The organism is Haemophilus sp. C1 (genome assembly GCF_001276515.1).
Lineage (GTDB): Bacteria > Pseudomonadota > Gammaproteobacteria > Enterobacterales > Pasteurellaceae > Haemophilus.
In genome coordinates this window covers 115,343-163,761 of sequence record NZ_LDVZ01000002.1, presented here as the reverse complement: position 1 = coordinate 163,761, position 48,419 = coordinate 115,343, and the positions used below count along the sequence as shown (strand labels likewise).

At 38.4% G+C, this 48,419-nt stretch carries 48 protein-coding genes, 1 pseudogene and 1 riboswitch (1 of these 50 cut by a window edge); of the genes and pseudogenes, 23 read left to right on the top strand and 26 right to left on the bottom strand.

Annotated elements, in window-relative coordinates:
- Positions 1-96: 96 nt before the first annotated feature.
- Both nanQ and ABW51_RS01735 read right to left on the bottom strand, forming a co-directional pair.
- On the bottom strand, positions 97-564 hold the full coding sequence (gene nanQ, locus ABW51_RS01740; RefSeq protein WP_053465310.1) for an N-acetylneuraminate anomerase: 468 nt from the start codon (positions 562-564) through the stop codon (positions 97-99).
- 75 nt (positions 565-639) lie between these two features.
- Positions 640-1,482: a glycosyltransferase family 8 protein gene (locus ABW51_RS01735; RefSeq protein ID WP_053465309.1), complete on the bottom strand. Its 843-nt coding sequence runs from the start codon at positions 1,480-1,482 to the stop codon at positions 640-642.
- Between the two features lie 304 nt (positions 1,483-1,786).
- Here ABW51_RS01735 and pnp point away from each other — a divergent pair, with 304 nt between their 5' ends.
- The 5 genes from pnp (at position 1,787) to ABW51_RS10130 (ending at position 8,675) form a co-directional block, all read left to right on the top strand.
- On the top strand, positions 1,787-3,916 hold the full coding sequence (gene pnp / locus ABW51_RS01730) for a polyribonucleotide nucleotidyltransferase (RefSeq protein WP_053465308.1): 2,130 nt from the start codon (positions 1,787-1,789) through the stop codon (positions 3,914-3,916).
- Positions 3,917-3,997: 81 nt separating this feature from the next.
- Positions 3,998-4,942 carry a lipoprotein NlpI gene (nlpI, locus tag ABW51_RS01725; RefSeq protein WP_053465307.1) on the top strand — a complete coding sequence of 315 codons (945 nt, stop codon included), beginning with the start codon at positions 3,998-4,000 and terminating at the stop codon, positions 4,940-4,942.
- A 120-nt stretch (positions 4,943-5,062) separates the two neighbouring features.
- Positions 5,063-6,901 (top strand): DEAD/DEAH box helicase, encoded by a 1,839-nt coding sequence (locus tag ABW51_RS01720; RefSeq protein ID WP_053465306.1) that lies wholly within the window; start codon positions 5,063-5,065, stop codon positions 6,899-6,901.
- Between the two features lie 168 nt (positions 6,902-7,069).
- Complete coding sequence (gene mltF, locus ABW51_RS01715; protein WP_053465305.1) at positions 7,070-8,521, top strand: membrane-bound lytic murein transglycosylase MltF; 1,452 nt, start codon at positions 7,070-7,072, stop codon at positions 8,519-8,521.
- Between the two features lies 1 nt (position 8,522).
- A complete protein-coding gene (locus ABW51_RS10130; protein ID WP_005631066.1) occupies positions 8,523-8,675 on the top strand; it encodes a hypothetical protein in 153 nt (50 codons plus the stop codon).
- An 83-nt stretch (positions 8,676-8,758) separates the two neighbouring features.
- On the opposite strand, the gene ABW51_RS01710 is transcribed toward ABW51_RS10130, so the two are convergent.
- The 4 genes from ABW51_RS01710 to arsC all read right to left on the bottom strand — a co-directional run bounded on the left by ABW51_RS01710 (position 8,759) and on the right by arsC (position 10,491).
- On the bottom strand, positions 8,759-9,370 hold the full coding sequence (locus ABW51_RS01710; protein ID WP_053465304.1) for a YagU family protein: 612 nt from the start codon (positions 9,368-9,370) through the stop codon (positions 8,759-8,761).
- A gap of 141 nt (positions 9,371-9,511) precedes the next feature.
- The gene (locus ABW51_RS01705) at positions 9,512-9,808 is read right to left on the bottom strand and encodes a DUF5377 family protein (RefSeq protein WP_053465303.1); all 297 of its coding nucleotides are present in this window, start codon (positions 9,806-9,808) and stop codon (positions 9,512-9,514) included.
- A 19-nt stretch (positions 9,809-9,827) separates the two neighbouring features.
- Complete coding sequence (locus tag ABW51_RS01700; protein ID WP_053465302.1) at positions 9,828-10,073, bottom strand: alternative ribosome-rescue factor A; 246 nt, start codon at positions 10,071-10,073, stop codon at positions 9,828-9,830.
- Between the two features lie 67 nt (positions 10,074-10,140).
- A complete protein-coding gene (gene arsC / locus ABW51_RS01695; protein ID WP_053465301.1) occupies positions 10,141-10,491 on the bottom strand; it encodes an arsenate reductase (glutaredoxin) in 351 nt (116 codons plus the stop codon).
- A gap of 77 nt (positions 10,492-10,568) precedes the next feature.
- Here arsC and ABW51_RS01690 point away from each other — a divergent pair, with 77 nt between their 5' ends.
- Positions 10,569-11,618, top strand: coding sequence for an AI-2E family transporter (locus tag ABW51_RS01690; protein WP_053465300.1), 1,050 nt, complete (start codon positions 10,569-10,571; stop codon positions 11,616-11,618).
- 98 nt (positions 11,619-11,716) lie between these two features.
- Here the strand turns inward: ABW51_RS01690 and secF are convergent, their stop codons facing one another.
- From secF to uvrA, 9 genes are all read right to left on the bottom strand, one after another.
- On the bottom strand, positions 11,717-12,691 hold the full coding sequence (gene secF / locus ABW51_RS01685; RefSeq protein ID WP_053465299.1) for a protein translocase subunit SecF: 975 nt from the start codon (positions 12,689-12,691) through the stop codon (positions 11,717-11,719).
- A 10-nt stretch (positions 12,692-12,701) separates the two neighbouring features.
- A complete protein-coding gene (gene secD / locus ABW51_RS01680) occupies positions 12,702-14,552 on the bottom strand; it encodes a protein translocase subunit SecD (protein ID WP_053465298.1) in 1,851 nt (616 codons plus the stop codon).
- Between the two features lie 69 nt (positions 14,553-14,621).
- The gene (gene yajC / locus ABW51_RS01675) at positions 14,622-14,915 is read right to left on the bottom strand and encodes a preprotein translocase subunit YajC (RefSeq protein WP_053465297.1); all 294 of its coding nucleotides are present in this window, start codon (positions 14,913-14,915) and stop codon (positions 14,622-14,624) included.
- A gap of 106 nt (positions 14,916-15,021) precedes the next feature.
- Positions 15,022-15,243: a sulfurtransferase TusA family protein gene (locus tag ABW51_RS01670; RefSeq protein WP_005634417.1), complete on the bottom strand. Its 222-nt coding sequence runs from the start codon at positions 15,241-15,243 to the stop codon at positions 15,022-15,024.
- Positions 15,240-15,758, bottom strand: coding sequence for a hemerythrin domain-containing protein (locus ABW51_RS01665; RefSeq protein ID WP_053465296.1), 519 nt, complete (start codon positions 15,756-15,758; stop codon positions 15,240-15,242). The genes ABW51_RS01670 and ABW51_RS01665 overlap by 4 nt, the downstream gene beginning before the upstream one ends.
- A 64-nt stretch (positions 15,759-15,822) precedes the next feature.
- Positions 15,823-16,971 carry a tRNA guanosine(34) transglycosylase Tgt gene (tgt, locus tag ABW51_RS01660; RefSeq protein ID WP_053465295.1) on the bottom strand — a complete coding sequence of 383 codons (1,149 nt, stop codon included), beginning with the start codon at positions 16,969-16,971 and terminating at the stop codon, positions 15,823-15,825.
- A gap of 344 nt (positions 16,972-17,315) precedes the next feature.
- A complete protein-coding gene (gene queA, locus ABW51_RS01655; RefSeq protein WP_053465294.1) occupies positions 17,316-18,407 on the bottom strand; it encodes a tRNA preQ1(34) S-adenosylmethionine ribosyltransferase-isomerase QueA in 1,092 nt (363 codons plus the stop codon).
- A 124-nt stretch (positions 18,408-18,531) separates the two neighbouring features.
- A complete protein-coding gene (locus ABW51_RS01650; protein ID WP_053465293.1) occupies positions 18,532-18,975 on the bottom strand; it encodes a hypothetical protein in 444 nt (147 codons plus the stop codon).
- 152 nt (positions 18,976-19,127) lie between these two features.
- The gene (uvrA, locus tag ABW51_RS01645) at positions 19,128-21,959 is read right to left on the bottom strand and encodes an excinuclease ABC subunit UvrA (protein ID WP_053465292.1); all 2,832 of its coding nucleotides are present in this window, start codon (positions 21,957-21,959) and stop codon (positions 19,128-19,130) included.
- A gap of 152 nt (positions 21,960-22,111) precedes the next feature.
- On the opposite strand from uvrA, the gene ABW51_RS01640 reads away from it, so the two are divergent.
- Positions 22,112-22,618, top strand: coding sequence for a single-stranded DNA-binding protein (locus ABW51_RS01640; RefSeq protein ID WP_053465291.1), 507 nt, complete (start codon positions 22,112-22,114; stop codon positions 22,616-22,618).
- Between the two features lie 69 nt (positions 22,619-22,687).
- Here ABW51_RS01640 and ABW51_RS01635 read toward each other — a convergent pair whose 3' ends face one another.
- Positions 22,688-24,550, bottom strand: coding sequence for a monovalent cation:proton antiporter-2 (CPA2) family protein (locus ABW51_RS01635; RefSeq protein ID WP_053465290.1), 1,863 nt, complete (start codon positions 24,548-24,550; stop codon positions 22,688-22,690).
- 122 nt (positions 24,551-24,672) lie between these two features.
- Between ABW51_RS01635 and ABW51_RS01630 the strand changes: the two genes are divergently transcribed.
- Genes ABW51_RS01630 through ABW51_RS01610 form a run of 5 tightly spaced genes read left to right on the top strand, consistent with a single transcriptional unit; the run spans position 24,673 to position 30,632 of the window.
- Complete coding sequence (locus ABW51_RS01630; RefSeq protein WP_032826612.1) at positions 24,673-25,125, top strand: DUF441 domain-containing protein; 453 nt, start codon at positions 24,673-24,675, stop codon at positions 25,123-25,125.
- Entirely contained in the window at positions 25,126-25,500 is a 375-nt protein-coding gene (locus tag ABW51_RS01625) for a DUF423 domain-containing protein (RefSeq protein ID WP_053465289.1), read from the top strand.
- Positions 25,497-29,408: an ATP-dependent RNA helicase HrpA gene (hrpA, locus tag ABW51_RS01620; RefSeq protein ID WP_053465288.1), complete on the top strand. Its 3,912-nt coding sequence runs from the start codon at positions 25,497-25,499 to the stop codon at positions 29,406-29,408. The genes ABW51_RS01625 and hrpA overlap by 4 nt, the downstream gene beginning before the upstream one ends.
- A gap of 32 nt (positions 29,409-29,440) precedes the next feature.
- Positions 29,441-30,007: a hypothetical protein gene (locus tag ABW51_RS01615; protein WP_053465287.1), complete on the top strand. Its 567-nt coding sequence runs from the start codon at positions 29,441-29,443 to the stop codon at positions 30,005-30,007.
- Complete coding sequence (locus tag ABW51_RS01610) at positions 29,988-30,632, top strand: transglycosylase domain-containing protein (RefSeq protein WP_053465286.1); 645 nt, start codon at positions 29,988-29,990, stop codon at positions 30,630-30,632. Before ABW51_RS01615 ends, ABW51_RS01610 begins: the two co-directional genes overlap by 20 nt.
- Positions 30,633-30,747: 115 nt before the next feature.
- Here ABW51_RS01610 and ABW51_RS10510 read toward each other — a convergent pair whose 3' ends face one another.
- Positions 30,748-30,861 (bottom strand): helix-turn-helix domain-containing protein, encoded by a 114-nt coding sequence (locus ABW51_RS10510; RefSeq protein WP_442902631.1) that lies wholly within the window; start codon positions 30,859-30,861, stop codon positions 30,748-30,750.
- A 76-nt stretch (positions 30,862-30,937) separates the two neighbouring features.
- Here ABW51_RS10510 and ABW51_RS10505 point away from each other — a divergent pair.
- The 5 genes and pseudogenes from ABW51_RS10505 to nrfD all read left to right on the top strand — a co-directional run.
- Positions 30,938-31,039: pseudogene (locus tag ABW51_RS10505) on the top strand (DUF3418 domain-containing protein); the annotation flags it as partial.
- Between the two features lie 255 nt (positions 31,040-31,294).
- Positions 31,295-32,821 carry an ammonia-forming nitrite reductase cytochrome c552 subunit gene (gene nrfA, locus ABW51_RS01605; RefSeq protein ID WP_053465285.1) on the top strand — a complete coding sequence of 509 codons (1,527 nt, stop codon included), beginning with the start codon at positions 31,295-31,297 and terminating at the stop codon, positions 32,819-32,821.
- 76 nt (positions 32,822-32,897) lie between these two features.
- The gene (nrfB, locus tag ABW51_RS01600; RefSeq protein ID WP_053465284.1) at positions 32,898-33,548 is read left to right on the top strand and encodes a cytochrome c nitrite reductase pentaheme subunit; all 651 of its coding nucleotides are present in this window, start codon (positions 32,898-32,900) and stop codon (positions 33,546-33,548) included.
- On the top strand, positions 33,545-34,222 hold the full coding sequence (gene nrfC / locus ABW51_RS01595) for a cytochrome c nitrite reductase Fe-S protein (RefSeq protein WP_046939769.1): 678 nt from the start codon (positions 33,545-33,547) through the stop codon (positions 34,220-34,222). Before nrfB ends, nrfC begins: the two co-directional genes overlap by 4 nt.
- On the top strand, positions 34,219-35,184 hold the full coding sequence (nrfD, locus tag ABW51_RS01590) for a cytochrome c nitrite reductase subunit NrfD (RefSeq protein ID WP_046949889.1): 966 nt from the start codon (positions 34,219-34,221) through the stop codon (positions 35,182-35,184). Before nrfC ends, nrfD begins: the two co-directional genes overlap by 4 nt.
- Before the next feature lie 84 nt (positions 35,185-35,268).
- On the opposite strand, the gene ABW51_RS01585 is transcribed toward nrfD, so the two are convergent.
- From ABW51_RS01585 to serB, 4 genes are all read right to left on the bottom strand, one after another.
- Positions 35,269-35,814 carry a YggT family protein gene (locus ABW51_RS01585; protein ID WP_046949888.1) on the bottom strand — a complete coding sequence of 182 codons (546 nt, stop codon included), beginning with the start codon at positions 35,812-35,814 and terminating at the stop codon, positions 35,269-35,271.
- Positions 35,814-36,761 (bottom strand): magnesium/cobalt transporter CorA, encoded by a 948-nt coding sequence (gene corA / locus ABW51_RS01580; RefSeq protein WP_005629627.1) that lies wholly within the window; start codon positions 36,759-36,761, stop codon positions 35,814-35,816. Before corA ends, ABW51_RS01585 begins: the two co-directional genes overlap by 1 nt.
- Before the next feature lie 295 nt (positions 36,762-37,056).
- Positions 37,057-37,548 (bottom strand): YajQ family cyclic di-GMP-binding protein, encoded by a 492-nt coding sequence (locus tag ABW51_RS01575; RefSeq protein WP_005629625.1) that lies wholly within the window; start codon positions 37,546-37,548, stop codon positions 37,057-37,059.
- Positions 37,549-37,565: 17 nt separating this feature from the next.
- Positions 37,566-38,510, bottom strand: coding sequence for a phosphoserine phosphatase (gene serB / locus ABW51_RS01570; protein WP_053465283.1), 945 nt, complete (start codon positions 38,508-38,510; stop codon positions 37,566-37,568).
- Between the two features lie 56 nt (positions 38,511-38,566).
- Here serB and ABW51_RS01565 point away from each other — a divergent pair, with 56 nt between their 5' ends.
- From ABW51_RS01565 to ABW51_RS01545, 5 genes are all read left to right on the top strand, one after another.
- Entirely contained in the window at positions 38,567-39,205 is a 639-nt protein-coding gene (locus ABW51_RS01565) for a YtjB family periplasmic protein (RefSeq protein ID WP_053465282.1), read from the top strand.
- A gap of 111 nt (positions 39,206-39,316) precedes the next feature.
- Positions 39,317-41,314, top strand: coding sequence for a transketolase (tkt, locus tag ABW51_RS01560; RefSeq protein WP_053465281.1), 1,998 nt, complete (start codon positions 39,317-39,319; stop codon positions 41,312-41,314).
- A 62-nt stretch (positions 41,315-41,376) separates the two neighbouring features.
- Positions 41,377-42,045: a CsgG/HfaB family protein gene (locus ABW51_RS01555; protein WP_046939142.1), complete on the top strand. Its 669-nt coding sequence runs from the start codon at positions 41,377-41,379 to the stop codon at positions 42,043-42,045.
- Positions 42,046-42,055: 10 nt separating this feature from the next.
- The gene (locus tag ABW51_RS01550; protein ID WP_053465280.1) at positions 42,056-42,466 is read left to right on the top strand and encodes a DUF4810 domain-containing protein; all 411 of its coding nucleotides are present in this window, start codon (positions 42,056-42,058) and stop codon (positions 42,464-42,466) included.
- Positions 42,463-43,140, top strand: a complete 678-nt coding sequence (locus ABW51_RS01545; RefSeq protein WP_053465279.1) for a DUF799 domain-containing protein — start codon at positions 42,463-42,465, stop codon at positions 43,138-43,140. Before ABW51_RS01550 ends, ABW51_RS01545 begins: the two co-directional genes overlap by 4 nt.
- Before the next feature lie 53 nt (positions 43,141-43,193).
- On the opposite strand, the gene bioB is transcribed toward ABW51_RS01545, so the two are convergent.
- From bioB to ABW51_RS01520, 5 genes are all read right to left on the bottom strand, one after another.
- Entirely contained in the window at positions 43,194-44,198 is a 1,005-nt protein-coding gene (gene bioB, locus ABW51_RS01540; RefSeq protein WP_053465278.1) for a biotin synthase BioB, read from the bottom strand.
- A 120-nt stretch (positions 44,199-44,318) separates the two neighbouring features.
- On the bottom strand, positions 44,319-44,966 hold the full coding sequence (gene thiQ, locus ABW51_RS01535) for a thiamine ABC transporter ATP-binding protein (RefSeq protein WP_053465277.1): 648 nt from the start codon (positions 44,964-44,966) through the stop codon (positions 44,319-44,321).
- Positions 44,950-46,566, bottom strand: coding sequence for a thiamine/thiamine pyrophosphate ABC transporter permease (thiP, locus tag ABW51_RS01530; protein WP_053465276.1), 1,617 nt, complete (start codon positions 46,564-46,566; stop codon positions 44,950-44,952). The genes thiQ and thiP overlap by 17 nt, the downstream gene beginning before the upstream one ends.
- 4 nt (positions 46,567-46,570) lie before the next feature.
- A complete protein-coding gene (gene thiB, locus ABW51_RS01525) occupies positions 46,571-47,569 on the bottom strand; it encodes a thiamine ABC transporter substrate binding subunit (protein ID WP_053465275.1) in 999 nt (332 codons plus the stop codon).
- A 51-nt stretch (positions 47,570-47,620) separates the two neighbouring features.
- Positions 47,621-47,708: riboswitch (TPP riboswitch) on the bottom strand.
- A 38-nt stretch (positions 47,709-47,746) separates the two neighbouring features.
- Complete coding sequence (locus ABW51_RS01520; protein ID WP_231625692.1) at positions 47,747-47,917, bottom strand: hypothetical protein; 171 nt, start codon at positions 47,915-47,917, stop codon at positions 47,747-47,749.
- Positions 47,918-48,099: 182 nt separating this feature from the next.
- Between ABW51_RS01520 and copM the strand changes: the two genes are divergently transcribed.
- Positions 48,100-48,419, top strand: the 5' portion of a protein-coding gene (gene copM, locus ABW51_RS01515) for a CopM family metallochaperone (RefSeq protein WP_053465274.1). The gene runs 58 nt beyond the window's last position; the window shows 320 of its 378 coding nt (coding positions 1-320); its start codon is at positions 48,100-48,102; the stop codon falls past the right edge of the window.

The following is a 48,419-nucleotide window of genomic DNA, read 5'->3' as shown; positions in this document are numbered from 1 at the left end:
ACTGAGTCCGATACAATATCGAAAACAATCCTTTAAATAACAGTCTAACTTTTTGGGGTTAGATCAAAAACATGTTTAACCGCCCTTTTTCAAAAATTAAATTAATTTAACAGGTACTTTCACGACTAATTTTTTTATTTTTTCTGTTTTTCCATTCACTACACAGCAAGGTTTATGTGGTTCGTAAGGATAAAATACAGCGAACATTTTTGGCTTCATTGTGACGGTGAATTTATCATCAATATCTGCACAAAGTTGATAATCGTCTGCTTCGTTGTAAGATTCATACTTAGACAAATCAGGATAATTAGCGCCAACTTCTATATTTTCCATACCACGGATTAACACCTGAACATCTAAGTATTCATGATGTAACTCTGCTTTTTTGCTACTTGGCTCTGCCGTTTCCGGCTCCATTACGTTCATATAAATTTGATCGTTAATATCATGGCGACCATTTTCTAACGCATTCAAATCTAACGTATTCAAATAATCACATACTTCAGCAATCACTTTTGGTAAACCAACTTTAAAATTTGGGCTGGTTAAGCTGCTAATAATCATAGAATTTTCCTTATGGTGGATAAAAGTTGCACCATGATACCAAGTCGGTTAAATGAAATAAAGCTACCGATTACATCATCTCTTTTGATTAGTCCAATTAGCTCTTATAGTACCGAGTGGAAGAGAGCAAATATCTTGCCAACTTATTGAAGCATAAAGCCTAAACAATGAAATTACGGCACTAACACAAACATTTTCAGAAAAAATATTATCAAGAGGCTTATGAGGACCTGTAAAATGAAAAATATTAGGGGAAGTATCGAGGGAATCAAATGAAATCATATGATCTAATTGGAAATTATAACGCTTGTCTAATGAAATCCACTGATCCTCAAAATAGTAATTTAGAATATCTTGATCACCATAAATTAAACTTTCTTTTAACTTTTCATGTAATTCAAATAATTCTTTAGAAAATGATGAAATGCCTAAGCGATACTTCTTCATATTCAAATATAAAACACCCGCATTAAAATAATCCCCATCTTGATAAGGATGACCAATGCGAGTCACATAAGGATCTAAAACTGCTGCTAGTGTATGACGAGAGAAATCTAAGTATTCAAAAGGAAGTATAATATTGCCATTAACTACAATATCACAATCAAGATAAATCCAATAAGGAATATCACTATAAGGAAGTAATCGATCAATATAAAATCTTAAATAAGTAGCAGGAGTAATATAATTATTTACACTAAAAGAATTTAATTCTGATTTATTTATATGAACTAATTGTAATGTTGAATAGCGTTTAGCAAAATAAGGTTGAAGATCATTTTGCCATGATTCAGGAATATCTCCTGTATGTAAAATAAAAACAGAAAGATTTTCATGGTGCATTAACAAAGACTTGAGTGTAATTTCTACATAAGGAAGATAGTTGGCATCACTAGCCATCATTACATTATATTTCATATAGAAGGATCTAATTTCAGAGATAGCGTAATTCATTTTGAAGGAAAACTACTGTCTAGGCAATGATAACAAGTTGGCAATGTGAAATAAAGTTAGCCATTAAAGCCAAACATCCTGTATAATGCACGGGCTTTATTTTCTACATTAGCGTGCGGCTATCAAAAGGGATTTTATAAGCACAATCGTTGTTATATTGACGTAGGGGCAAATTACATTTGCCCTATGTAAAATAAGAAATTCCTTTCGCTAGTCGCAATCTGGAAAATAAAGCTTTGTTTTAAATATTATTTTGAAGGAAAACATTGTGAATCCAATTGTTAAACAATTTAAATACGGTCAACACACCGTTACTCTAGAAACTGGCGCGATTGCACGTCAAGCAACCGCTGCGGTCATGGCAAGCATGGACGATACCACGGTATTCGTGACTGTTGTGGCTAAAAAAGATGTGAAAGAAGGTCAAGACTTCTTCCCATTAACTGTGAACTACCAAGAGCGTACTTATGCGGCGGGTAAAATCCCTGGTGGTTTCTTCAAACGTGAAGGTCGTCCATCTGAAGGCGAAACTTTAATTGCACGTTTAATCGACCGTCCAATTCGTCCATTATTCCCTGAAGGTTTCTTCAATGAAATCCAAGTTGTGGCAACTGTAGTTTCTGTAAACCCACAAATCAGCCCAGACTTAGTGGCAATGATCGGTGCTTCTGCAGCATTAACCTTATCTGGCGTGCCTTTCAATGGCCCTATTGGTGCAGCGCGTGTTGGTTTTATCGACAACCAATTCGTATTAAACCCAACTATGGCTGAACAAAAACAAAGCCGTTTGGACTTAGTGGTTGCAGGTACTGACAAAGCCGTATTAATGGTTGAATCTGAAGCTGACATTTTAACTGAAGAACAAATGTTAGCGGCAGTCGTATTCGGTCATCAACAACAACAAGTTGTGGTTGAAGCCATCAAAGAATTTGCAAAAGAAGCTGGCAAACCACGTTGGGATTGGGTTGCGCCACAACCAAACACAGATTTAATCAACAAAGTAAAAGCGACTGCTGAAGCACGTTTAGGCGATGCATACCGCATTACTGAAAAACAAGCTCGTTACGAACAAATCGATGCGATTAAAGCAGATGTGATTGCACAAATCACAGCTGAAGATGAAGAGATCAGCGAAGGTAAAATCGTGGATATTTTCACCGCACTTGAAAGCCAAATCGTTCGTGGCCGTATCATTGCAGGCGAACCACGTATTGATGGCCGTACCGTTGATACCGTTCGTGCATTAGATATTTGCACTGGTGTATTACCACGTACTCACGGTTCTGCAATTTTCACCCGTGGTGAAACGCAAGCATTAGCCGTTGCAACGTTAGGTACTGAACGTGATGCACAAATCATTGATGAATTAACAGGTGAACGTCAAGATCACTTCTTATTCCACTACAACTTCCCTCCATACTCTGTAGGTGAAACCGGTATGATCGGCTCACCAAAACGTCGTGAAATTGGTCACGGTCGTTTAGCAAAACGTGGTGTAGCGGCTGTTATGCCTAGCCTTGCGGAATTCCCGTATGTAGTGCGTGTTGTATCTGAAATCACTGAATCTAACGGTTCTTCTTCTATGGCATCTGTATGTGGTGCGTCTTTAGCATTAATGGATGCGGGCGTTCCAATCAAAGCAGCGGTTGCGGGTATCGCAATGGGCTTAGTGAAAGAAGAAGAGAAATTCGTGGTTCTTTCAGATATCTTAGGTGATGAAGACCACTTAGGTGATATGGACTTTAAAGTGGCTGGTACACGTGAAGGTGTCACTGCACTTCAAATGGACATCAAAATTGAAGGTATCACCCCTGAAATTATGCAAATTGCATTAAACCAAGCAAAAGGTGCTCGTATGCACATTCTTGGTGTAATGGAACAAGCAATCCCAGCTCCACGTGCGGATATTTCAGATTACGCGCCGCGCATCTACACAATGAAAATTGATCCTAAGAAAATCAAAGATGTCATTGGTAAAGGTGGTGCAACAATTCGTTCACTAACTGAAGAAACTGGTACTTCAATTGATATCGATGACGATGGTACAGTGAAAATTGCCGCAGTAGATAGCAATGCAGCGAAAAACGTGATGGGACGTATTGAAGAAATCGTTGCAGAAGTTGAAGCTGGCGCAATTTACAAAGGTAAAGTGACTCGTCTTGCTGATTTTGGTGCATTCGTAGCAATCGTTGGAAATAAAGAAGGTTTAGTTCATATTTCTCAAATTGCTGAAGAACGCGTAGAAAAAGTTAGCGATTACCTCCAAGTGGGTCAAGAAGTAAACGTAAAAGTTGTTGAAATCGATCGTCAAGGTCGTATTCGTTTAACAATGAAAGACTTGGCTCCGAAACAAGAAACTGAAATTAACCAAGAAGATTCTGTAGAAGAACAAGAATAATCTTGGAATATCGAATCAAAACTTGGTAGCATTCGCTGCCAAGTTTTGTTGTTTTCCAACTTTTAGGCATAAAGAAAGCAAATGCGGTGTTTTCGCTTATCTCGCCATTTTATAGTCTATTTATTTAGCTTATGTGCGATCTTATTCCTTGCAGGCTGTGTTCAGTCTAGGGGCGGTTTTGTGTCTAGAAATCATGTCGTGTTGGCTGAGCAAAACCCGAATACTCACTTTGAACAGGAAGTGATGATCGTGCGATTAAGCCAAGTACTACTCGTTGGAAAAATGAGTAATGAAGAACGTGCATCGCTACATTTTGAACGTGGCGTACTCTATGATTCCCTTGGATTATGGGGACTTGCTCGTTACGATTTTACTCAAGCCCTTGCATTACAGCCTAAAATGGCATCTGTGTACAATTACTTAGGGCTTTATTTATTGCTTGAAGAAGATTACGACGGCGCATTGGAAGCATTCAATACGGTGTTTGAATTAGATTCAGGTTACGACTATACCCACCTTAATCGTGGTTTAAATTTTTATTATGTAGGGCGCTACCATCTTGCTCAGCAAGATTTCTTACAGTTCTACCAAGCCGATACAAAAGATCCCTATCGTGTCTTATGGCTATATTTGAACGAACAAAAATTAAAACCACAAGAAGCCCAAACAAACCTTGTTGAACGAGCAAAAGGGCTATCAGAGGACTTCTGGGGTACACATATCGTTCAATATTACTTAGGACACATCTCTGTAGAAGAATTACAACAACGTGCGAGTGAATTTGCTGAAAATTCACAACAATATGCTGAAATTCTCACAGAAACCTATTTTTATCTAGCAAAACAAAAACTCAATGTAGGGCTAGTAGATGAAGCAGCAGCTTTATTTAAACTAGCTATGGCAAATCAGGTTTATAACTTTGTTGAGTATCGTTTTGCCGCGTTTGAACTAATGAAATTAAAACCGGTTCAAACAGAAGACGAAAAAGAAGAGAAAAGTGCGGTAACAAAAGCGATTGTTTTCTAAAAAAAAATCAAAAACTCACCGCTCTTTACAGTAGAACGGATAGAAAAATTCATTCGCTCTGTTCAACTTAATAAACCGAAGGCCTCTTTGAGCTTTCCTTATTTATATTCGAGTATTTTAATGACTGACAAAATTACTTTTAATGACTTAGGCTTACCTGAGTTCATCTTAAAAGCTGTTTCTGACTTAGGTTTTGAAACCCCTTCTCCAATTCAACAAGCTTGTATCCCGCATTTGCTCAGTGGCAATGATGTGCTAGGTATGGCACAAACGGGTAGTGGTAAAACCGCTGCTTTTGCACTGCCTTTATTAGCGCAAATCGATCCAAGTGAAAAACATCCACAAATGTTAGTGATGGCTCCAACTCGCGAACTTGCTATTCAAGTTGCCGATGCGTGCGAACAATTTGTTAAATATGCTCATGGCACTCGCATTGTTACTTTATATGGTGGCCAACGTTATGACATCCAACTTCGTGCATTAAAACAAGGCGCACAAGTGGTTGTGGGTACACCAGGCCGTATTCTTGACCATATTCGTCGCGGCACATTAAATCTTTCTGAACTTCGTTTTATCGTATTAGATGAAGCAGATGAAATGCTACGTATGGGTTTCATTGATGATGTAGAAACCGTCATGGCAGAATTACCAGAAAATCACCAAACAGCATTATTCTCAGCAACAATGCCTGAACCGATCCGTCGTATTACAAAACGTTTTATGAATGATCCGAAAGAAGTGAAGATCAAAGTTAATAACGAAAATGCCCCAGATATCGACCAAAGTTGTTGGTATGTGCACGGCGTGCGTAAAAATGAAGCCCTTCTTCGTTTCTTAGAAGTGGAAGATTTTGATGCAGCGATTATCTTTGCTCGCACTAAAACTGGTACGTTAGACATTACAGAACTACTTGAAAAAAATGGTTTCCGTTCTGCCGCACTTAATGGTGATATGACACAACAATTGCGCGAGCAAACACTCGATCGCTTACGTAACGGCAGTTTAGATATTGTTGTGGCAACCGATGTAGCCGCACGCGGTATTGATATTGAACGCATCAGCCTTGTGGTGAACTACGACATTCCGCTTGATGCAGAATCTTATGTACACCGAATTGGCCGTACTGGTCGTGCTGGTCGTTCTGGTCGTGCTTTATTGTTCGTTGAACCTCGCGAGCGTCGTTTACTTCGTAATATTGAACACCTAATGAAAAAAGGTATCAATGAAGTAGAATTGCCAAATCATCTTGTGTTACAAGAATGCCGCCGCAAAAAATTCGTTGCAAAAATTACGAAACAACTCGAGCATCACGATTTAGAACAATATCGTAGTTTATTAGAAGACTTATTCACAGCCGATCAGGATCAAGAAGATATTGCTGCAGCAATGTTAATGTTGCTACAAGGCAAACAAAAATTAATTCTTCCACCTGATCCACCAATGGAAAAACGTCGTCGTGAACGTAATGAACGAGGTGATCGCCGTGAAAATCCACGTTCAGCTGAACGTCGTGGCGAACGTAAAGGCTATGGAAATCCACAACCAATGGATTTATATCGTATCGAAGTCGGTCGTGCAGATGGTGTAGAAGTTCGCCATATCGTTGGTGCGATTGCTAACGAAGGCGATATTAACAGCCGTTATATTGGTCATATTAAACTTTATGATGATTACACTACCGTTGAATTGCCACAAGGTATGCCGAAAGAATTATTGCAACAATTCGGTAAAACACGCGTATTGAATAAACAAATGCAAATGTCTTTCTTAGGTGCTGTAAAGTCTGATAGTTCGCGTGGCGGCGATGATTTTAACGGTAAACGTAAAGGCCGTGGTGGCGATTTCCGTGGAGAACGCGGACGTAATGAACGCACTGGTGACAATCGTGGAAATCGTAAATTTAATGAAAAAAGTAACCGCACTTTTAGCGATAAACCACGCCGAGATCGCCGAGGATAATATCCTTGCGATATAAAGAATAGTGCTATTTCCTAATGTTTTGCATCATTTAAAATTTAGCACTACTCGGTGAACAAAACTTAGCCCCTTGAACCTCAAGGGGCTTTTTATTGTCTATTGCTTAAATTCTAGCTACAATCCCGCAAGCTTTTTATATAGGAAAAATCATTGAAAGGTCTCTTTTTACGTATTATTACTGCCTTAGCTTTATTGCTTTGGGCCATTGATATGGTATTCCCATGGCAATTTCTACGCCATGCTGAAGAAAACCACTATACAGTAATTCAAGAACGAGGCTTACTCATTGTGGGCACAATGAACAACCCAATTTCTTATTTTATAAATAAAGACGGCGAACGAGGCTTTGAATATGAATTGGCTAAAGCATTTGCTGATTCACTAGGTGTAGAACTCGAAATTAAAACTTTCGATAATCAAGAGCAATTATTTAATGAGTTAGATAAGCATAATATTGATTTAGCTGCGGCTCACCTTTTATATCATCCTAATCATGCAGAACGTTTCCAAATTGGCCCAGCATATCATTCAGCTTCATGGCAATTAGCTTATCGAAAAGATGAACAACGCCCTAAAAATCTAGGCGATATTAAGAAAGAAATTTATATCGCTAACAATTCATCATTAGAAGAAACACTAAAAGAATTACAAAAACAATATCCACAATTAACTTGGAAAAGAAATCAAGCGTTTACTCAAGAAGAACTATTGCTACAACTGTCTGAAGGAAAAATTCCTTACGTTATTGCAAATTCCATTGATACCGCGGCGCTCCAACAAATCAAACCAGAATTAGCCATTGCCTTTGATATTACTGATGAAGCAAACATTCACTGGTATTTACCAAATAATCCCTACAACGATCTGCAAGCTGCCTTACTCAATTTTATGAATAATGCACAAGAAACAGGGCTAGTAGATAATTTAAAAGAAAAATATTTAGGGCATATTTCACAATTTGATTACGTGGATACGCGCTCTTATATGAAGGCAATTGAAAATACACTGCCACAATTCTCACCGCTCTTTGAAAAATATAAAGGTGAATTAGATTGGCGATTACTCGCAGCGGTCGCTTATCAAGAGTCTCATTGGAATCCAGATGCAACATCACCTACGGGCGTGCGTGGCATAATGATGCTAACGAAAGATACCGCTCAACATATGAAAATCAGCGATAGAACAGATCCTGAACAAAGCATTAAAGCTGGCTCAGAATATTTACACTGGCTGATTAGTCAAATTCCAGAAACCATTGAAAAAGAAGAAAGAATTTGGTTTGCTTTAGCCGCCTATAACATGGGACTGGGCCACTTAATTGATGCGCGTCGTTTAACTAAAAATCTTGGAGGAAATCCAGATAATTGGCTCGATGTGAAAAAAAATCTGCCTTTATTAGCAGAAAAACGTTATTATTCCCAACTCAAATACGGCTATGCGCGAGGCTATGAAGCCCATCAATATGTAGAAAATATTCGCCGCTACATGAATAGCATAGTGAATTATCATCGGGTCCAAGAAAATCAAACAACGAATGATAATGCCAACAATGAAAGTGCGGTCAAGAATTCAGAAGAAATAAAAGAAAAAAAGGATAAATAAAATGTTAAAACGCAAAACTTTTCTTAAAAAGAAAACTAATTTACAACAAACCTCTTTATCACGTAATCTACGTTTGAGACGCTTGAAACACCGTAAACAACAGCAATTTGCGAGACATTCATTACAATTTGTCGTACAAGAAATTTGTTGTTAATTAAAGCATCTCTATCCAACAAAAAAACGGGTTAAAACTTATTAGTCTTAACCCGTTTCTTATCAAAATTTATACTGTTTAGCTTAAGCTAAAGGAATCTCTGCATCTGGCTCGCCAGTTAAGCGATTACGTAAATCGCGACGAATAACCTCAATAGTCCAGAACCAGAAAATATGACCAACTAGTTCTGAAATATGTTCATATAGCGGCCATTCTGCAACTGGTGGGGTTAAACCTAGTGCTGGAAAAGTAATATAGTGCACGCAAATATTAGCAATAATCCCTGCACCAATACCTTGCCAAAATTTGATTTTTGGAAAACGTTCTGCGACTACGCAATAACCAATCGCAAAAACTAAAGAAAAGATCATATGGGTAACACCAATCCAATTGAATGCATGATCCGCAAAGGTAAATGCAGCATCTGTTGGATCAATACCTAAATAATCACGTAAAAACACATGTGGTGGATTTAAAAACGCACGGGAACATACTGCCAGCACTTGATCCTGTGTTAAACCTGTAATATCCACTTTACAAGCAGCCGCAAAGAAATCGATTGGACTACGTGGTGGAAATGGATGCTCTGCGCCCCATTTAACAAAAGCGGAAATAATTCCTGCAACGATACCAACAAATATTGCCACGCCATAACGACGACGGTTTGCTGGACTTTGAGTAAAAATACCTGACATATTTTGCTCTCCAATAAAAGTAAAGAAAAAATAACCGCACTTTTACGTCATTGTTTATACAATCTAGAGTGCGATCCCTATTTTGTCGATATAACAAAATAGGGGTAGAATACTAAAATGTTTTGTGGATTAGTCAAGTTATTATTCTGATTTAACACCAAGGTTCCCAATTTTTACGCCTAATAATCCAATAAAAACAGGATCGAAATAATCACCCAGAAATTTGAATAACTCAGTCAGTTCTGTGAAAGAGCGTTGAATTTTTATTTGATCCTCCACTTTACGCACAAATTCATAGCGTATGTTATTTTCTTCAAAATAAGCCGTTAGGGTTAAATAAATCGTTTCAAAGAAATGGCTTTTTGCCCCTTCCTCTCCAGGATCACTAATACGCACATTCCACGTATTATTAAGTAGAATTTGAGGTTGTTTTGACATATTTTACTCCTTATTATTTTTAACCTAAGAAAAACCCGATTATAAAATTTCTGTAATCAAAAAATTTATAATCGGGCTTTTCAAACATTTTCCCTGCGTATTTCGCTTTACGTTGGTAACTGCCTTTCCCTTTACGTTTTTTCTCAACACGCTGACGAAATAGTTTGTCATGTAATAATGCCATTACTGCATTATCTTTGATCACTCCTCGAGTGTGCTCATAAACGGTTTCATTTTCAACCGCACTTTTTTGTTGCTTTGCCATAATTTTTCCTTAAAAAAGCCGCGGAAGGATTTCCACGGCGGGGGTATTATACGCACAAACGTTTAAATTACAAAATCTCAAGTACACTTTCTGGCGGACGCCCGATTTTAGCTTGATTACCATTGATAACAATTGGGCGTTCAATAAGCGCAGAATGTTCACTCATCGCTTTTAATAATTCAGCTTGAGAGAGCTCTAAATTGTCTAAATTTAAGCTTTTGTATAAATTATCTTTCGTACGCATCATTTGACGCACATCATCAATCCCTAATTTTTGGGCAATGCTTTGTAATTCATCAATGGAATACTGCTTTTGCAAATACAATTCAACTATTGGCTGAAAACCTTGATTTTCTAACAATTCTAGAGTTTCACGACTTTTTGAACAACGAGGGTTGTGATAAATAACGACAGACATAGGATTTCCTCTTAGTAGCTATAAACACTATAAATTTTAACTTATAATGGCGAAAAATACTTATAGGAAAAGAAATTATGCTAGAAATGTTGAAAAGCTGGTACTCGCGTCGCTTAAGTGATCCGCAAGCAATGGGTCTATTAGCAATATTATTATTTGGCTTTATCTCCATTTATTTTTTTGGAAATTTAATCGCGCCTTTGTTAATTGCTCTAGTACTATCCTATTTACTAGAAATGCCGATCAATTTTTTGCATAAACATTTAAAATGCCCGAGAATGTTAGCCACAATCATCATTTTTGGTGGCTTTATTGGACTCGCGACAATCTTCTTTTTAATTCTGATGCCAATGTTATGGAATCAAACTATTTCCTTATTAAGCGATTTACCTGCAATGTTTAATAAGCTTAATGAATGGTTATTAAACTTACCAGAGCACTATCCTGAACTCATCGACTATTCAATGGTAGATTCTATTTTCAATTCTGTGCGAGAAAAAATCCTTGGTTTTGGTGAATCTGCAGTAAAACTTTCTTTAGCCTCTATTATGAACTTGGTTTCTTTAGGGATTTATGCCTTTTTAGTACCGTTAATGATGTTTTTTATGTTGAAGGATAAATCAGAACTTTTACAAGGTGTGAGCCGTTTCTTACCGAAAAATAGAAACTTAGCCTTCAAAGTATGGAAAGAAATGCAACAGCAAATTTCCAACTACATTCATGGAAAATTATTAGAAATACTGATTGTCACGCTCATCACCTACATTATTTTCTTAATATTCGGGCTAAATTACCCGCTCTTATTGGCTTTTGCGGTGGGGCTTTCAGTTCTCGTTCCTTATATTGGCGCAGTAATTGTCACGATTCCTGTTGCATTGGTTGCGTTATTCCAATTTGGAATCAGCCCAACATTTTGGTATATCATCATCGCTTTTGCTGTGAGTCAGCTCTTAGATGGAAACTTACTCGTCCCTTATTTATTTTCTGAAGCAGTGAATTTGCATCCATTGATTATTATCATTTCAGTATTAATTTTCGGCGGTTTATGGGGATTTTGGGGCGTATTCTTTGCCATTCCTTTAGCTACCTTAGTGAAAGCAGTGATAAATGCCTTACCGCAAGATTAAAAGTCTAAATTAAAAAGTGATACAAACAAAAAAATAGTTAACCATGAATTTTTGGTTAACTATTTTTTATTGAAGTTTATTCTAAGAATAGAAGTTAACTAAGGTAATTCGTCAATTTCCTTATCTACTTTAGGCGGGATCATATGTTCACGGCGTAATCCAACATCGTATGCAATTGCGATTGCAATAAAGATTGAAGAATATGTACCAAATCCAATACCTACAAGTAACGCTAAAGAGAAGTTATGAATTGATGGACCGCCGAAAAAGAACAATGCAATAACAACAATTAACGTTGTCGCAGAGGTTATGATAGTTCTTGATAAAGTTTGCGTTAAAGAAATATCAATAATATCAATCGTATCCAATCGTCTAATTTTTCGGAAATTTTCACGAACCCGGTCAAATACCACAATACTATCGTTGATGGAGTAACCCACCACAGATAAAATCGCTGCGACAAAAGTGAGATCAATTTCAATTTGTAATGCAGAGAATACCCCTAGCGTAATAATTACGTCGTGCGCAAGAGAGGCGATACCACCAAAGCCTAAACGCCATTCAAAACGTGACCCCACATAAATAAGCACCATTGCTAATGTCGCTAAAGTTGCATACACCGCACCTTGTGCTAATTCTTCACCGACATTTGGACCAACGAACTCAATACTGCGAATTTGAATGCCTTTATCTACATTCTGTAGCATACTTTTGACGTGTTCACCAATGGTAGAATCATTATTACTTGCAGGTAAACGAATCATCACATCCTGAACCGAACCTGTGGTTTGTACAATTGGGCTTTCAATTCCATTTTCGTGAAGTTTACTACGGATTTGTTCAAGGTTAGCGGATTGCGAGAAGTGAGTATCAAATACTACTCCGCCAGTAAAATCTAAGCCCCAGTTAAATCCTTTGGTAATAATAAAAAATAGAGAAATTACCATTAAAAGTGCGGAAAAAACATAGCCCCATTTACGCACTTTCATAAATTCGGTCAATGGGAACGGGAGCTTGATCCCATTGATTTCACGGATAAAATGTCCGTCTTTATCTTTTGTAAAAAGTTTCATCATTTCCCGCCTAAATTAATAATTTTTTAAGTTGTTTACCGCCGTAAAGGGCATTAACTAATGCGCGAGTTCCTGTAATCGCGGTAAACATAGAAATCGCAACACCAAGTGAAAGCGTAATCGCAAAACCTTGAATTGGGCCTGTTCCAACCGCGTATAGAATAATTGCGGTTAAGATTGTGGTTAAGTTTGCGTCAAAAATAGAAGTAAATGCACCGTTATAACCTTCATTAATCGCTTGCTGAATTGAACGACCATTACGAATTTCTTCTTTAATACGTTCAAAAATCAATACGTTCGCATCTACTGACATACCTAAAGTTAGAACGATACCCGCAATACCTGGCATTGAAAGTGTCGCGCCTGGTAAAATAGACATTAATCCCACAAGTAATACGATATTAATAACAAGTGCAAAACTTGCAATCACACCAAACATTTTGTAGTAAAACAACATAAAGGCAATAACCGCAACTAATCCCCAAAGGCTCGCATTAATCCCTTGTTCTACGTTTTGCGCACCCAAAGATGGGCCAATAGTACGTTCTTCAACAATTTGAATTGGCGCAATTAATGCCCCAGATTTCAATAAGGTAGAAAGGTTATGCGCTTCTGCAATACTATCGACACCAGTAATTTGGAAATTAGAACTGAAACGACCTTGGATCGTCGCCACATTAATCACTTCCTCATGTTTTTCTAAAATAGTTTTACCATTTTCGTCTTTTTTGCCGTTATCTTTATATTCAACATAAAGCGTCGCCATTGGTTTCTTGTAATATTTTTTGGTGGTTTGAGACATAATCTCACCACCTTCACTATCCAAGGTTACACTCACTTGCGGGGTACTTGAATGCTGATCTAAACCAGAACTTGAATTAATGATATGTTCACCACCCAATACCGCGCGTTTAAATAATGCAACAGGATGACCTTGGCGATCATATTTAACTTCCGAATCAGCTGGCAACATATTACGAGAAATTGCATCGGCCGTAACATTTTGATTTACGATACGAAATTCAAGCGTTGCAGTTGCACCCAAAATTTCTTTTGCACGTGCGGTATCTTGAACACCTGGTAACTCAATAACAATACGTTCAGCACCTTGACGTTGAATAACCGCCTCAGATACCCCTAATTCAGCAACACGTTTACGTAAAATCGTTAAGTTTTGCTCAATTGCTAAGTCACGTGCTTCATTTAATGCTGAAGTTGAAAGACCTAAATTGATACTATCGTTATCCAACTCTGTGATATCTAAGGTTGGATGCAACTGATGAATAATACGTTCCGCTTTAGAGCGTTGACTTGCATCGGCCAATGTGACAGAAGTACCAAAATGCTCAGTATTTTTAATTGCCGTATATTGAATTTTTTCTTTGCGAAGTTCGTTACGTAAACTGTCTTGTAATTGCTCTTGGCGTTTTACAAGTGTAGCATTCATATCGACTTCCATCAAAAAACGAACCCCACCACGTAAGTCTAATCCCCATTTCATTGGGTTAGCACCAAACATGCTTAACCAAGCTGGAGTGGCTGGAGCAAGATTTAATGCGGTGGTGTAATTATTGCCAAGACGTTCAGCAATTTTATCTTTAGCGAGGAGTTGATCATCGGTATTAGTGAAACGAGCTAGAATTGAGCCGTTCTCAAGCACGACAGATTTGGTTGGAAGATTATTGGTTTTAAGCACATCTTGAACTTGTCCAAGCACGCTAGTATTCGCTTCTTGACCGCGCGTACCAGAAATTTGAACCGCAGGATCTTCACCATAAATATTTGGAAGAGAATATAAAATCCCGATGGCCACAATAAAAATCACCATCAAATTCTTCCATAATGGATAACGGTTTAACATAGTTTTCCTTTTCTTTTCTAACGCACAGAGCCACAATGCGTGGCTCTGGAAAATAATTTAACGTTATTCTTAAAGTGATTTTAATGAACCTTTAGGAAGAACGCTCACAATGTAGTTACGATTAATCGTAATTTCTGTCGTGTCGTTTAACGCAATCACGATGCTATCACTACCTTCGGTTACTTTAGTAATTTTGCCGATTAAACCACCAGCAGTTAAAACTTCAGTACCTTTTGCAAGCTCAGACATCAATTTTTTATGTTCTTTATTGCGTTTAGATTGCGGGCGATAAATCATAAAGTAGAAAATTAAACCGAAGATCACGAAAATAAATAGCGTGGACATTGGGCTTTGTGCTTCCATTGTGTTTTCCTTATTAATTTAAGTTAAAAATTTTGCGTAAAATACCATAAATTGCTTCATTGGGAAAGGCGAACTGCGTTCAATATCCTACTTATGACGATTAATTTTATTTTTTCAAGATAACAATAAATTCTTTTTCCGAAGCGTAATATTGCTCGACCAAAGCAACAGAATTTTCTTCTGCAAAAATAGAAAAATTTTCCACCGCACTTTCAAGGTTTAAAATCAACATTAGCTCGTCATTTTTATCCAAATTTTTTAAGGCTTTTTTGGCACTTAAAAGAGGAATGGGACATCGAAGTGCGGTTAAATTGAGCTGATATTTCATTCTTTAACTTGACGACGAGCACTCATGTTCTTGCCCATTTCAGCCAAAATATCCGCACTTAAGCATTCTCGCCCCATTTCAAATAAAGGTTCTTCTAACGTAATATGACGCTCATAACCTTGAACAAAGCGTTCAATTAAATGTTCATCAATATTTTGACGTTGTTCAGAAATAAGCTCTTCTAACTGAGCAGATAGTGCATTCCAATTTTCATGCAAATATCCGTGCTGTTTTTCTAATTCATCAATGGAAGTTTGTGCTTGCGGAGCCACTTTGACTAATTGAGGGAAAAAATCTAATTCTTCATCCTCATGATGTAGGGGGGCGGCACGATTGAAATAAGTTAAAATTTGCTCAACATCATTTAATACGGCCTGAGTATAGCCGTGTTTTTCTAGATAATCAGGTAAAATGCTTAACTGGAGACAGAAACGTTTTACCTTACTATGACAGGCATAAAGCATATCAATCGGTTCATTCCAAGTGGCAAATTGTTGAGGTTCGAGGATTTGCATAAGGTTTCCTTTGTTAAAAAGTGCGGTCAAAAAACGCTTCATTTTTCTACCGCACTTTCATCAATTATGATTTATCCGCTAATTGTAATGGTGGAACAGGTTTGCCCATGCGAGCATAGAATTCTACCACAAAATCATCAAAACGATCGTCTTCGATAGCTTGGCGAATTTCCGTCATTAAACGTTGATAATAGTGTAAATTGTGAATGGTATTTAAGCGTGCACCTAGAATTTCACCGCACTTATCCAAGTGATATAAATAAGCTTTCGTATAGTTTTTACAAGTGTAACAATCACAATGAGGATCGAGCGGGCTAGTATCATCACGATATTTTGCATTACGGATTTTGACAATACCATCGGTAACGAATAAATGACCATTGCGAGCATTACGGGTTGGCATAACGCAGTCAAACATATCAATACCACGACGTACACCTTCCACTAAATCTTCTGGTTTGCCCACGCCCATTAAATAGCGCGGTTTATCCGCAGGAATTTGCGGGCAAATGTATTCCAAAATACGGTGCATGTCTTCTTTTGGTTCGCCGACAGCTAAACCGCCCACCGCATAACCGTCAAAGCCAATATTGACTAAGCCTTCTAATGAGACTTTACGTAATTCTTCAAATACGCCGCCTTGGATAATACCAAATAGCGCATTTTTATTGCCTAATTCATCAAAGCGATCGCGGCTGCGTTTTGCCCAACGAAGAGACATCTCCATGGATTTTTTCGCATAATCTAAAGTCGCTGGATAAGGCGTACATTCATCGAAAATCATCACGATGTCAGAACCTAAATCATATTGAATTTCCATGGATTTTTCAGGTGAAAGGAAAATGCGCTCACCGTTAATTGGATTTTGGAATTTCACGCCTTCTTCAGTGATTTTACGTAATTTACCTAAACTAAATACTTGGAAACCGCCACTGTCAGTCAAAATCGGGCGATGCCATTGCATAAAGTCATGTAAATCACCGTGTTTACGCATCACTTCTTGTCCAGGACGAAGCCATAAATGGAAGGTGTTACCCAGTAAAATCTCTGCACCTGTCGCACGCACTTCTTCTGGTGTCATGCCTTTCACGGTGCCATAAGTGCCCACTGGCATAAATGCTGGGGTTTCTACACTGAACGTGCCTTGTGGACGTTCAAATACCAAGCGACCACGACGGGCATTGCCGCTTGTTTTATTTAATTCATACTTCATTTTTGCTCCAACGAATAAACAGTTCGAAGATTTTTTTGAACAAAAAAGCCTGTTAAAAAATACAGGCTTTGTGGTATCATATTTCCAATGCTCTTTGAGCAGAGGCGGATCTGCTAAGATAGTCCGCCAGTTGCCGCTGTCGGGCTATTTCGTAGATCCAGAGTTTGTTAATCATACTAAGGATAAAAATATGACTAAATTTATGATTAAGTTGGTCATCATTATTCTACTTTGCCTGTTATTAAAAAGTAGCACTGGCTATTAGTAGTTGATGCCGACAAGGGATGGTTACCGCCATCTCTTGTTCTTTATTGTAGGTGCTGACTAATTACAAGTCAAACAACTTATTCCAATCCTCTCACATTAGAATTTTTATTAATAAACATCGCATCGCCATAACTAAAGAAACGATATTTTTCTTGCACTGCATGTTTATACGCATTCATTGTATTTTTATAACCAGCAAAAGCTGAAACTAACATAATCAATGTGCTTTCAGGTAAGTGGAAATTAGTAATTAAACAATCCACCACTCGGAATTTTTTACCAGGATAAATAAAAATAGAGGTATCAGAAAAATAAGGCTCAATTAAATCTGGATTGCCAAATTCTTCCGCAGAAAGCGCCGCACTTTCAATAGAACGAACAGAAGTAGTTCCCACTGCAATAACACGTTTACCCGCTTTCTTTGTTGCGATAATCGCATTGCAAACTTCTTGAGAAACTTCTACGTATTCTGCATGCATCACATGATCTTCAATATTCTCGACACGAACAGGCTGAAATGTTCCCGCGCCCACATGCAATGTGACAAATTCAAAATTCACACCTTTCTTTTTAAGTTTTTCAAGCAAGGGGGTATCAAAATGTAAGCCTGCCGTTGGCGCTGCTACAGCACCTGGGACTTTACTATAAACGGTTTGATAACATTCTTGATCGGCCTCTTCATCGGGACGATCGATATAAGGCGGCAATGGCATATGTCCAATGGATTGCAGTACATCTAAAAGGGCGGTTGATTTATCACTTAATTCTACTTCAAACAACGCACCATGACGCACTGTCATTACCGCTTTAATTCCATTATTTCCGCCTAATTTATCTTCACCTAAAAATAATTCAGCCCCTTCTTTTGGTGATTTTGATGAACGGATATGCGCTAAGAAACGATACTCATCTAACATGCGTTCAACTAAAACTTCAATTTTCCCACCGCTAGCTTTACGCCCAAACATTCTTGCAGGAATAACGCGAGTATTATTGAAAATCAATAAATCACCTTCATCAATTAAATCCAATACATCTGAAAAAGTGCGGTCAATTACCGCGCCATTTTCCCCGTTCAAATGTAATAAACGACAAGATGCTCTATCCTCTTTTGGATAGCGAGCAATAAGTTCATCAGGTAAATCGAAATTAAAATCTGAAACACGCATAATAAAGTTTAGGTTAAATAAAATAGGCGGTAAGTCTAGTTTGAATCGGGGATGATCTCAAGAAAAAATCTTTTCTACAGGAAAGATAAAATAACCAGCAATTATGCTGGTCATTTGGGATTAATTATAAATTTGCTTTTTTAGTTGCTTTTGCGTTTACATCACAATTTTTGATGATGATCTTATCGCTAGTTTTGCCTTTTTGAATTAAATTCACCGGCACAACAGAATCAAATTTATCTAAAGTTAAACCACTATCTACATTCCAAACATAGTCACCAGAAGTGAAACTTGTAAAATCGTTTTGTGATTTATCACGAGTAAAATCTTTCGCAATAATTTTGTTACCTAAACTAACCATTGCCGCAACTGGCTCTTGGTTTTCAAATTGATACACTGCAGTCACAGTTTTTTTATTGCAAGAATAAACTACTGTTTTGTCAGTAATAGTTGACGCAGTTTGAGCAGCCATTTGAGCCGACGCTTTTTCCATTACTGGCGCTTCTTTTGCACATGCAGATAATATGACTGCAGCAGCAAATGCTGGTAAAATTTTAGTTAAATTCATTATTAAATCCTCTTAATTAATCCCCTATACAGGGTGCTACTTAGATACCTTTAATTAAATAAAGTTTCCAGTGTTAAATCAAAAGATCTATTCACACGAAACCAAATCCAATTGTAATTTTACGATTCTTGATACTAAAAGTACGGTAATTTTTAACGTTTTTCCAAAATTGGTTTAAGGAATCTCGCTGTATGAGATCCTTCGACTTTAGCGACTTCTTCAGGCGTGCCAGTAGCAATAATTTGTCCGCCACCGCTTCCCCCTTCAGGGCCAAGATCGATAATCCAGTCTGCGGTTTTAATCACATCAAGATTGTGTTCAATGACGACAATAGTATTTCCTTGGTCGCGTAATCGATGCAATACTTCAAGTAATTGCTTAATGTCAGCAAAATGCAAACCAGTCGTCGGTTCATCTAGAATATACAAGGTTTTACCCGTATCACGTTTAGAAAGCTCAGTCGCTAGCTTAACGCGTTGTGCTTCGCCGCCTGAAAGTGTTGTAGAAGATTGACCTAATCGAATATAGGATAATCCCACATCCATCAAGGTTTGTAATTTTCTTGCAATCATTGGAATCGCATCAAAAAACTCGCGAGCCTCTTCCACCGTCATATCTAAAACTTGATGAATCGTTTTGCCTTTATAACGAATTTCTAAGGTTTCACGATTATAGCGCTTACCTTTACATTGGTCGCAAGGAACATAAACATCGGGTAAAAAGTGCATTTCAACTTTGAGTACACCGTCGCCCTGACAGGCTTCACAGCGTCCACCACGTACATTAAAGCTAAAACGCCCTGGATTATAACCACGCGCACGTGCTTCTGGCACGCCTGCAAAAAGTTCACGAATCGGAGTAAATAAACCTGTATAAGTGGCTGGATTTGAACGTGGCGTGCGCCCAATCGGGCTTTGGTTAATATCAATAACTTTATCGAAATGTTCTAATCCCTCGATAGATTGATAAGGTGCATAATCGGTTTTTTCAGCTCTATTTAATGCATTTTGCGCAAGTGGAAATAAGGTGTCATTAATAAGCGTGGATTTTCCCGAACCAGACACACCAGTCACGCAAGTAAACAAACCAACGGGAATATCTAAATTTACATTTTTTAAGTTATTACCTGATGCGCCTTTAAGTTTGAGCCATTTTTTCTTATCAAGTGCGGTGCGTTTTTTAGGAATTTCAATTTTATCTGCGCCTGATAAGAATTTTCCTGTGATGGAATTTGGATTCAGCATAATTTCATCAGCGTTTCCTTGCGCAATAACTTGTCCGCCGTGCACGCCTGCTCCAGGTCCAATATCAATAATATGGTCAGCCGCACGAATCGCGTCTTCATCGTGTTCCACAACAATTACCGTATTACCAAGATTACGCAAATGAATTAACGTGTTAAGTAAGCGTTCATTATCACGTTGGTGCAAGCCAATAGAGGGTTCATCTAATACGTACATCACACCAACAAGCCCCGCACCAATTTGGCTAGCAAGGCGAATACGTTGTGCTTCACCACCTGAAAGAGTTTCAGCAGAACGAGAAAGAGAAAGATAATTCAAACCAACATTGACTAAGAACTGCAAACGCTCGCGGATTTCTTTAAGAATTTTTTCCGCAATTTGCGCTTTTTGACCAGTGAGAGAAAGTGCGGTGAAAAATTCAAGCGATTCACCAATACTTTTTTCTGCGATCATCGGTAAATTCGTTTTTCCAATATACACATTACGCGCTTCTGGACGTAAACGAGATCCTCCACAGTCAGCACAAGGTCGATTGCTAATATTTTTCGCTAATTCTTCACGCACCGACATTGATTCTGTTTCTTTATATCGGCGCGCCATATTATTCAAAATCCCTTCAAAAGGGTGCTTGCGAATAACCACATCGCCACGATCATTCATATATTGGAATTCAATTTCCTCTTTGCCTGAGCCATGCATAATGATGTGTTGAATTTTCTTTGGCAAAGATTCATAGGGGGCTTCAATATCAAAATTATAATGTTTTGCCAATGATGTAAGCATTTGATAATAATAGAAATTACGACGATCCCAACCTTTCACTGCACCGCCTGCAAGGGAAATCGTTGGATTTTGCACCACACGATCTTCATCAAAATATTGCTGCACACCCAAGCCATTACAAGTTGGGCAAGCACCTGCAGGATTGTTAAAGGAAAACAAACGAGGCTCTAATTCTGGCACAGAATAACCACAATGCGGACAAGCAAAATTTGCCGAAAAAATTAATTCTTCCGCTTTCGGATTATCCATTTCTGCCACAATTGCGGTGCCACCTGAAAGCTCTAATGCGGTTTCAAAAGATTCGGCTAAACGTGTTGCTAAATCTGACCGCACTTTAAAGCGATCCACCACCACTTCAATTGTATGTTTTTTCTGTAAAGCTAATTTTGGCGGATCAGATAAATCGCAAATTTCGCCATCAATACGCGCCCGAATGTAACCTTGTGCAGCAATATTTTCTAAAATCTTAACATGTTCGCCTTTGCGATTTTTGACCACTGGCGCAAGTAACATCATCTTGCTGTCTTCTGGCAAACTTAATACTTTGTCCACCATTTGACTAATCGTTTGTGCCGTTAATGGAACATCATGATCTGGACAACGCGGTTCACCTACTCGGGCAAACAATAAACGTAAATAATCGTAAATTTCTGTAATTGTTCCCACTGTAGAACGTGGATTGTGTGAAGTAGATTTTTGTTCAATGGAAATTGCAGGCGAAAGCCCCTCAATAGAATCCACATCAGGCTTTTCCATTAAAGATAAAAACTGACGGGCATAAGCAGAAAGTGATTCAACATAACGGCGTTGCCCTTCCGCATAAAGCGTATCAAAGGCTAAAGAGGATTTCCCCGAACCTGAAAGCCCTGTGATTACCACAAGTTTATTGCGTGGAATGGTTAAATTAATATTTTTCAGGTTATGGGTTCTAGCCCCGCGAATATCGATATTTTCCATAAAATAACTCAAAAGTATGAAATAAGTGTAAATTTTGCGATCATTATCGCATATTTTAATATCTGTGCAAATATCCAGTTAAAATATATAGATCTTTTAAAAAATTTCAGGCAAAATAACCGCACTTTTTTAGATAAAAAATGAGGTTTTTTATGGCTGGAATTAATAAAGTCATTATTGTTGGTCATCTAGGCAATGATCCTGAAATTCGTACCATGCCGAATGGCGATGCCGTAGCAAATATTAGCGTAGCAACCAGTGAAAGCTGGAACGATCGTAATACGGGCGAACGCCGTGAAGTAACAGAATGGCACCGTATTGTATTTTATCGTCGTCAAGCAGAGATTTGCGGCGAATATTTACGCAAAGGTTCTCAAGTGTATGTGGAAGGTCGTTTGCGTACCCGTAAATGGCAAGATCAAAATGGTCAAGATCGTTACACCACAGAAATTCAAGGTGATGTAATGCAAATGCTTGGTGGGCGTAATCAAAACGCGGGTGGTTTCTCTAATGAGATGGGAGCTGCACCACAACCTTCTTACCAAGCTCGTCAAACTAACAATGGTGGTAGTTATCAATCATCTCGCCCAGTGCCACAACAAGCTGCACCACAGGCTGAGCCACCAATGGATGGATTTGATGACGATATTCCGTTTTAATTCAAACGAACTCAAAACAAAAAGGAAGCAATTTGCTTCCTTTTGTAGTTGAAATGTATTGAAATCATTTTAAGAATTATTGTTTGACGTTTCTTCAGATTCCTCGATCAATATTCCTGCGGTTTCATCATTTAATGCCTGAGCATCGACATGAGGTTTAATGAGTGGTTTTGGCGTCCAATATTTTTTTAAGATTTCATTAGAAAAACCATGCAGAACTTCTTCATTTAAACGTTCTTGATCCAATGCTCTAACTTCTTTAATAACTTCATCAGCCTCAATCTTATCAATACCAAGTTTCATTAGTGTTGCTTGGCTAAGCGCAATGGCGGATTCAAAAGTTTCACGTACAATAAAATCCACATCTTGCTTAATTAGGCTCACGGTCGTTTTTCTATCATAAGTTCGGGTTAAAATCGGCAAGTTTGGATAAGCCCTTTTAAGTTGGCTAACAATCGTTTCAATGCGATCTGTATCATTAATACCAATCACCACACATTTAGCTTTTTCAATTCCCGCGGCGTAAAGTACATCCAAACGAATACCATCACCATAATAGACTTTAAAACCAAATTTTGCCGCAGCACGGATATTTTCTATATTACGATCAATCACTGAAACGCTGATGCCGCGGATTAATAATGTTTGACATACGATTTGGCTAAAACGACCAAAACCAATTACAAGCACGTTATCTTCTAAATCATCAATAGGGGATAGATCGCTCGTATCTGGTTGATTTGCTGATTTTCTCTCTCCAGATTGCGCTAATTTACGAGTAATTTGTGTAATAAATGGAGAAAACAACATGGAAATAATTACTGCAGCAGTAAAAGTGGCATTTTCATGGTTGCTCATTACGCCAGCTGTTGTAGCTGCAGAGAAAAGTACGAAAGCAAATTCACCACCGTGCGCCAAAAGTGACATTCTTCCCACTGCTTCTCTATGTTCTAAGCGAGTGATTCGAGCAACAACATACACAGAAAGTCCTTTGCCAATAATATAAAGGAATACAATTCCGAGTAGTAATAACCAGTGATTAAACACTAAGCTCAAATCCAACGACATGCCCACGCCCATAAAAAACAGGCCAAGCAATAAACCACGAAATGGCTCGATATCCGCTTCTAATTGATGGCGGAACGAAGACTCTGACAGCATAACTCCCGCTACAAATGCCCCCATTGCCATTGAAAGTCCACCTATTTCCATGGCTAATGCTGCGCCAAGTACAACTAATAAAGCCGCCGCCGTCATCATCTCACGAATATGTGCTTTAGAAATTAATCGGAATAACGGATTCATTAACCATTTACCCGCAACAATCAAGCCGATTACTGCCCCTAATGCGATGCCGATTGACATCCAATCGGTATGAGTGCTTTCTTCAGAATGAGGTGCAAGAAACGCCACTGATGCCAATAATGGCACAATAGCAATATCTTCAAAAATTAAAGTTGAAATAATTCGCTGACCTTTAGATGTACTGGTAATACAACGTTCTTCCAAAGTTTGCATCACAATCGCGGTTGAAGAAAGTGTAAATCCCATGCCTGCGATAAACGCGACTTCTTTCGGTAAATCGAGCAAATAAATTCCAGCGAAAGTAAGCAATACACCACAGAACCCAACTTGTAACAATCCCCGACCAAAAATTGCTTTTTTCATAGACCAAAGCCGTTCAGGGTGCATTTCAAGCCCAATAATGAACAAGAACATCACTACACCCAATTCAGCCAAATGCACGACTGAAGCCGGATCTTGAATGACACCGAAAACTGAGGGACCAATCATACAACCCGCCACTAAATACCCAAGCACACTACCAAGCCCTAGACGTTTAAACAACGGCACAATAGTCACGCTCGACGCAAGCAAAATTACGGTTTTAATCAGATCTGAATCGGCAAGATGGGCAACAGCATTTGACATAGGCATTCTCGAATAAGGGGAAAGATTGCTTACATTCTAGCTTGTTTTTACTAAATAAAAAAACACATCGATAACTTAAACTTGATATAATTCGTCACAATTTTTCACCGCACTTTTCAAGTATGTCGTTACAATTCAATATGATCGCCTTATTGCTGGTGATTTTAATTATTCTCGGGTTACTCAGTCACAACAGCGCAATTACCATTTCTGCTGCCGTATTACTTATCATGCAGCAAACTTTTTTATCTTCACACATTCCTTTGCTCGAAAAATATGGCGTTAAAATTGGTATCATTATTTTAACCATTGGTGTTTTAAGCCCCTTAGTTTCAGGGAAAATTCAGTTGCCTGATTTATCAGGTTTTCTTAGTTGGAAAATGGCACTTTCCATTTCCGTTGGTGTGCTTGTGGCATGGCTTGCCGGCAAAGGTGTACCTTTAATGGGCGAACAACCGATTTTAGTCACAGGCTTGCTTATCGGCACAATTATTGGTGTAGCATTTTTAGGTGGAATTCCCGTTGGCCCACTTATTGCTGCAGGTATATTAGCTTTACTTTTAGGGAAAATTTAAATGAAAAACAAATACCTTACTCTTGCTGCTTTAAGCGGATTCTTCTGTGTCGCACTAGGCACATTTGCAGCTCATGGCCTAAGCCATATATTAGAAGCCAAAGCATTATCATGGATTGATACGGGTTTAAAATATCAAATGTTCCATACCATTGCAGTACTTGCCGTTGCATTATCTGCTTTAAGTGACAACAAATTCGCCCGATTATCCATCTCTTCTTGGTTAATTGGAACCTTATTATTTAGTGGAAGTTTATACGCACTTGCTTTTGGAGCAAGCAATGTAATAGTGTGGATTACGCCTATTGGCGGCACTTTATTTTTAATCGGATGGATTAGCTTAGCTTACGGAAGTTTCAAAAGTAAATCGCTATGAAAAACAGATCGGTAAAACACGCATTAACTCCTTTACAACAATCTCTTTTTTCTCAATTAAATGACATTATGTTGGTGGATCAACGTCGTTTATCTGCCCGCATTCATGGGATTGGAAAAATTAAAAGCCAAGAGGCTCAACAAGCTGTGGCTGCTGAAATCCAGATGCAGATTAAACAGGCCCAATTACGTGTAGAAAATCGTAAAAGTGCGGTTAAAAATCCGATTGTTTTTCCAGAGAGTTTGCCCGTTAGCCAACGCAAAGCAGAAATTCAAAAACTGCTTTCTGAGCATCAGGTCATTGTGGTGGCAGGGGAAACCGGTTCAGGTAAAACCACCCAATTGCCGAAAATGTGTTTGGAATTAGGGTTCGGCAATTTGGGCATGATTGGTCATACTCAGCCTCGCCGTATTGCCGCTCGTTCAGTGGCAGCGCGTATTGCAGAAGAGCTGGAAACAGAGCTTGGCAGTTTAGTTGGTTATAAGGTTCGTTTTAACGATCAAATCAGTGATGATACACAAGTCAAATTGATGACTGACGGGATCCTGTTAGCAGAAATTCAAAACGATCGTTTTCTCAATCAATATTCTTGTTTGATTATCGATGAAGCGCACGAACGCAGCCTGAACAATGATTTTATTCTCGGTTACTTGAAACAGCTTTTACCACTTCGTCGTGATTTAAAACTTATCATCACTTCTGCGACCATTGATGTAGAACGCTTTTCCAAACATTTCAACAATGCCCCGATTATTGAAGTCTCGGGCAGAACCTATCCTGTTGAAGTGCGTTATCGTCCCGTAGTGGAAGAAGACGATCAAGATCAGCTACAAGGCATTCTCAATGCGGTGGATGAACTGCAAGCAGAAGGGCGCGGCGATATTTTGATCTTTATGAACGGCGAGCGAGAAATTCGTGATACCACCGAAGCTTTGCAAAAGCAAAATTTAAAACACACGGAAATCCTACCGCTCTTTGCCCGCTTGTCTGCACAAGAACAAAATAAAATTTTCCATCCGAGCGGATTAAATCGCATCGTGTTGGCGACCAACGTCGCGGAAACTTCATTGACCGTGCCGGGCATTAAATATGTGATTGACCCGGGTACAGCGCGTATTTCCCGTTATAGCTATCGCACCAAAGTACAACGTTTACCGATAGAACCCATTTCACAGGCATCTGCTAATCAGCGTAAAGGTCGTTGTGGTCGTGTGAGCGAAGGGATTTGTATTCGTTTATATTCGGAAGAGGATTTTAATTCTCGTCCAGAGTTTACCGATCCTGAAATTCTTCGCACCAATTTAGCCTCCGTTATTTTGCAAATGACGGCATTGGGCTTAGATGATATTGAAGCTTTCCCGTTTGTTGATGCGCCAGATAAACGCCATATTCAAGATGGGATAAAACTGTTGGAAGAATTGGGTGCGTTTGAAATCGTTCGCACCAAATCAGGTGAGAAACGTCAATTAACGGCAGTAGGTCGTCAATTAGCTCAACTCCCAGTGGATCCTCGTTTAGCGAAGATGTTGCTGAGCGCCGTCTCACAAGGTGCGTTGCATGAAGTGATGATTATTGTCGCCGCGTTATCCATTCAAGATCCTCGCGAGCGACCACAAGAAAAACAGCAAGCTTCTGATGAAAAACATCGTCGTTTTGCGGATAAGAAATCAGATTTCTTGGCTTTCCTCAATCTTTGGCGTTATCTACAAGAACAACAAAAAGAATTGAGTAAAAACCAATTCCGTCGCCAATGCCAAAAGGATTTCTTAAATTATTTACGTATTCGTGAATGGCAAGATATTTATCATCAAATTCGTTTAACTGTACGTGAAATGGGCTTGCCGATTAATTCCGAAAAAGCAGAATATCAGCAAATTCATACCGCACTTTTAAGCGGTTTGCTTTCTCATATCGGTTTAAAAGAAGCGGAGAAACAACAATATCTTGGCGCACGTAATGCCCATTTTGCGATTTTCCCCAATTCTGTACTTTTCAAAAAACAACCGAAATGGGTGATGGCGGCAGAGTTAGTGGAAACCTCCAAACTTTGGGGGCGTATGGTGGCGGAAATCGAGCCAGAATGGATTGAGCCACTTACCGAGCATCTAATTAAAAAATCCTATTCCGAACCGCGTTGGTCGAAATCCCGTGGCGCCGTGATTGCCGATGAAAAAGTCACGCTTTACGGTGTGCCGATTGTGGCTGCGCGACCAGTGAATTACGGCTCTATCGATCCAACGATAAGCCGCGAGATCTTTATTCAATCTGCCTTAGTGGAAGGGGATTGGAATACCAAACATAAATTCTTCAAAGAAAATCAACGACTCGTTCGAGAAGTAGAAGAGTTGGAACACAAAAGCCGTCGTCGTGATATTTTGGTGGATGACCGCACGCTTTTTGAATTTTACGATCAGCGTATTGGCACAGAAGTCGTCTCTCAAAAACATTTTGATACCTGGTGGAAAAAGGCGCAGCAAAAAGATCCTGAATTGCTTAATTTTGAACGTTCATTCTTAATTAATGATGATGCGGAGCAAGTGAGCAAGTTGGACTTCCCAAATTTCTGGCATCAAGGCAATTTAAAACTCAAACTGACTTATCAATTTGAACCAGGCACCGATGCAGATGGTGTGACCGTGCATATTCCGTTGCCGTTGCTCAATCAAGTGGAAATGACAGGCTTTGACTGGCAAATTCCAGGCTTGCGTGAAGAATTGGTGATTGCGCTGATTAAATCGCTGCCGAAATCCTATCGCCGTAATTTCGTACCGGCACCTAATTATGCCCAAGCTTTTTTAAGTCGTGCCGTGCCGTTGGAAAAGCCATTATTGGATACGCTAATTTATGAATTGCGCCGTATGACGGGCGTCACCGTAGAAGTGGAACATTGGAATTGGGAACAAATCCCAAGTCATTTGAAAATGACCTTCCGTGTGGTGGACGAAAATGGCAAGAAAATTGTTGAATCCATGAATTTGGACGAGCTGAAATTCAACTTAAAAGATCGCGTGCAGGAAAGTATTTCTGCTGTGGCCGATGATGGCATTGAACAAAGTGGCCTGCATATTTGGAGCTTTGCAGAGTTACCACAATGTTACGAACAAAAACAACGTGGTTTCAGCGTCAAAGCGTTCCCAGCCATCGTAGATGAAAAAGATGCGGTAGGTATTAAACTGTTTGAAACAGAGTTTGAGCAAGCAGTGGCAATGCAACAAGGTTTGCGTCGATTGTTGTTACTTAATGTGCCATCACCAATTAAGTATCTGCATGAAAAATTGCCGAATAAAGCCAAATTGGGGCTGTATTTTACGCCATTTGGTCGCGTGCTGGATTTGATTGACGACTGTATTGCTTGTGCGGTGGATAAACTGATTGCCGATTTCGGCGGTTTTGTTTGGGATGAAGCAGGCTTTGAAAAATTGCGTGATTTCGTTCGAGAAAACCTTAACGAAGTGACCGTGGATATAGCACAGAAAGTAGAGCAAATCCTATTCCTTAACCATGCCTTAAACCAACGTTTAAAAGGCAAAATGGATTTTACCATGGCTTTTGCATTATCTGACATCAAATCACAACTTTCAGGCCTGGTGTATCAAGGTTTTGTGCAAAAGAGCGGTTATGATCGCCTACCAGATTTACAGCGCTATCTGCAAGCCGTTGATAAACGTATTGATAAACTCGCTCAAGATGTAAATCGAGACCGTGCGGCTATGCTACGCATGGAACAAGTGCAACAGGCTTACCAACAATTGCTGTCTAAACTGCCAAAATCTAAACCTATTTCTGATGATGTGGCTGAGATTCGTTATATGATTGAAGAATTACGCGTCAGTTTATTTGCGCAACAGTTGGGAACGAAGTATCAGGTGTCAGATAAGCGGATTTTGAATGTGATTATGGCTATATAAAATTAAGATTTTTTAACGTAGGAGTTTCTAGAATGTTTTTATTTAGAGAAGGATTTCAAGATAGCTTTTTTGCTAATTTATTAGCAGGTTTGATGATTGCATTTCTGTTTTTTATTTTTAAAGAGAAAGTCTTTCGTATACCTAATATAGGTGGAATTTTCTATTTAAGACAAAGAACAGAAAATACAGTATATAACCCTTACAAAGAAATGGAGCTACAATATATGCTATCTTTACGACTTGAGGGAAATAAAGTTTATGGTTCAGCAGAAAAAATTTATGAAAATTCATCTGTGGGTAAGGGGAAAGAGCATATAATTCATTATGAAGGAAAAAATAGAAGTATATGTAAGATTGAAGGAATAATACAAAAACGATATTTATCCTTTTATGATATCCTAGAGTTTCAGTCATTTGAAGAAAATGAAAAACGTAAATCAACCACATATTACTATGTGAAGTTGCGCAAGAAATATTATTTCTGTGGCAACGTATTATTTTATGATGGATCATTTAGTTCTACCATTGCAAAACAAACAGGTATCTTTGAAATTAGTAGGAATGAATTTGATAAGAAAGATGCAAAATATTCTGCTTAAAATATTATATTTATTAATGAATACACCTTTTCTTTTTTTAGCGCTAGTTTTACTTAAACTAAATGCTAGTTTAAAGAAGGATTTTCGTAGCCTTATGATTTGTATAGCTAACGATTCTACCTATTATGATGTTAAGCTCATAAATTTTTTAATTTCGGCTGAGGATCATCGGTTTAGATACCATACAGGAGTTGATCCTATTGCTATTTTAAGGGCTATCTATATTTATATAAGATATAGGAAATATCAAGGTGCAAGTACTATTGAGCAACAATTTATTAGGACTGTAACCCGTAGGTATGAAAGGACTAAGCGACGTAAATTTAGAGAACAATTGCTAGCTCTGCTTTTAGATTTTTATGTTAAAGATAAGGATTCTATTGCAAGAAGTTATATAAATGTAGCATTTTATGGCTTAGGATTAATTGGTTTGGATAATTTTCTAGTAAGAAAAAGGCTAAACATAATTGAATTAACTGAGAATGAAATGTTGTCTCTTGTATCTAGACTAAAATATCCTGAACCTTTGACATATTCCGATAAATGGAATTCTAAAATATTGGCAAGGATAAACTATACAAAAGCAAGGTATTATAGATACCACTTAGATAGAGCCCCACGATAGCGCGCGTCAGGAGACGCGCGCCAGCGTAATCAGTAATATTTACTCAAAAAGTGCGGTCATTTTTTCAAACGTTTTTCAACCTCAAAAACACGTTCAAAATCTACCGCACTTTTTCTTATCGAAACTCCACATAAATCTTCTTTCCTAATCCTTCTGCAATACGTTGTAAAAAGGCAAGTGAGGTTTTTGGGTTGCCAGATTCAAAACGACTGATAGCACTTTGGGCGATGCCGTTTTTTCGGCAAAACCGTTTTGGATGAGCTACTATTCTTGGCGTAATTTAATGATTTAACGAATAAATTTAATACTTGATAGAAAAATTACGAGTCAGTTTATTTGCTCAACAGCTAGGAACAAAATATCAAATATCGGATAAAAGAATAGTAAATATTATTAGTCAATATTAATGATAATAATACTCAAAATTAAGGCGGTATAAACCGCCTTAATTTATTCCAAATAATGCATACCTCTTTGTAAGTATTTTAAGAAATAATGTTGATCAATCTCACATTTTTTAATTCTGCGAGTAGAAAAACTTTTTTCTTTTGGTATCTTACGCGCGAATGAATCTATATCCACATATTCTTTGTGGGATTAAGAATAATTCTCAACTTTCTATTTAACCTAACCTTTTTATTACAACAAATGGAGTGATTATCGTGAACGCATTCAAAAAAAGCCTCATTGTGGCAGCGTCTTTCGCGAGTTTAAGCTTATTTAACTCAGCGGCAGCTGATATGGTTTATAAGCCATTAGAACAACCTGTTGAACCAGTAAAACCAGATTTGAAAATTGAATCTGTAAATGAAAAATTTGCAGAAAAATATCCAAATCAATATAACAGCTGGCGTTCAACTGCAAACGGCAACGGCGAAAAAATTATTTATGCCGATGAAGAAAATCCACGCTTAATCGTTCTTTGGGGCGGTTATGCATTTGCAAAAGAATACAATGCACCGCGTGGTCACTTTTATGCGGTGACTGATGTTCGTAACATTCTACGAACTGGCGCACCAAAAACTGCAAATGATGGTCCACAACCAATGGCATGTTGGACATGTAAAGGCCCTGATGTTCCACGTTTAATTGCGGAATGGGGCGAAAAAGATTATTTCAACGCGAAATGGGCAAAAGGTGGTCCAGAAATCGTGAACTCAATCGGTTGTGCTGACTGTCACGATACGACCTCTAAAGATTTTGCTGAAGGCAAACCAGCATTACGTATTGCTCGTCCACACGTATTACGCGCGCTTGACGCTTTAGAAAAAGCAACTGCTGAAAAAGATAAAGCAGAAGGTCGTCCACACAACAATTTAAGTTTCAACACTGCAGCTCGTACCGAAAAACGTGCAGAAATCTGTGCAAACTGCCACGTAGAATACTACTTCGCAGGCGACATTAAACAAGTGACTTTCCCTTGGGATAATGGTCAAACTGTGGATGATATTGAAAAATATTATGATGATATTGGTTTCTCTGATTGGACTCACAGTCTTTCTAAAGCACCAATGTTAAAAGCTCAACATCCTGACTTTGAAATTTGGTCTTTAGGTATGCACGGTAAAAATGGGGTAACTTGTGTAGACTGTCATATGCCAAAAGTACAAGGTAAAGACGGTAAAGTTTATACTGATCACCAAATCCAAAATCCATTTGATGCATTTGACCGCACTTGTGCAAACTGTCACGATCAAAGCAAAGAAAAATTACGCGATATCGTCACTTCACGTAAAAAAGAAGTGAAAGATGTAATGGGGCGTTTAGAAGAGCAAGTTGTCAAAGCTCACTTTGAAGCGAAAGCGGCTTGGGATGCAGGTGCAACTAAAGAAGAAATGGAAGCGGCATTAATGGATATTCGTCATGCTCAATGGCGTTGGGATTATTCTGCAGCAAGCCACGGTGGCCATATGCACGCACCTGAAGTCATGCTTCGTGTATTAGGTTCTGGCTTAGATAAAGCGGCTGATGCTCGTACTAAACTTGCAGCAATCTTAACTAAACACGGTGTGAAAACTCCAGTTCAAATCCCAGATATTTCAACAGCTGATAAAGCGTGGAAAGTAATGGGTATTGATATTGAAAAAGAACGCAAAGCTAAAGAAGAATTCTTAAAAACTGTGGTACCACAATGGGAACAACAAGCTAAAGAAAAAGGCTTATTAGTTGATCCACCAGCACAAAAATAAATGAAAAATCCACCGCACTTTTAAGTGCAAACTGGAAAGTGCGGTGATTTTCAAGGTCAAATTTGAGGTAACCCAAATGAATTTAACTTCTTTAATCAACAAATCTGCAAAAGCGTTAGCGTTAAGTGCAGCATTTGTAGCAGTGTCATTTTTGGCTCATGCTGATGATGCACAAAAACCTGCGGATCATTTTACTTATGAACCGCAATTAGATAACCAACGCGATCCAAATCAATATTGTGCTAAATGCCATAAATTCGACAAAGTAGATAAAAACCAAACTGTAGATCAGTCTGGTGGCGAACTCCACTTTGGTAAATTCCATGGTGCACACTTAGATAAGAAAAATCCAAATAACGGTAAAGCAATTACTTGTGTAAGCTGTCACGGTAACGTTTCTGAAAACCACCGTCGTGGTGCTAAAGATGTTATGCGTTTTGAAGGGGATATTTTCGGTAATAAAAAACCGATGTATTCAGTTCAAGAACAAAACCAAGTTTGTTTTGCTTGTCACCAACCTGACAAACTTCGTGAAAAACTATGGGCGCATGATGTACACGCAATGAAATTACCTTGTGCAAGTTGCCATACTCTTCACCCTAAAGAAGACGCAATGAAAGGTATTCAACCAAAACAACGCGTTAAACTTTGCGTAGATTGCCATGGTGAACAACAAAAACGTAAAGCTGAACAAGATAAACTAACCGAACAAAAGGATAAACAATGACAGCCTGCTCACGCCGAAACTTTGTTTCCGGTATGGGGGCAGTGATCCTTATGACGGGGACATCTTTACCTTCTTTTGCGAAAGAAGACAAGGCGGATAAACCTAAACGTTACGCAATGGTACACGATGAAAATTCGTGTATCGGCTGTACAGCCTGTATGGATGCATGCCGTGATGTAAACCAAGTGCCAGAAGGCGTTTCTCGCTTAGAGATTCTACGCAGTGAACCTTACGGTGAATTTCCAAATCAGGAATATGAGTTCTTCCGTCAATCTTGCCAACATTGTACAAACGCACCTTGCGTAGCAGTTTGTCCAACTGGCGCATCTTTTATTGATAAAGAGACTGGTATTGTAGATGTACATAAAGATTTATGCGTAGGCTGCCAATACTGTATAGCAGTTTGCCCATATCGTGTACGTTTTATTCATCCAGTACATCGTACCGCAGATAAATGTAACTTCTGCCGTGATACAAATTTAGCTAATGGTAAACAACCGGCTTGTGTGGAAGCTTGTCCAACCAAAGCATTAACTTTTGGGGATATGAATGACCCGATGAGTGCAGTTTCACGTAAAGTGAAAGAAAAACCGGTTTATCGCACTAAAGTGGAGTTAGGTACACAACCAAACTTGTACCACATTCCATTCCAACATGGGGAGCCTAGAAGATGACATTAGATTATCCAGTTCCATTTCATACGCCTAATCTAGTGTGGGATTCTACCATTGCGATCTACTTGTTTTTATTGGGGATCTCATCTGGTGCGGTGCAGTTGGCAATTGCTTATAAACGTAGTAATAAATTAATGAACCCAAGTCAAAATTGGATTATTCGATCTGGTGTGATTTTGGGATCTGTACCAACATTAATTGGTTTAACGCTATTAGTTTTCCACTTAGCAAGACCTTGGACATTCTGGAAATTGATGTTTAACTATCAATTTAACTCCGTAATGTCGATGGGGGTCATGCTATTCCAAATTTATATGTTGTTTTTAGTGATTTGGGGAGTGGTGATTTTCAAAAAAGAAATCGAAGCATTAATTAATCGCTTTATACCAAAACTGCAATTTGTGATGAAACTCATCGGTATTGCAGAACGTCTTGCAAGTCCAGTCGAAGTTGTTCTTTTCGTATTGGCTGCTGTACTTGGTGCATACACAGGGTTCTTACTTTCTGCATTAATTAGCTATCCAATGTTGAATAACCCAGTATTACCGGCATTATTCTTAGCTTCTGGTACATCATCTGGTATTGCTGCAACCTTCTTAATTATCTTAATTGCGGGAAAATTAAAAGGTGATTCTCACGAATTGCACTTCATCCACAAATTCGAAGTGCCAATTATGGTGACAGAACTTGGTTTGCTTGTGTGTTTCTTCGTTGGCTTACATTTTGGTGGCGGCCAAAAAACAGTTGCGTTACATAATGCATTATCTGGTTTCTGGGGTGCGGTATTCTGGATTGGGGTATTCTTTATTGGTATCTTGATCCCATTAATCGCCAATATGTTTGTGAATGACCGTTTAAAATACAACCGTAACTTTATTATCTTGGTGTCAATTTTTGACTTAATTGGGGTATTCTGTTTACGTTTCTTTGTTTTATATGCGGGACAATTAACAGTAGCATAAATCAGAATTATGTGTATAAGAAAGGCGTATTAATAAATACGCCTTTTTTCTTGTTTAAATTATTATTCAATAACCTATTGGTCTTTAACCAGCAATCATCCAAAGTCCACCTAACATATCAAGCATTAGATTATTTAAGAACAATAAGATAAATACAACGACCATAGGGGAAAAATCAATCATGCCTAATGTTGGTAAGAATCGACGGATAGGTCTTAAAAGTGGTTCTGAAAGTTGATAAAACGCATAAATCACAGGGCTATTACCACGATTAAACCAACTTAAAACAGCCCCAATAAAAAGCACATAAAAAATGGCTAAACCAATGCTTTTCAATACAGTTAACACACCTAATACTAAGAGTACATTTACTGATAAACCAAAATAAATAATACCTTTCAACATACCGATAATAAATAGTAACAGTAAAGCAGAAGTATCGATATTTTTCACTGTAGGCGCAATTTTACGCAGAGGTTTTAATACTGGATCAGTCATTTTTACTGCAAATGTTGAAACAGGGTTGTAATAATCCACTCGAGCAAACTGTAACCAAGCTCGTAAGATTAATACAAGTGCATAAAGATTAATAATTGATCCAATAAATAATGCGGTTTGGGATAATTCCATCATAACCATCCTTTTCTTCTAAAATAAATATATGGCGTCAATGCTGCTGCGATCATTAACCCAATTGCCATTGGATAACCATATTTAAAATGTAATTCAGGCATAAAATCAAAGTTCATACCATAGGTAGACGCCACTAATGTTGCAGGAAGGAACATCACAGAAACAACTGAGAAGAATTTCATAATTTTGTTCTGTTCAATATTGATGTAACCCATTGCAGCTTGCATTAAAAAGTTTACTTTTTGGAACAAGGATTCATTATGCGGCTGTAAAGATTCAATATCTCGTAAGATTTCTCGTGCTTGTTCTAACTGGTTTGTTGGTAAGCGCGTTTTGCGAACCAAGAAACCTAGTGCGCGTTGAGTATCCATCAAGCACAAACGAACTTTTGAGCTCGTATCTTCTTGTTCCGTGAGTGTATTTAATGCTTCATCAAAGGCTTCATCTTGTTTTCCGTTTAAAATAACACGACTCAACTCTTCCAAATCTGCATAAACATTTTCAATCACATCCGCTAATTGCTCGATTTTCGTTTCAAATAAATCTAGTAAAACTTCATAGGAATTACATTCTAACAAACGCTGGCTACGTGAGCGCATACGATATAAACGGAATGCGGGTAGCTCGCGATCACGCAACGTAAATAAACGACCATCACGAATAGTAAAAGCAACGCTCGCTAAATCAGCATAATTGTCTTCATCTTCGCAATAAAAAAATGAGTGAAGGTGTAGACCATCTTCGTCTTCAAAGAAACGGGCGGAAGCTTCGATATCTTCCAATTCTAGAAAAGATGCTAAGCTCTGGCCTAAGCCTTCTTGTAGCATTTCACGTTCTTCGCCTGTCGGCTCAAGTAAATCAAGCCAAATGGCAGTATTGAGATCGGTTTGGTCTTCGTCAATGCGAACCAAGCGGGAATCATTGATAGCAAACGCGTTGATCATTTCATACTCCTTATAGGATTATGAACAGCTAACAGTGAACAAATTAAAGAAGAAACGAAAGTGCGGTGAAAAATCGCAAAGTTTTCGTTAAGAGATGCCGAAACAACGGTAAATTTACCGGCGAACGCGCGCCGATAATAAAAAGGCGGGCGTCTAGAGCGATATTCGGTATCGACTATGACTGTCCAAAGTGTGTGTCCTTCTCGTTAAAAAATCGGGCGAATGTTACGCTTGAAAGCGGTGTTCGTCAAGTTTTATCAAAAAACGATGACAACATTTCGCCCTTATTTGAAAACTAATCTCTAAAATTATTAAATTGGAATGGTTGGCCTAATTCAGCACCTTTAACAAGTTGAATGACTGCCTGTAAGTCATCGCGTGACTTACCAGTCACACGCACTTGTTCACCCTGAATTTGAGTTTGAACTTTGATTTTAGAATCTTTTACCAATTTAGTAATTTTCTTCGCCATCTCTGTTTCAATCCCCTGCTTGAGTTTGATTTCTTTACTATAAAGTTTACCGTGGTGTTCGCTTTCTGCTGGAATATCTAAAGAACTGTGCTCAATACCACGTTTAATACAAGATCCAATTAAAATCTCAATTAATTGCTCAAGTTGGAAATCAGATTCTGTGGTGATTTTAATCGTTTCATTTTTTTCATTTAATTCAATTACCGCTTCTACACCACGAAAATCATAACGAGTACTAAGCACTCGGTTTGCATTTTCCACTGCATTACGGACTTCGTGTAAAGTAATTTCAGAAACAATATCAAAAGATGGCATAGTTTTCTCCCATTTTATTAAATTCTATCATTAGCACTTAAAAGGCATAAAAGTGCGGTTAAGTCGGCGAAGTTTACCACAATTTGCGCTTGTTGTTGCACTTTAGGTTTCGCATGGAACGCAACACCTAGCCCCGCCACGTTCATCATTGCCAAGTCATTCGCGCCGTCGCCAATAGCAAGAGAATGTTGTGAATCAATACCGTATTCCTCTAACAAATGTTGTAATGTTTTAGCTTTGTATTGGGCATCAACCACATCACCTTTAACTAAGCCTGTGAGTTTTCCATCTTCAATATCAAATTGATTTGATGCAGCAAAATCAAGCTGTAATAAGGCTTTCAAATAATCCGCAAAATAAGTAAATCCGCCTGAAGCAATTGCGGTTTTCCAACCATATTTCTGTAAGGTTTGGATCGTTTCAACTAATCCAGGCATTAACAGTAAATTCTCTCTAACTTGCTGCAAAATGTTTTCTGGCGCACCTTTTAATGTACCCACTCGACGACGCAAACTTTGCTCGAAATCTAATTCACCTCTCATTGCGCTTTCCGTAATCGCAGAAACAAGTTCGCCAACACCTGCTAGTTTCGCAATTTCATCAATACACTCAATTTGAATCGCGGTAGAATCCATATCCATCACCAACAACCCAGCTTGAGACAATTTAGGGCTAAAATCTAATTTAGCAATATCCACTTCAACATCATGAGCAAAGTTAAGGAAGTCAGCAAACCATTGACCTTTCAATAAAACGACAATATTTTGCTCCACCATCCAAACATCTAAAATCTGGAAATTTTGACCGCACTTTTGTTGAAATTTTTCCAACTTAGTTATGTCCAACTTTGTGCCGTATAAGATAAAAGGTTCTCCGTTCTGTATAGGTTCCTCATTAGCCAAAAGTGCGGTAGGAAATTGTGGGTATTTTTGTGTAATACTCTGGAAACGTTGAATTTGCATAAAAATCCTGTAAATTGTGACGAATGGAAAGATTTTAACCGATGTGAGTTGAAAAAGTGCAAATAATTAAAGAAAAACTAATCAAATCAACCATGCTTGCAACGATTATTGTGCTAAGCCTAACTGCACTTAGCGTTATCTTATTTGGTGTAAAACAATTTAAGCTAAGTTCACAATTTGCTAGCATAAACCAAGTGGCGAACATCTCACATATTTTGGTTCGTCAACAAGCCAATTTATTTTCAGTTTTACTCACAAACAATGCTAAAACAGAGCAACTAACGGACAATCTTGATCAAATAGTCAAAGAAGACTTTATTTTAGATGCCAGCTTATATGATGGCGAAGGAAAATTACTGGCTCAAAGTCGCGAAATGCGCAACTCCTCCGATGCAAACAATCAACAAATTGTAGAGCCACTTTACGCCCAAAGCGGCATTAAAGGATTCTTACGCGTCACCATTGATTCTCAATATACGCAATCTAACCAATCAAAAATTAATCAAATTTTTCACCAATTATATGGTGAGCTTATTATTGTATTTTTACTTGGCGCGGTGATGGCAAGCTCTATTCATTATTTTTTAAGTCACTATCGACGGACTTACCGCAAATCCAAAGAGAAAAAAAGTACGGTAAATTTGAAAGTAAAATCGAGTAGCACGCGTTTTCACCAGCGTCGCCGTAGAATTTGATTATTGTCACAAACTATTAAATTGAGTGCGGATTTTTGCTAAATTTCCTTCAGAAATAAGGTAGAATGCGCAAGATTATTTTTTCAAAGCGAATTATAACAGGAGAACAAAATGGCAACTCGTAGACAATTAGCCAATGCAATTCGTTTCTTATCAATGGATGCTGTGCAAAAAGCTAAATCAGGTCACCCTGGTGCACCAATGGGGATGGCGGATATTGCTGAAGTATTATGGCGCGACTTTTTAAAACACAATCCAACCAATCCTAAATGGGCCGACCGAGATCGTTTTGTACTTTCTAACGGCCATGGTTCTATGTTGATTTATAGTCTTTTACATTTAACTGGCTATGATCTTTCTATCGAAGATTTAAAACAATTCCGTCAATTACATTCTAAAACTCCAGGTCACCCAGAATATGGTTATGCGCCTGGTGTAGAAACCACGACAGGTCCATTAGGTCAAGGTATCACTAATGCAGTAGGGATGGCGATTGCTGAGAAAACCTTAGCGGGTCAATTTAACCGTGAAGGTCATGAAATTGTCGATCACCACACCTATGTATTCCTAGGCGATGGCTGTTTAATGGAAGGGATTTCACACGAGGCTTGCTCTTTAGCAGGCACATTAGGTCTTGGTAAATTAATCGCATTCTACGATGACAACAACATTTCGATTGATGGTCATGTTGATGGCTGGTTCAGCGATGATACCGCAGCTCGTTTTGAAGCTTATGGCTGGCAAGTAATCCGCAATGTGGATGGCCACGATGCAGAACAAATTCGTGCCGCAACCATCCTTGCTCAAGCAGAAAAAGAAAAACCAACCTTAATTATTTGTAAAACGATCATTGGTTTTGGCTCACCAAACAAATCTGCATCACATGATTGTCACGGTGCACCATTAGGCGATGAAGAAATCGCATTAACTCGTAAAGCACTGGACTGGGAATATGCTCCATTTGAAATTCCAGCTGAATACTATGCTGAATGGTCTGCAAAAGAGAAAGGCTCTGCAGCAGAAAAATCTTGGGAAGAAAAATTTGCTGCTTATGCAAAAGCATATCCTGAACTTGCTGCAGAGTTTACACGTCGTGTAAACGGTGAATTACCAGCAAACTGGGCGGCTGAATCCAAAGCGTTCATTGAAAAATTACAAGCAAATCCAGCGAGTATTGCAAGCCGTAAAGCATCACAAAATGCAATCGAAGCATATGCTCATATATTACCTGAATTCTTAGGTGGTTCTGCAGACTTAGCAAGCTCTAATTTAACGTTATGGAGCGGTTCTAAACCGATTCGTGCGCATGAAAACGTAGGTGGTAACTACATTAACTACGGTGTGCGTGAATTTGGTATGTCTGCCATTATGAACGGTATTGCTTTACACGGAGGTTTCATTCCTTACGGCGCAACCTTCTTAATGTTCTACGAATATGCACACAATGCGGTGCGTATGGCGGCATTAATGAAACAACGTTCACTCTTTGTTTATACACACGACTCGATCGGTTTAGGTGAAGATGGTCCAACTCACCAACCTGTGGAACAAACTGCATCATTGCGCTTAATTCCAAATCTTGAAACATGGCGTCCATGTGACCAAGTGGAATCAGCCATTGCATGGCAACAAGCGGTCGAGCGTCAAGATGGCCCAAGTGCGTTGATCTTTACCCGTCAAAACTTAGCACAAATGGACCGCACTTCTGCACAATTAGATGCGGTTAAACGTGGTGCTTATGTGTTAAAAGACTGCGAAGGTACACCAGAATTAATTTTCATTGCGACAGGCTCTGAAGTAGAATTAGCAGTGAAAGCAGCTGAAGCATTAAGTGCAGAAGGTAAAAAAGTACGTGTCGTCTCTATGCCAAGCACTAACCGTTTTGATAAACAAGATGCAGCTTACCGTGAAAGCGTATTACCTGCAGCAGTAACTAAACGTGTTGCGGTTGAAGCGGGTATTGCAGACTTCTGGTATAAATACGTTGGTTTCAACGGCCGTGTAGTAGGTATGAATAGTTTCGGTGAGTCTGCACCAGCGGATCAATTATTCAAACTCTTTGGTTTCACTGTTGAAAACGTGGTAGCGAAAGCTAAAGAAATTCTTTAAAATGGAAGCTCCTTGATAACTCAAGGAGCTTTTTTATCACTTTATATTATAAGGATTCTGCAATGAAAAAACTCTATCCAATCTTATTATCTGTCAGCGTTTTAGCTTTATCTGGTTGTGCAACCGAGGGTTCTCGTACTGTTGAAGTTCAAAAAGTAACGAGCTATAACACCGCGTATAACGGTGTGAAAGCCCCTATTTCTGTGGGTAAATTTGATAATCGTTCAAGCTATAACAATGGCGTATTCTCTGACGGCGTGGATCAATTAGGTAATCAAGCCAAAACCATTTTAGTGTCTCACTTACAACAATCAGGTCGTTTTAGTGTGTTGGATCGCACCAATATGTCAGAATCGGCGACAGAAGCAAAAATCAAAGGTCAAAAACAAAAATTAAAAGGCGCGAATTATGTGGTGACTGGCGATGTGACTGAATTTGGTCGTAAAACAGTAGGCGATCAGCAATTATTTGGTATTCTAGGTCGCGGTAAACAACAAGTGGCTTATGCAAAAGTAACATTGAATGTGGTGAATACTCAAACTTCAGAAGTGGTTTATTCTGTTCAAGGTGCTGGTGAATATAATCTTTCAAACCGTGAAGTGTTAGGTTTTGGTGGCACCGCAGGTTATGATTCAACTCTTAATGGTAAAGTATTAGATTTAGCCATTCGTGAAGCCGTAAATAACCTTGTTTCTGGTGTTGAATCAGGTCAATGGAAGCCTTCAAATTAAGGATTTTATTATGAATAAACTAAAACTTTTTATTTGTTTATCAGCTGTTGCAGTGGTGACTGCCTGTTCATCAGGCAGTAAACCAAATACATTGTATACTTGGAATGGAGATACCTATCCAACTTCCGTATACCAATATCTAACTCAAGACGGCGATCCACAAGAACAACTTCAAAAATTAGAAGAAATTGCTCAACTTGATAGCGGTAAAAAAGTACCACCTGGTCTGTATGCGCAGATTGGTCTTTTATATGGTCAATTAGGCAACGCTGGTAAAATGGCAGAAGCCTATCAAAAAGAAATGACTTTATTTCCTGAATCAACTCAATATATTAACTTCTTGTTAAATAAAGGAAAAAAATCGGATGCGAGCACAGAAAGCACTGGAAGTAAAAAAGTGAAAAAAGGAGCGAAAAAATGAAAAAACTCTCTCTCTATTTAGTAATGGCTTGTACATTTTTGCTTTCTGCCTGTTCAACAATGAAGCCAACGCCTTATGACTATACGAACTATCAAGAAAGTAAACCGCGTTCTATCTTGGTATTACTTCCTACGGATACAACAAATGATGTTAAAGGTTCTCCTGCTGTATTAGCACATACAATTTCTCCATTGGCGGAAGAAGGGTATTATGTTTTCCCTCCTGCGCTTGTGTATGAAACTTTTAAACACAATGGTTTAACACAGGCTCAAGAAATCCATAATGTAAATCCACAAAAATTACATGATATTTTTGGTGCTGATGCAGTTCTTTACATTAATGTAGATGATTACGGTGTGAATTACCAAGTATTTGATAGTGTTACTAAAGTAAGAGTAAGTGGCAAACTTGTTGATTTACGTAGTGGTAAAACCTTATGGGAAGGTAAAGGCTACGCAGACGATGCAGATCGCAATGACAACAGTAATGCCATCGTAATGCTGATTACTGCTGTAGTGAAACAAATTGCGAACAATGTATCAGATAAAGGGTACAAGGTTGCTGCGTGGGCAACAGGAAATATGCTTAATGGACCTTGCAATGGTTGTTTGCTTTATGGTCCGAGACATCCATTGTATGGACAAGATCCACAACTACAGACTCAACAAAAATAAAAAAGTTAGGGGCTAATCTACATCAACCCCTTAAATAATTAGCTTCTTGATATTCAAGAAGCTTTTTTATTTTCTGCATTTTCTGGCTCTAAATCTAATTTTGCCATTAATAACTGATCGCCATCTTCTTCTGGATTGCCCGTGACAAGTAATTTATCACCATAGAAAATTGAATTTGCACCCGCCATAAAACACATCGCTTGCATTTCTTCACTCATACCACTACGGCCTGCAGAAAGGCGAACATAACTTTTTGGCATGGTAATACGTGCAACGGCAATTGTTCGCACAAATTCAGTCCAATCTAATTCTTCCGCATCAGCTAACGGTGTACCTTCAACCTTAACGAGTTGATTAATCGGCACCGATTCAGGTTGCGGATCAAGATTTGCAAGGCTCGCGATTAATCCAGCCCGTTCTTTGCGGGTTTCATTCATTCCCACAATGCCGCCACAACACACTTTTAACCCAGCTTTGCGTACTTTTCCTAACGTGCTAAGACGATCATCAAAACGACGAGTACCAATCACTTCTGCATAATGTTCTGGTGCGGTATCAAGATTATGATTGTAATAATCTAATCCAGCTTCTTTTAAATCTTCCGCCATACCATCTTGCAATAAACCAAAAGTACCGCAAGTTTCTAAACCGAGCGATTTCACTGCTTTAATAATTTCTGTGACTTTCTCAATATCTTTTGGCTTAGGGCCTCGCCAAGCTGCGCCCATACAAAAACGCCCCGCTCCACGCGCTTTCGCAATTTTTGCTTTCGCTACGATCTCATCAACATCTAATAACTGCTGATTTTGTACGCCAGTATGATAACGGGCTGATTGAGGGCAATAACCACAATCTTCTGGGCATCCACCCGTTTTGATAGACATTAACGTGGATAACTGAATCGCTTGAGGATTAAAATGCTTGCGATGAACTTGCGCAGCGCGGTAAACCAATTCCAAAAATGGCGTTTCAAATAACGCCTCAACTTTGCAAACAGACCAATATTCAACGCTTGGATGTGGTGTAATAGAGTTAATTTGTAGTTTTTCAGTTAACATATTTTTCCTTTGAAAGTGCGGTGAATAATCACCGCATTTTTGTATCTTATTTTTATTCAGTGTATAGGCTAGTATCGATAGCCAGTGAATAGATTCATCGGTTATAAAATCTATATAATTTTACGTCTCTTTTTGCAATTGACTTATCTGACCATTCTCCACCAGCAATACTCGATCTATCGTACCAACTAATTCTGATGGTTGGTGAGTAACAAGTAACAACGTCAGATCTTTCTCATCACAAAGTTTGGCAATTAAAGCAAGCATTTCTACACGAAGTTTCTGATCTAATGCGGAAAAAGGCTCATCTAATAACAAGATGGGTTTATCTCTCAACAAACAACGCGCCAATGCCACTCGTTGTTTTTGCCCCCCTGAAAGAAAATTCGGTAAACGTTGTAAATAACTGCCCAATCCTACAGAACAAGCGACCTGTTCAATTTTTTCCTGTTCAAGTGCGGTTAATTTTAAAGAGGGTTTTAAACCCAACGCAAGATTTTGCTGTACGGTTAAATGAGGAAATAAATTATTTTCTTGAAATAGCATCGAAACTGGTCGTTCATAAGGCGCACTACGCGTATGATTTTTATCGTTTAACCAAATTTCTCCTTGATGAGGAAATTCAAATCCAGCGATTAAATTCAATAACGTACTTTTCCCCGCTCCACTTTCGCCAATAATTGCAACACGTTCGCCAGCATTTACGCTCAAATTAAAGCACATCGGTAAGGTTTTATCATTCAAAATCACATTATTTAGATAAATCATCGGCATCCCTATATGTGTGAATAAAGGCAAACAATATGCCACAAAGCAATAATAGAATCCCTGCGGTTACAGCGGCATCTTGATTACGGTAATTCCCTAGCTGCTGATATAACAAGTGCGGTAGGGAAGTAAACTCTTGATTGCCAAACAACGCAATAGCCGTAAAATCCCCTAAAGATAGCGCCAAGGCTAAAGCAAAAGTATAGCGCAATGGTACACGTAAAGTTTGCCACTCAATCAGAGAAAAACGTTGCCAACCCACAATTCCCAGACTATTACACAGATTTTCGTAATAACGCATATTGTTATGAAAAGGTGCGCTCAAAATACGTAAAACAAAAGGCATTGCACTTAACGCATTGCAAAATACAACAATGGCAAATAAATCAATATTCGAAAAATCACGCTCTTGTAATAATAAAAATAATCCCATCGCAAGTACTAAAATCGGGATTGCCAAAATCACCATTCCAGCATTAATAATAAATTGAGCGATTTTCTGATAATGCAACCATTCTAAACGGCGTGATAAAAGCAATAAGGCGATTGCCATCGTTAATGCAAGTAATGCGGATAAGGGCGCGATAGAAAGCGAATAACCTAACGCACGCCAGAGCTGAGAATTATGCCAAACTGAGAGCAAACTTGGTGAACTCAATGCGCTGATAAGAATGTTCAATACTGGCGAAAAAAGGAAAAATACAAAAATAAGTAAGACAAAAATATGGAAAATTTTGACCGCACTTTTAGGCTTCTCAAACCAAGGATTACTATTACTCAAGCCATTTTGATTAGAGGGTGAGAAACGCGATGTTAAGCTGAATAAAACTAAGCAAAATATAAATTGCAACATGGCAAAAAGTGCTGCTTTTGGCAAATCAAATTCAAATAAAATCGCTTGGTAGATTGCGGTTTCTAATGTTGTATATTGAGGCCCACCGCCTAGTGTAAGAACAACGGTAAAACTGGTGAAGCAAAGCATAAAAATCAAGCTGAATGTAGGCAAACATTGCTGACGAAAAACGGGCCACTCCACTAATTTCACGAATTGCCAGCCTTGTAAATTGAGTTGCGCGGCAAGCTGACGTTGCTGATAAGGGATACTTTGCAAACTTTGTAAGAAAAGTTGCGCAGCCAGTGGAATATTGAAAAAAAGATGGGCAATTAAAATACCCGAGAGTCCGTAAATATGACTCTGCCACGACATTCCCAAAAAGTTAGCAAACCAAGCTAACCAACCGCTTGAACCATAAATACCGATCAAACCAAAAATTGCCACTAAAACAGGTAAAACAAAGGTCAGCGACATTAATTTTAATAGCCACTTTTTTCCTGAGAATGGTTGATAAAACAATGCTCGAGCGAGGAGCAGACCAAAAAAAATAGATAAAACGGTAGAAAGTAAGGCTTGCCCAAAACTGAAAAAAATCAGATGCTGTAGGTAATCATCCGTGAACCAAGATCGCCATTGCAATTCATCACCCAATGCAAAGATCGAACTTAAGGCGCTACCATAAAAAAGAGTAATAAAGCTAATGACAACAACGCCGCCCACATAATGACGAGGGCGGAGTTGTGGATGATTAAATAACGAAAACATCAAACTATTTTGTTAATGTGGTTTGCCAAGTACTAATCCAATTTTTTAATTGTTCGGCATTCACCATTGGATTGATTGGAGTTTGAGTTTTTTGTTGAGCTTTAAGCGCATCAAAGTGCGGTTCAATTTCACCTTGAATAACTGGCAACATAATATTGGCTGTCACAATATGTTTTTGTGCCGTAGGTGAAATTAAAAATGCCATAAAATCATCCGCACATTGATTTGGATGGTTTGCGACTCGAGCCGCTAATTCCACTTGGGTTATATGCCCTTCCGCAAAATCTGTCGCTGCATAATTATCTTTTTTCTCAAAAAGTTGGTGATAAAGTGGCGATGTACTGTAACTTAACACTAAATCAGCTTCGCCTTTTAAGAATGCACCATAAGTATCCGACCAACCTTTACCCACTGTTACCGTATGCTTATCCAACTCTTTCCAAGCGGATTGAATTTTATCGGCAGAGTAAATGGCATTCATCCAAACCAACAAACCACGACCCACACTGCTGGTGCGAGGATCTTGATAAATTACACGGATATCTTGGCGTTCAACCAATTCTTTCAAACTTTCTGGCGGATTTTGTAATTTAGTTTTGTCATACACAAAAGCATAGTTACCGAAATCGAAAGGCAAGAATGTTTTATTCGCCCATTTTGTTGGTAAATCAAGCTGAGTTAAATCCACGTTATTTGGCGCAAAAATACCAGTTTTTTCAGCTTGTTCTAAAACAAAGTTATCTAAACCTAGCACAATATCCGCTTTTGTTTTCTTTCCTTCCAAACGAACACGGTTGAGCAACACGCCACCACTTTCAAAAGGGGTAAAATTAATAGTGCATTGTGGGTGCGCTTTTTCAAAATCTTGTTTTACTTTTGGACCTGCGCCCCACTCAGAAGTAAAAGAATCATAGCTATATACATTCACACTTTGTTGTGATTGAGCTAATGCAGCGGCGGAAAAAAGTGCGGTAGAAATTAAGGTTAATTTAAGAAGTTTCATTATTACATCCTTATTTATATCAAAAGGCAGCAATAATGACGGGAAGGAGATAAGGTTGTATTCCTAGTTTCCTACGTCAGTATTAACTGTTTCAGGTTCACGGGTATGATCTCAGCATATTGCACCCCGACTAGGCTTTTTAGTGTATTAAAATTTACTAAGATTGCCAACGGATTTTTAAAAAGAAATAAACTTTCTACATTTTCTTTCTGAAAAAATAAAAAAGCCCTGTAAAACAGGGCATCCATAAGCGGTTTTAAAATTAAAAAGTGATTCGATTCGGCTTTCAATGCCTAAATCTGTCTGAGCAATGACTTCAAAACCGAAATCAGCTAACACATCTGCCATTTCTTTTACTTTGCCTTTATTGCCCGTGGCAAGTACAAATCTTTGCTTCGTAATTCTGTTCCTCATATCAAACATTGTCTTATTTTAATATCTCACCAAAAATTTTCGGAATAAGTATTGACCTTAACCTTAGGTTAAGGTTTATGATTCGTGCTCATTCAGTTATCACATAGGAGAAAAACATGAAAAAACTTATGACTTTTATCACACTTAGCGCTGCTGCAGTTTCAATTTGTGCCCAAGCTAATGAACAACCGCATCAAGCACACATGAATATGCCAATGCCGACAGATTCTGCAATGCAACAAGAATTAATGCAAGGTATGAATCAAATGCACCAAAACATGATGGCAGCCATGCAATATAAAGATCCTGATGTTGCTTTTGCAGCAGGTATGTTGCCACACCATATTGGCGCAGTAAAAATGGCGGAAGTTGAATTAAAATACGGAAAAGATCCTGAGATGCGTAAGCTTGCTGAGAATATTATTAACGCACAACA

Coding starts and splice junctions, on each gene's coding strand:
- ABW51_RS01615 (WP_053465287.1), top strand. CDS start 29,441: ATGTTTTTATTTAGAGAAGGATTTCAAGATAGCTTTTTTGCTAATTTA.
- ABW51_RS01610 (WP_053465286.1), top strand. CDS start 29,988: ATGCAAAATATTCTGCTTAAAATATTATATTTATTAATGAATACACCT.
- ABW51_RS01720 (WP_053465306.1), top strand. CDS start 5,063: ATGACTGACAAAATTACTTTTAATGACTTAGGCTTACCTGAGTTCATC.
- tgt (WP_053465295.1), bottom strand. CDS start 16,971: ATGAAGTATGAATTAAATAAAACAAGCGGCAATGCCCGTCGTGGTCGC.
- ABW51_RS01670 (WP_005634417.1), bottom strand. CDS start 15,243: ATGAAATATCAGCTCAATTTAACCGCACTTCGATGTCCCATTCCTCTT.
- nlpI (WP_053465307.1), top strand. CDS start 3,998: ATGCGGTGTTTTCGCTTATCTCGCCATTTTATAGTCTATTTATTTAGC.
- arsC (WP_053465301.1), bottom strand. CDS start 10,491: ATGTCTGTCGTTATTTATCACAACCCTCGTTGTTCAAAAAGTCGTGAA.
- ABW51_RS10130 (WP_005631066.1), top strand. CDS start 8,523: ATGTTAAAACGCAAAACTTTTCTTAAAAAGAAAACTAATTTACAACAA.
- ABW51_RS01735 (WP_053465309.1), bottom strand. CDS start 1,482: ATGAAATATAATGTAATGATGGCTAGTGATGCCAACTATCTTCCTTAT.
- nrfB (WP_053465284.1), top strand. CDS start 32,898: ATGAATTTAACTTCTTTAATCAACAAATCTGCAAAAGCGTTAGCGTTA.
- queA (WP_053465294.1), bottom strand. CDS start 18,407: ATGCGTGTTTCAGATTTTAATTTCGATTTACCTGATGAACTTATTGCT.
- thiQ (WP_053465277.1), bottom strand. CDS start 44,966: ATGATTTATCTAAATAATGTGATTTTGAATGATAAAACCTTACCGATG.
- thiP (WP_053465276.1), bottom strand. CDS start 46,566: ATGTTTTCGTTATTTAATCATCCACAACTCCGCCCTCGTCATTATGTG.
- nanQ (WP_053465310.1), bottom strand. CDS start 564: ATGATTATTAGCAGCTTAACCAGCCCAAATTTTAAAGTTGGTTTACCA.
- ABW51_RS01650 (WP_053465293.1), bottom strand. CDS start 18,975: ATGAATTTAACTAAAATTTTACCAGCATTTGCTGCTGCAGTCATATTA.
- secF (WP_053465299.1), bottom strand. CDS start 12,691: ATGAAACTTTTTACAAAAGATAAAGACGGACATTTTATCCGTGAAATC.
- ABW51_RS01550 (WP_053465280.1), top strand. CDS start 42,056: ATGAATAAACTAAAACTTTTTATTTGTTTATCAGCTGTTGCAGTGGTG.
- hrpA (WP_053465288.1), top strand. CDS start 25,497: ATGAAAAACAGATCGGTAAAACACGCATTAACTCCTTTACAACAATCT.
- ABW51_RS01575 (WP_005629625.1), bottom strand. CDS start 37,548: ATGCCATCTTTTGATATTGTTTCTGAAATTACTTTACACGAAGTCCGT.
- uvrA (WP_053465292.1), bottom strand. CDS start 21,959: ATGGAAAATATCGATATTCGCGGGGCTAGAACCCATAACCTGAAAAAT.
- corA (WP_005629627.1), bottom strand. CDS start 36,761: ATGATCAACGCGTTTGCTATCAATGATTCCCGCTTGGTTCGCATTGAC.
- ABW51_RS01665 (WP_053465296.1), bottom strand. CDS start 15,758: ATGCAAATCCTCGAACCTCAACAATTTGCCACTTGGAATGAACCGATT.
- ABW51_RS01635 (WP_053465290.1), bottom strand. CDS start 24,550: ATGTCAAATGCTGTTGCCCATCTTGCCGATTCAGATCTGATTAAAACC.
- ABW51_RS01630 (WP_032826612.1), top strand. CDS start 24,673: ATGTCGTTACAATTCAATATGATCGCCTTATTGCTGGTGATTTTAATT.
- nrfC (WP_046939769.1), top strand. CDS start 33,545: ATGACAGCCTGCTCACGCCGAAACTTTGTTTCCGGTATGGGGGCAGTG.
- ABW51_RS01585 (WP_046949888.1), bottom strand. CDS start 35,814: ATGGAATTATCCCAAACCGCATTATTTATTGGATCAATTATTAATCTT.
- yajC (WP_053465297.1), bottom strand. CDS start 14,915: ATGGAAGCACAAAGCCCAATGTCCACGCTATTTATTTTCGTGATCTTC.
- ABW51_RS01520 (WP_231625692.1), bottom strand. CDS start 47,917: ATGGCAGATGTGTTAGCTGATTTCGGTTTTGAAGTCATTGCTCAGACA.
- tkt (WP_053465281.1), top strand. CDS start 39,317: ATGGCAACTCGTAGACAATTAGCCAATGCAATTCGTTTCTTATCAATG.
- ABW51_RS01640 (WP_053465291.1), top strand. CDS start 22,112: ATGGCTGGAATTAATAAAGTCATTATTGTTGGTCATCTAGGCAATGAT.
- serB (WP_053465283.1), bottom strand. CDS start 38,510: ATGCAAATTCAACGTTTCCAGAGTATTACACAAAAATACCCACAATTT.
- nrfD (WP_046949889.1), top strand. CDS start 34,219: ATGACATTAGATTATCCAGTTCCATTTCATACGCCTAATCTAGTGTGG.
- ABW51_RS01555 (WP_046939142.1), top strand. CDS start 41,377: ATGAAAAAACTCTATCCAATCTTATTATCTGTCAGCGTTTTAGCTTTA.
- ABW51_RS01545 (WP_053465279.1), top strand. CDS start 42,463: ATGAAAAAACTCTCTCTCTATTTAGTAATGGCTTGTACATTTTTGCTT.
- ABW51_RS01690 (WP_053465300.1), top strand. CDS start 10,569: ATGCTAGAAATGTTGAAAAGCTGGTACTCGCGTCGCTTAAGTGATCCG.
- ABW51_RS01700 (WP_053465302.1), bottom strand. CDS start 10,073: ATGGCAAAGCAACAAAAAAGTGCGGTTGAAAATGAAACCGTTTATGAG.
- ABW51_RS01705 (WP_053465303.1), bottom strand. CDS start 9,808: ATGTCAAAACAACCTCAAATTCTACTTAATAATACGTGGAATGTGCGT.
- ABW51_RS01710 (WP_053465304.1), bottom strand. CDS start 9,370: ATGTCAGGTATTTTTACTCAAAGTCCAGCAAACCGTCGTCGTTATGGC.
- thiB (WP_053465275.1), bottom strand. CDS start 47,569: ATGAAACTTCTTAAATTAACCTTAATTTCTACCGCACTTTTTTCCGCC.
- bioB (WP_053465278.1), bottom strand. CDS start 44,198: ATGTTAACTGAAAAACTACAAATTAACTCTATTACACCACATCCAAGC.
- ABW51_RS01625 (WP_053465289.1), top strand. CDS start 25,126: ATGAAAAACAAATACCTTACTCTTGCTGCTTTAAGCGGATTCTTCTGT.
- secD (WP_053465298.1), bottom strand. CDS start 14,552: ATGTTAAACCGTTATCCATTATGGAAGAATTTGATGGTGATTTTTATT.